The 56,539-nt window shown below is 72.4% G+C and carries 50 protein-coding genes, 1 tRNA gene and 1 pseudogene (1 of these 52 cut by a window edge); 29 read left to right on the forward strand and 23 right to left on the reverse strand.

Annotated elements, in window-relative coordinates:
• On the reverse strand, nt 1–1,429 hold a 1,429-nt coding region (locus BIV23_RS19725), incomplete at its 3' end, for a homocysteine S-methyltransferase family protein (RefSeq protein WP_177239966.1).
• A gap of 343 nt (nt 1,430–1,772) precedes the next feature.
• Here BIV23_RS19725 and BIV23_RS19730 point away from each other — a divergent pair.
• From BIV23_RS19730 to BIV23_RS19755, 6 genes are all read left to right on the forward strand, one after another.
• The gene (locus tag BIV23_RS19730) at nt 1,773–2,537 is read left to right on the forward strand and encodes an IclR family transcriptional regulator (RefSeq protein ID WP_071375785.1); all 765 of its coding nucleotides are present in this window, start codon (nt 1,773–1,775) and stop codon (nt 2,535–2,537) included.
• A 368-nt stretch (nt 2,538–2,905) separates the two neighbouring features.
• Nucleotides 2,906–3,700: an MIP/aquaporin family protein gene (locus BIV23_RS19735; protein ID WP_071382223.1), complete on the forward strand. Its 795-nt coding sequence runs from the start codon at nt 2,906–2,908 to the stop codon at nt 3,698–3,700.
• Between the two features lie 69 nt (nt 3,701–3,769).
• On the forward strand, nt 3,770–5,308 hold the full coding sequence (gene glpK / locus BIV23_RS19740) for a glycerol kinase GlpK (protein WP_071382224.1): 1,539 nt from the start codon (nt 3,770–3,772) through the stop codon (nt 5,306–5,308).
• Nucleotides 5,309–5,350: 42 nt separating this feature from the next.
• Nucleotides 5,351–6,964 carry a glycerol-3-phosphate dehydrogenase/oxidase gene (locus BIV23_RS19745; RefSeq protein ID WP_071382225.1) on the forward strand — a complete coding sequence of 538 codons (1,614 nt, stop codon included), beginning with the start codon at nt 5,351–5,353 and terminating at the stop codon, nt 6,962–6,964.
• Between the two features lie 181 nt (nt 6,965–7,145).
• Nucleotides 7,146–7,817, forward strand: coding sequence for a FadR/GntR family transcriptional regulator (locus BIV23_RS19750; protein ID WP_071382226.1), 672 nt, complete (start codon nt 7,146–7,148; stop codon nt 7,815–7,817).
• 131 nt (nt 7,818–7,948) lie between these two features.
• Complete coding sequence (locus tag BIV23_RS19755; RefSeq protein WP_071382227.1) at nt 7,949–8,935, forward strand: PAC2 family protein; 987 nt, start codon at nt 7,949–7,951, stop codon at nt 8,933–8,935.
• 60 nt (nt 8,936–8,995) lie between these two features.
• Here BIV23_RS19755 and mshC read toward each other — a convergent pair whose 3' ends face one another.
• The 6 genes from mshC to BIV23_RS19790 all read right to left on the reverse strand — a co-directional run bounded on the left by mshC (nt 8,996) and on the right by BIV23_RS19790 (nt 14,891).
• Nucleotides 8,996–10,225, reverse strand: a complete 1,230-nt coding sequence (gene mshC, locus BIV23_RS19760; RefSeq protein ID WP_071382340.1) for a cysteine--1-D-myo-inosityl 2-amino-2-deoxy-alpha-D-glucopyranoside ligase — start codon at nt 10,223–10,225, stop codon at nt 8,996–8,998.
• Between the two features lie 93 nt (nt 10,226–10,318).
• Complete coding sequence (locus tag BIV23_RS19765) at nt 10,319–11,158, reverse strand: SCO1664 family protein (RefSeq protein ID WP_071382228.1); 840 nt, start codon at nt 11,156–11,158, stop codon at nt 10,319–10,321.
• On the reverse strand, nt 11,122–11,712 hold the full coding sequence (locus tag BIV23_RS19770; protein WP_071382229.1) for a DUF3090 domain-containing protein: 591 nt from the start codon (nt 11,710–11,712) through the stop codon (nt 11,122–11,124). Before BIV23_RS19770 ends, BIV23_RS19765 begins: the two co-directional genes overlap by 37 nt.
• Nucleotides 11,713–11,821: 109 nt before the next feature.
• Nucleotides 11,822–12,532 carry a histidine phosphatase family protein gene (locus tag BIV23_RS19775; protein WP_071382230.1) on the reverse strand — a complete coding sequence of 237 codons (711 nt, stop codon included), beginning with the start codon at nt 12,530–12,532 and terminating at the stop codon, nt 11,822–11,824.
• Nucleotides 12,533–12,800: 268 nt separating this feature from the next.
• Nucleotides 12,801–13,589: a hypothetical protein gene (locus BIV23_RS19785; protein ID WP_071382232.1), complete on the reverse strand. Its 789-nt coding sequence runs from the start codon at nt 13,587–13,589 to the stop codon at nt 12,801–12,803.
• Nucleotides 13,590–13,835: 246 nt separating this feature from the next.
• Nucleotides 13,836–14,891, reverse strand: a complete 1,056-nt coding sequence (locus BIV23_RS19790) for an LLM class F420-dependent oxidoreductase (protein ID WP_071382233.1) — start codon at nt 14,889–14,891, stop codon at nt 13,836–13,838.
• Between the two features lie 187 nt (nt 14,892–15,078).
• On the opposite strand from BIV23_RS19790, the gene BIV23_RS19795 reads away from it, so the two are divergent.
• Both BIV23_RS19795 and BIV23_RS19800 read left to right on the forward strand, forming a co-directional pair.
• On the forward strand, nt 15,079–16,062 hold the full coding sequence (locus tag BIV23_RS19795; RefSeq protein WP_071382234.1) for an aldo/keto reductase: 984 nt from the start codon (nt 15,079–15,081) through the stop codon (nt 16,060–16,062).
• Complete coding sequence (locus BIV23_RS19800; protein ID WP_071382235.1) at nt 16,059–18,356, forward strand: helix-hairpin-helix domain-containing protein; 2,298 nt, start codon at nt 16,059–16,061, stop codon at nt 18,354–18,356. Before BIV23_RS19795 ends, BIV23_RS19800 begins: the two co-directional genes overlap by 4 nt.
• Before the next feature lie 60 nt (nt 18,357–18,416).
• Here the strand turns inward: BIV23_RS19800 and BIV23_RS19805 are convergent, their stop codons facing one another.
• Nucleotides 18,417–19,124 (reverse strand): hypothetical protein, encoded by a 708-nt coding sequence (locus tag BIV23_RS19805; protein WP_071382236.1) that lies wholly within the window; start codon nt 19,122–19,124, stop codon nt 18,417–18,419.
• Nucleotides 19,125–19,171: 47 nt separating this feature from the next.
• Here BIV23_RS19805 and BIV23_RS19810 point away from each other — a divergent pair, with 47 nt between their 5' ends.
• On the forward strand, nt 19,172–19,360 hold the full coding sequence (locus tag BIV23_RS19810) for a DUF5703 family protein (protein WP_067050609.1): 189 nt from the start codon (nt 19,172–19,174) through the stop codon (nt 19,358–19,360).
• Nucleotides 19,361–19,491: 131 nt separating this feature from the next.
• Here the strand turns inward: BIV23_RS19810 and BIV23_RS19815 are convergent, their stop codons facing one another.
• The 3 genes from BIV23_RS19815 to BIV23_RS19825 form a co-directional block, all read right to left on the reverse strand.
• Nucleotides 19,492–20,325, reverse strand: coding sequence for a chaplin (locus BIV23_RS19815; protein ID WP_071382237.1), 834 nt, complete (start codon nt 20,323–20,325; stop codon nt 19,492–19,494).
• Nucleotides 20,326–20,443: 118 nt separating this feature from the next.
• Nucleotides 20,444–20,677 (reverse strand): chaplin ChpH, encoded by a 234-nt coding sequence (gene chpH, locus BIV23_RS19820; protein ID WP_071375800.1) that lies wholly within the window; start codon nt 20,675–20,677, stop codon nt 20,444–20,446.
• A 148-nt stretch (nt 20,678–20,825) separates the two neighbouring features.
• The gene (locus BIV23_RS19825; protein WP_071382238.1) at nt 20,826–22,151 is read right to left on the reverse strand and encodes a M20/M25/M40 family metallo-hydrolase; all 1,326 of its coding nucleotides are present in this window, start codon (nt 22,149–22,151) and stop codon (nt 20,826–20,828) included.
• 214 nt (nt 22,152–22,365) lie between these two features.
• Between BIV23_RS19825 and BIV23_RS19830 the strand changes: the two genes are divergently transcribed.
• The 4 genes from BIV23_RS19830 (at nt 22,366) to polX (ending at nt 29,735) form a co-directional block, all read left to right on the forward strand.
• A tRNA-Leu gene (locus BIV23_RS19830) sits at nt 22,366–22,453 on the forward strand.
• 272 nt (nt 22,454–22,725) lie between these two features.
• The gene (locus tag BIV23_RS19835) at nt 22,726–26,589 is read left to right on the forward strand and encodes a Pls/PosA family non-ribosomal peptide synthetase (protein WP_071382239.1); all 3,864 of its coding nucleotides are present in this window, start codon (nt 22,726–22,728) and stop codon (nt 26,587–26,589) included.
• Nucleotides 26,590–26,666: 77 nt separating this feature from the next.
• Complete coding sequence (locus BIV23_RS19840; RefSeq protein WP_071382240.1) at nt 26,667–28,004, forward strand: M1 family metallopeptidase; 1,338 nt, start codon at nt 26,667–26,669, stop codon at nt 28,002–28,004.
• Nucleotides 28,005–28,013: 9 nt separating this feature from the next.
• The gene (polX, locus tag BIV23_RS19845; RefSeq protein WP_071382241.1) at nt 28,014–29,735 is read left to right on the forward strand and encodes a DNA polymerase/3'-5' exonuclease PolX; all 1,722 of its coding nucleotides are present in this window, start codon (nt 28,014–28,016) and stop codon (nt 29,733–29,735) included.
• Nucleotides 29,736–29,741: 6 nt separating this feature from the next.
• On the opposite strand, the gene BIV23_RS19850 is transcribed toward polX, so the two are convergent.
• Nucleotides 29,742–30,059, reverse strand: coding sequence for a dsRBD fold-containing protein (locus tag BIV23_RS19850; protein WP_071382242.1), 318 nt, complete (start codon nt 30,057–30,059; stop codon nt 29,742–29,744).
• Between the two features lie 93 nt (nt 30,060–30,152).
• Here BIV23_RS19850 and BIV23_RS19855 point away from each other — a divergent pair, with 93 nt between their 5' ends.
• Nucleotides 30,153–30,527, forward strand: coding sequence for a YchJ family protein (locus tag BIV23_RS19855; protein ID WP_071382243.1), 375 nt, complete (start codon nt 30,153–30,155; stop codon nt 30,525–30,527).
• Nucleotides 30,528–30,764: 237 nt separating this feature from the next.
• On the opposite strand, the gene BIV23_RS19860 is transcribed toward BIV23_RS19855, so the two are convergent.
• Complete coding sequence (locus BIV23_RS19860) at nt 30,765–31,466, reverse strand: FadR/GntR family transcriptional regulator (RefSeq protein WP_071382244.1); 702 nt, start codon at nt 31,464–31,466, stop codon at nt 30,765–30,767.
• A gap of 140 nt (nt 31,467–31,606) precedes the next feature.
• Between BIV23_RS19860 and BIV23_RS19865 the strand changes: the two genes are divergently transcribed.
• The 4 genes from BIV23_RS19865 to BIV23_RS19880 all read left to right on the forward strand — a co-directional run bounded on the left by BIV23_RS19865 (nt 31,607) and on the right by BIV23_RS19880 (nt 35,444).
• Nucleotides 31,607–32,122, forward strand: a complete 516-nt coding sequence (locus tag BIV23_RS19865) for a gluconokinase (protein ID WP_071382245.1) — start codon at nt 31,607–31,609, stop codon at nt 32,120–32,122.
• Between the two features lie 100 nt (nt 32,123–32,222).
• Nucleotides 32,223–33,620: a GntT/GntP/DsdX family permease gene (locus BIV23_RS19870; RefSeq protein ID WP_071382246.1), complete on the forward strand. Its 1,398-nt coding sequence runs from the start codon at nt 32,223–32,225 to the stop codon at nt 33,618–33,620.
• A gap of 10 nt (nt 33,621–33,630) precedes the next feature.
• Nucleotides 33,631–34,401: an SDR family oxidoreductase gene (locus BIV23_RS19875; RefSeq protein ID WP_071382247.1), complete on the forward strand. Its 771-nt coding sequence runs from the start codon at nt 33,631–33,633 to the stop codon at nt 34,399–34,401.
• Nucleotides 34,402–34,415: 14 nt separating this feature from the next.
• On the forward strand, nt 34,416–35,444 hold the full coding sequence (locus BIV23_RS19880) for an L-idonate 5-dehydrogenase (protein ID WP_071382248.1): 1,029 nt from the start codon (nt 34,416–34,418) through the stop codon (nt 35,442–35,444).
• 23 nt (nt 35,445–35,467) lie between these two features.
• Here the strand turns inward: BIV23_RS19880 and BIV23_RS19885 are convergent, their stop codons facing one another.
• The 5 genes and pseudogenes from BIV23_RS19885 to BIV23_RS19900 form a co-directional block, all read right to left on the reverse strand.
• Nucleotides 35,468–36,403, reverse strand: coding sequence for a GlxA family transcriptional regulator (locus BIV23_RS19885; RefSeq protein WP_071382249.1), 936 nt, complete (start codon nt 36,401–36,403; stop codon nt 35,468–35,470).
• A 7-nt stretch (nt 36,404–36,410) separates the two neighbouring features.
• Nucleotides 36,411–36,629: pseudogene (locus BIV23_RS46445) on the reverse strand (leucine zipper domain-containing protein); the annotation flags it as partial.
• 75 nt (nt 36,630–36,704) lie between these two features.
• Nucleotides 36,705–37,331: a cytochrome b/b6 domain-containing protein gene (locus tag BIV23_RS19890; protein WP_071382250.1), complete on the reverse strand. Its 627-nt coding sequence runs from the start codon at nt 37,329–37,331 to the stop codon at nt 36,705–36,707.
• On the reverse strand, nt 37,315–38,055 hold the full coding sequence (locus tag BIV23_RS19895; protein WP_071382251.1) for a molybdopterin-dependent oxidoreductase: 741 nt from the start codon (nt 38,053–38,055) through the stop codon (nt 37,315–37,317). The genes BIV23_RS19890 and BIV23_RS19895 overlap by 17 nt, the downstream gene beginning before the upstream one ends.
• A 135-nt stretch (nt 38,056–38,190) precedes the next feature.
• Complete coding sequence (locus tag BIV23_RS19900) at nt 38,191–39,192, reverse strand: hypothetical protein (RefSeq protein WP_071382252.1); 1,002 nt, start codon at nt 39,190–39,192, stop codon at nt 38,191–38,193.
• Nucleotides 39,193–39,514: 322 nt separating this feature from the next.
• On the opposite strand from BIV23_RS19900, the gene BIV23_RS19905 reads away from it, so the two are divergent.
• The 5 genes from BIV23_RS19905 to BIV23_RS19925 all read left to right on the forward strand — a co-directional run bounded on the left by BIV23_RS19905 (nt 39,515) and on the right by BIV23_RS19925 (nt 44,088).
• Nucleotides 39,515–40,429, forward strand: a complete 915-nt coding sequence (locus BIV23_RS19905) for a DMT family transporter (RefSeq protein WP_177239967.1) — start codon at nt 39,515–39,517, stop codon at nt 40,427–40,429.
• A 50-nt stretch (nt 40,430–40,479) separates the two neighbouring features.
• Complete coding sequence (locus tag BIV23_RS19910) at nt 40,480–40,995, forward strand: NUDIX domain-containing protein (RefSeq protein WP_071382253.1); 516 nt, start codon at nt 40,480–40,482, stop codon at nt 40,993–40,995.
• 381 nt (nt 40,996–41,376) lie between these two features.
• Nucleotides 41,377–41,676: a hypothetical protein gene (locus BIV23_RS19915; protein WP_071382254.1), complete on the forward strand. Its 300-nt coding sequence runs from the start codon at nt 41,377–41,379 to the stop codon at nt 41,674–41,676.
• A 167-nt stretch (nt 41,677–41,843) separates the two neighbouring features.
• Nucleotides 41,844–42,866 (forward strand): phosphotransferase family protein, encoded by a 1,023-nt coding sequence (locus tag BIV23_RS19920; RefSeq protein WP_071382255.1) that lies wholly within the window; start codon nt 41,844–41,846, stop codon nt 42,864–42,866.
• 7 nt (nt 42,867–42,873) lie between these two features.
• The gene (locus BIV23_RS19925) at nt 42,874–44,088 is read left to right on the forward strand and encodes an acyl-CoA dehydrogenase family protein (RefSeq protein WP_071382256.1); all 1,215 of its coding nucleotides are present in this window, start codon (nt 42,874–42,876) and stop codon (nt 44,086–44,088) included.
• 80 nt (nt 44,089–44,168) lie between these two features.
• On the opposite strand, the gene BIV23_RS19930 is transcribed toward BIV23_RS19925, so the two are convergent.
• Genes BIV23_RS19930 through BIV23_RS19940 form a run of 3 tightly spaced genes read right to left on the reverse strand, consistent with a single transcriptional unit; the run spans nt 44,169 to nt 47,230 of the window.
• On the reverse strand, nt 44,169–44,762 hold the full coding sequence (locus tag BIV23_RS19930; protein ID WP_071375821.1) for a TetR/AcrR family transcriptional regulator: 594 nt from the start codon (nt 44,760–44,762) through the stop codon (nt 44,169–44,171).
• Nucleotides 44,763–44,789: 27 nt separating this feature from the next.
• The gene (locus BIV23_RS19935) at nt 44,790–46,460 is read right to left on the reverse strand and encodes a class I adenylate-forming enzyme family protein (protein WP_071382257.1); all 1,671 of its coding nucleotides are present in this window, start codon (nt 46,458–46,460) and stop codon (nt 44,790–44,792) included.
• The gene (locus tag BIV23_RS19940; protein WP_071382258.1) at nt 46,457–47,230 is read right to left on the reverse strand and encodes an SDR family oxidoreductase; all 774 of its coding nucleotides are present in this window, start codon (nt 47,228–47,230) and stop codon (nt 46,457–46,459) included. Before BIV23_RS19940 ends, BIV23_RS19935 begins: the two co-directional genes overlap by 4 nt.
• 95 nt (nt 47,231–47,325) lie before the next feature.
• Here BIV23_RS19940 and BIV23_RS19945 point away from each other — a divergent pair, with 95 nt between their 5' ends.
• Nucleotides 47,326–48,546 carry an exo-beta-N-acetylmuramidase NamZ family protein gene (locus BIV23_RS19945; RefSeq protein ID WP_071382259.1) on the forward strand — a complete coding sequence of 407 codons (1,221 nt, stop codon included), beginning with the start codon at nt 47,326–47,328 and terminating at the stop codon, nt 48,544–48,546.
• 29 nt (nt 48,547–48,575) lie between these two features.
• Nucleotides 48,576–49,871 (forward strand): serine-threonine protein kinase, encoded by a 1,296-nt coding sequence (locus BIV23_RS19950; protein WP_071382260.1) that lies wholly within the window; start codon nt 48,576–48,578, stop codon nt 49,869–49,871.
• 39 nt (nt 49,872–49,910) lie between these two features.
• Here the strand turns inward: BIV23_RS19950 and BIV23_RS19955 are convergent, their stop codons facing one another.
• Complete coding sequence (locus BIV23_RS19955) at nt 49,911–52,700, reverse strand: penicillin acylase family protein (protein ID WP_071382261.1); 2,790 nt, start codon at nt 52,698–52,700, stop codon at nt 49,911–49,913.
• Nucleotides 52,701–52,919: 219 nt separating this feature from the next.
• Here BIV23_RS19955 and BIV23_RS19960 point away from each other — a divergent pair, with 219 nt between their 5' ends.
• The 3 genes from BIV23_RS19960 (at nt 52,920) to BIV23_RS19970 (ending at nt 55,538) form a co-directional block, all read left to right on the forward strand.
• A complete protein-coding gene (locus BIV23_RS19960; protein WP_071382262.1) occupies nt 52,920–53,522 on the forward strand; it encodes a hypothetical protein in 603 nt (200 codons plus the stop codon).
• Between the two features lie 96 nt (nt 53,523–53,618).
• On the forward strand, nt 53,619–54,377 hold the full coding sequence (locus tag BIV23_RS19965; RefSeq protein WP_071382263.1) for a 3-keto-5-aminohexanoate cleavage protein: 759 nt from the start codon (nt 53,619–53,621) through the stop codon (nt 54,375–54,377).
• A gap of 93 nt (nt 54,378–54,470) precedes the next feature.
• Nucleotides 54,471–55,538, forward strand: a complete 1,068-nt coding sequence (locus tag BIV23_RS19970; protein ID WP_071382264.1) for an RNA ligase (ATP) — start codon at nt 54,471–54,473, stop codon at nt 55,536–55,538.
• A 61-nt stretch (nt 55,539–55,599) separates the two neighbouring features.
• On the opposite strand, the gene soxR is transcribed toward BIV23_RS19970, so the two are convergent.
• A complete protein-coding gene (soxR, locus tag BIV23_RS19975; protein WP_071382265.1) occupies nt 55,600–56,058 on the reverse strand; it encodes a redox-sensitive transcriptional activator SoxR in 459 nt (152 codons plus the stop codon).
• Nucleotides 56,059–56,163: 105 nt separating this feature from the next.
• On the opposite strand from soxR, the gene BIV23_RS19980 reads away from it, so the two are divergent.
• Nucleotides 56,164–56,539, forward strand: partial view of a MaoC family dehydratase gene (locus BIV23_RS19980; RefSeq protein ID WP_071382266.1) — the 5' portion only. The gene runs 86 nt beyond the window's last position; the window shows 376 of its 462 coding nt (coding positions 1–376); it begins with the start codon at nt 56,164–56,166; its stop codon lies beyond the right edge, outside the window.

Raw genomic sequence — 56,539 nt, forward strand, 5'->3', positions numbered from 1 at the left:
ACGCGATCAACGCCGCACCGTGCTCCCGCGCCAGCCGGGTGACCCGGGCGAAACGCGAATCGGGACCGTCACCGTCCTCGTAGTTCACCGAGTTGATCACCGCGCGGCCGCCCAGCTTCTCCAGACCCGCCCGGATCACGTCGACCTCGGTGGAGTCCAGCACGACCGGCAGCGTCGAAGCCGTCGCGAACCGCCCGGCCAGCTCCTCCATGTCGGCCACACCGTCCCGGCCGACATAGTCCACACACAGATCCAGCAGATGCGCACCCTCACGGATCTGCTCCCGCGCCAGCTCCACACAGTCGTCCCAGCGGCCCTCCAGCATCGCCTCCCGGAACTTCTTCGACCCGTTCGCGTTCGTCCGCTCACCGATCGCCAGGTACGACGTGTCCTGCCGGAACGGCACCGTCTGGTACAGGGACGCCGCGCCCGGCTCCGGGCGCGGATCACGCACGGGCGGCGTCACCCCGCGCACCCGCTCCACCACCTGCCGCAGATGCTCCGGCGTCGTACCACAGCACCCGCCCACCAGCGACAGCCCGTACTCACGCACGAACGTCTCCTGCGCGTCCGCCAGCTCGGGCGCGGACAGCGGGTAGCTGGCGCCGTCCTTGGTGAGGACCGGCAGGCCCGCGTTGGGCATGCAGGAGAGCGGGATGCGGGCGTTGCGGGCGAGGTAGCGCAGGTGCTCGCTCATCTCGGCCGGGCCGGTGGCGCAGTTCAGGCCGATCATGTCGATGCCGAGCGGCTCCAGGGCGGTCAGGGCCGCGCCGATCTCGGAGCCGAGGAGCATGGTGCCGGTGGTCTCGACCGTCACCGAGACGATCACCGGCAGGTCGAGCCCGAGGGCCTCCAGTCCGCGGCGGGCACCGAGGACGGCGGCCTTGGTCTGGAGCAGGTCCTGGGTGGTCTCCACCAGCAGCGCGTCCGCGCCGCCCGCGACCAGGCCCTCGGCGTTGCGCTGGTAGGCGTCGCGCAGGGTCCGGTACGGGGCGTGGCCGAGGGTGGGCAGCTTGGTGCCGGGGCCCATGGAGCCGAGGACCCAGCGCTGCCGGCCGTCCTGCGCCTGGAACGCGTCGGCGACCTCGCGGGCCACGCGGGCGCCGGCCTCGGACAGCTCGTGGACGCGCTCGGAGATGTCGTACTCGCCGAGGGCGGAGTGGTTGGCGCCGAAGGTGTTGGTCTCGACGCAGTCCACGCCCACGGCGAAGTACGCCTCGTGGACGGAGCGGACGATGTCGGGGCGCGTGAGGTTGAGGATCTCGTTGCAGCCCTCGAGCTGCTGGAAGTCGTCCAGGGTCGGGTCCTGAGCCTGGAGCATCGTGCCCATGGCTCCGTCCGCGACCACCACACGCGTGGCGAGCGCCTCTCGGAGCGCGGACACCCGGGTCCGGCTGTCGGCATGGGGGGACGTTGGCGACGAGGCCATGAAGGGGCTCCCTAGGTGCGACGGCTGTCGGCTATGCGGCTTCCCCGGTTCGGGCCGGGGAAGAGCACGGCGTCAGAGTAACCGGGAGTGGGCTTGGATGGGCAGCGGCGTCCACGAGGCGGACCGGGTGGCCCCCGCGTCACGCTCCGGCCACGTGTGATGTAACAGGTGTCGACCGACCATTGGCGGGAGGTCGACATGGACCGGTAGTGTTCGGCATTGCCGAACGCTGGGTAGCACACCATGCGACGATGCTCGGTGCACGACGGGTGACGACAGTCGACGCCGGCACGACGCGCGCCCCGCGTCGTCGGCGGTCGAAGGGGACGGAGGCAGGACGGCGATGGCACGGAACATCCAGTCGCTCGAACGGGCGGCCGCGATGCTGCGGCTGCTCGCGGGCGGCGAGCGGAGACTGGGCCTGTCGGACATCGCCTCGTCACTGGGCCTCGCCAAGGGAACCGCCCACGGCATCCTGCGCACCCTCCAGCAGGAGGGGTTCGTGGAGCAGGACGACACCTCTGGGCGCTATCAGCTGGGCGCGGAACTGCTGCGCCTGGGCACCACCTATCTGGATGTGCACGAGCTGCGCGCCCGGGCCCTGGTGTGGACCGACGACCTGGCCCGCTCCAGCGGGGAGAGCGTGCACCTGGGGGTCCTGCACCAGCAGGGCGTACTGATCGTGCACCACGTCTTCCGGCCGGACGACAGCCGGCAGGTGCTGGAGATCGGCGTCATGCAGCCGCTGCACTCGACCGCGCTGGGCAAGGTGCTCTCGGCGTACGACCCGGTGGCGCACAGCGAGGCGCTGGAGACCGAGCGGAAGGCCTTCACGGACCGCACGGTGTGCGAGTGGGACGCCTTCGAGCACCTCCTCGACATCACGCGTGCGCGTGGGTACGCGGCCGACGTGGAAGAGACCTGGGAGGGCGTGGCGTCCATCGCCGCGCCCATCCACGACCGGCGCCGGATGCCCGTGGGCGCGGTCGGCATCACCGGCGCCGTGGAGCGGCTGTGCCGGGACGGCGAGCTGCGGCCCGAGCTGATCGCGGCGGTGCGCGACTGCGCCCGCGCGGTCTCCAGGGACCTGGGCGCGGGCCGGTTCTGACCACCCCTCCCCCCTCACCGGGGGCGACCGGGACGCCGGGCGGCGTTCCGGTTCTCGCCCTACCCTGAAGTGGACATATCGGGCTAGATCTTTTGAGATCCCACGTCAGTGCCTACGTCAGGTCCGCGATGAGCGATAACCCGAAGCGATCAATAACGATCCTGTTTTCGATAACAGAACCCTTGACGCATGCGTGACGCCGAAGCAAGACTCCCGTCCATCGGTCGGCATTGTCGAACACCTACCGGCAATACGCGCTAGAGTGTGACAACGCCAAGGGCCGGCATCGCTCTCACCCCCGAGGGCAGCTCGAACTCCCGGAGGGACCCGGGGTTCGGTCCCCTGGACGAAGGACAAAGGAGTCGCGGGTGTCCAGCTCCGACATCTTCATCGGCGAGACCATCGGTACCGCCATACTCATCCTGCTCGGCGGCGGCGTCTGCGCGGCCGTCACGCTGAAGGCCTCCAAGGCCCGTAACGCCGGTTGGCTCGCCATCGCCTTCGGGTGGGGCTTCGCCGTCCTGACGGCCGTGTACATCTCCGGACCCCTCTCCGGTGCACACCTCAACCCGGCCGTGACCATCGCCCTCGCGATCAAGAACAGCGACTGGACCAACGTCCCGGTCTACCTCGCCGGGCAGCTGCTCGGCGCGATGATCGGTGCCGCCCTGGTGTGGGTCGCCTACTACGGCCAGTTCCACGCGCACCTGACCGACAAGGAGATCGTCGGCGGTCCGGGCGCACAGGCCACGGACGCCAAGGCGGTCGAGGCGCAGGAGACGGGTGCCGGCCCGGTCCTCGGCATCTTCTCCACCGGTCCGGAGATCCGGAACGTGGCGCAGAACCTCGCCACGGAGATCATCGGCACCGTCGTGCTCATCCTCGCGGTCCTCACCCAGGGCCTGAACGACAAGGGCAACGGCCTCGGCGTCCTCGGCGGCCTCGTCACCGCGCTCGTGGTGGTGTCGATCGGTCTGTCCCTGGGCGGCCCGACGGGCTACGCCATCAACCCGGCCCGTGACCTCGGCCCGCGCATCGTGCACGCTCTGCTGCCGCTGCCCAACAAGGGTGGTTCCGACTGGAGCTACGCCTGGATCCCGGTGGTCGGTCCGCTGATCGGCGCCGCCATCGGTGCCGGAATCTACAACGTCGCCTTCGCTTAAGAAGCCCGCCGTCTTCCGGCACGCGCCCCACGGACAGCCCCCTCACCACGGATCTTTCAGGAGCACACAGTGACCGACGCCCACACCGCAGGCCCCTTCATCGCCGCGATCGACCAGGGCACCACCTCCAGCCGCTGCATCGTCTTCGACCGGGACGGCCGTATCGTCTCCGTCGACCAGAAGGAGCACGAGCAGATCTTCCCGAAGCCGGGCTGGGTCGAGCACAACGCCAACGAGATCTGGACCAACGTCCAGGAAGTCGTCGCCGGTGCCATCGCCAAGGCCGGCATCACCCGGGACGACATCAAGGCCATCGGCATCACCAACCAGCGCGAGACCACCGTGCTGTGGGACAAGAACACCGGTGAGCCCGTCTACAACGCCATCGTCTGGCAGGACACCCGCACCGACGCCCTGTGCCGGGAGCTGGGCCGCAACGTCGGCCAGGACCGCTTCCGCCGCGAGACCGGCCTGCCGCTGGCCTCCTACTTCGCCGGGCCCAAGGCCCGCTGGCTGCTCGACAACGTCGAGGGCCTCAAGGAGCGCGCCGAGGCCGGCGACATCCTCTTCGGCACCATGGACACCTGGGTCATCTGGAACCTGACCGGCGGTGTCGACGGCGGCAAGCACGTCACCGACGTGACCAACGCCTCCCGCACCCTCCTCATGAACCTGCACACGATGGAGTGGGACGACAAGATCGCCGAGTCCATCGGCGTGCCGCTGCAGATCCTGCCCGAGATCCGCTCCTCCGCCGAGGTATACGGCGAGGTCACCGGCGGCAGGCTCGGCGACCTGCTCGGCGGCATCCCGGTCGCCTCCGCGCTCGGCGACCAGCAGGCGGCCCTGTTCGGCCAGACCTGCTTCGCCGAGGGCGAGACCAAGTCGACCTACGGCACCGGCACCTTCATGGTGATGAACACCGGTGACAAGATCATCAACTCCTACGCCGGCCTGCTGACCACCGTCGGCTACAAGATCGGCGACCAGCCGACGGTCTACGCCCTGGAGGGCTCGATCGCCGTCACCGGCTCGCTGGTGCAGTGGATGCGCGACCAGATGGGCCTCGTCTCCACCGCCGCCGAGATCGAGACGCTCGCGCTCTCGGTCGAGGACAACGGCGGTGCCTACTTCGTGCCGGCCTTCTCGGGCCTGTTCGCCCCGCACTGGCGTTCCGACGCCCGCGGTGTGATCGCCGGTCTGACCCGGTACGTCACCAAGGCGCACCTCGCGCGCGCCGTCCTGGAGGCCACCGCCTGGCAGACCCGGGAGATCGCCGACGCCATGGTCAAGGACTCCGGCGACGAGCTGGTGGCCCTCAAGGTCGACGGTGGCATGACCGCCAACAACCTGCTGATGCAGACGCTCTCCGACGTCCTGGACGCGCCCGTGGTGCGCCCGATGGTCGCGGAGACCACCTGCCTCGGCGCCGCCTACGCCGCCGGCCTGGCCGTCGGCTTCTGGTCCAGCACCGACGAACTGCGCGCCAACTGGCGCCGGGCCGCCGAATGGACCCCCCGCATGGACGCGGAGACCCGCGACCGTGAGTACAAGAACTGGCTCAAGGCCGTCGACCGGACCATGGGCTGGATCGAGGACGAGAGCTGAGCTGCCCCACAGTTCGGCTCTGACGAGGAGTAAGTACCCGACATGACCAGTCAGTCCACCCTGTCCGTGCCTGCCCTGGGGACGCACCCGGCCTCCGGCTCCAACCCGAGCCGCGCCGAGACCAGGGAGCAGCTCTCCAAGGCGTCGTACGACCTTCTTGTGATCGGCGGCGGCATCCTGGGCATCTCCACCGCCTGGCACGCCGCGCAGTCCGGACTCAGGGTGGCGCTGGTCGACTCCGGCGACTTCGCCGGTGCCACCTCCTCCGCCTCCTCCAAGCTGCTCCACGGCGGTCTGCGCTACCTGCAGACCGGTGCGGTGAAGCTGGTGGCGGAGAACCACTTCGAGCGCCGTGCGGTCTCCCGCCAGGTGGCCCCCCACCTGGCGAACCCGCTCACCTTCTACCTCCCCGTGTACAAGGGCGGGCCGCACGGCGCGGCGAAGCTCGGCGCGGGCGTCTTCGCCTACTCCGCGCTCTCCGCGTTCGGTGACGGCGTCGGCCACCTGCTCTCCCCCGCCAAGGCGGCGCAGGACGTGCCGGAGCTGCGCACCGAGAACCTCAAAGCCGTGGCCGTCTACGGCGACGACCAGATGAACGACGCGCGCATGGCGCTGATGACGGTCCGCGCGGCCGTCGAGGCGGGCGCGGCCGTCCTCAACCACGCCGAGGTCACCGGCCTGCGCTTCACCCAGGGCCGGGTCACCGGCGCCGAGCTCAAGGACCGTGTCTCCGGCGAGGAGTTCGGCGTGAGCGCCCGCCTGGTGCTGAACGCGACCGGTCCCTGGGTCGACCACCTGCGGAAGATGGAGGACCCGAACGCGGCCCCGTCCATCCGCCTGTCGAAGGGCGCGCACCTGGTCCTCAAGCGCACCTCCCCCTGGAAGGCCGCGCTCGCGACCCCCATCGACAAGTACCGCATCACCTTCGCCCTCCCCTGGGAGGACATGCTGCTGCTCGGCACGACCGACGAGGAGTTCGAGGGCGACCCGGCGGACGTCTCCGTCACCGAGAAGGACATAGCCCAGATCCTGGACGAGGCCGCGTTCTCCGTCCGGGACCAGCAGCTGCGGCGCGACCTCATCACCTACGCGTTCGCCGGTCTGCGCGTGCTGCCGGGCGGCCCCGGCGACACCGCCAAGGCCAAGCGCGAGACCGTGGTGACCGAGGGCAAGGGCGGCATGCTGTCCGTCGCGGGCGGCAAGTGGACCACCTTCCGCCACATCGGCCGTACGGTCATGCAGAAGCTGGAGGCGCTGCCCGGTCACCCGCTCGGCGACGACTTCGAGCCGATCTCCTCGCTGCCGAAGAAGCTCCCGCTGCCGGGCGTCGCCAACCCGCGCGCCGTCGCGCACCGCCTGCTGGTCGACCACCCGGCGCCCGGCCCGCGCATGGCGGCCGACACGGCGAAGCACCTGGCCACCCACTACGGCTCCCTGGCCTTCGACATCGCCCGGCTGGCGAACGAGAACCCGGAGCTGGCCGAGCGCGTCCACCCGGACGCCCCGGAGATCTGGGCGCAGGTCGTCTGGGCTCGCGACCACGAGTGGGCCGAGACGCCGGACGACGTGCTGCGCCGCCGTACGACGCTGACGATCCGCGGTCTTGCCACGGACGAGGTCCGCGGCAAGGTCCAGGACCTGCTCGACAAGAAGTAACCGAGTGCGGCGAAGGGGCGGTCCCACCGCGGTGGGACCGCCCCTTTCCCATGGGCGCGGCGGGCGTGCCGTGCGCCTTCGCGCGCTTGCCCGAACGGTCCGGGGAAGGGCCCGCATAATGTGCTGAGACATCCGATGTCTGGGCGCATGCGCGCATGGGGCGGGCGACAGGAGGCCGGTCATGGCAGTCACCGACGAGGCGATCGAGAAGATCAAGGACATGATCGTCTCGGGTGCGCTGCGCCCCGGCGACCGGCTGCCCAAGGAGAGCGAACTGGCCGCCGAGCTCGGCCTGTCCCGCAACTCGCTGCGGGAGGCCGTACGGGCCCTGTCGCTGATCCGGATCCTGGACGTGCGCCAGGGCGACGGCACGTACGTCACGAGCCTGGACCCCCAACTCCTGCTGGAGGCCCTGAGCTTCGTCGTGGACTTCCACCGCGACGACACCGTGCTGGAGTTCCTGGCGGTGCGCCGGATCCTGGAGCCGGCCGCGACGGCGATGGCGGCCTTCCGGATCAGCGACCAGCAACTGGACGCGCTGTCCGCCCAGTTGGCGGCGCTGGGCGCGCAGCCCTCGGTGGAGGAGCTGGTCGCCGCCGATCTGGAGTTCCATCGCGGCATCGTGCGCGGCGCGGGCAACTCGGTGCTCTGCTCGCTGCTGGACGGCCTGTCGGGGCCGACCACGCGGGCGCGGATCTGGCGGGGCCTGACCCAGGAGGACGCGGTCGGCCGCACCCTGCGCGAGCACCGGGCGATCCTGGCCGCGCTGCGCGACCGCGACGCGGAGGCGGCCCGCTCCTGGGCGACGGTGCACATCGCGAGCGTGGAGCAGTGGCTGCGGTCCACTCTGTGAGTCAGGGTGTTCCGCACTGGTGCACGGGGCAGTGATCCGTTCACTCCCCCGTGCAAGGGGGCTGCGGGAGCCCCCGCCGGACGCCGTAAGGTTGGTGAGTCAGGCGAGGGCACGTCGGAAGGAGGCACTGGGTGATCGAGCTGGAGGGGGTTCCCGAGCTGATCGACCCAGTCATGGTGGCCGCGTTCGAGGGCTGGAACGATGCCGGTGACGCCGCCTCCACGGCGGTCGCGCATCTGGAACGCGAGTTCAAGGGCGAGGTGTTCGCGGCGCTGGACGCCGAGGACTACTACGACTTCCAGGTGAACCGCCCCACGGTCTTCATGGACGGTGGGGTGCGCAAGATCACCTGGCCGACGACCAGGCTGTCGGTGGTCCGCGTCGGCGGCGACAAGCCGCGCGACCTCGTGCTGGTGCGCGGCATCGAACCGTCCATGCGCTGGCGCTCGTTCTGCAACGAGCTGCTGGGCTTCGCGCACGAGCTGGGCGTGGAGCTGGTGGTCATCCTGGGCGCCCTGCTCGGTGACACCCCGCACACGCGTCCGGTGCCGGTCAGCGGGGTCACGTCCGACGCGGACCTGGCCCAGCGGATGGACCTGGAGGAGACCAAGTACGAGGGCCCGACGGGCATCGTCGGCGTGCTCCAGGAGGCGTGCACGCACGCGGGCGTCCCGGCGGTGTCGCTGTGGGCGGCCGTACCGCACTACGTCTCCCAGCCGCCCAACCCGAAGGCGACGCTGGCGCTGCTCAACCGGCTGGAGGACCTGCTGGACCTGCGCATCCCGCAGGGCGAGCTGCCCGAGGACGCGCGTGCCTGGCAGGTGGGCGTGGACCAGCTGGCCGCGGAGGACAGCGAGGTCGCCGAGTACGTGCAGACGCTGGAGGAGGCCCGGGACACCGCCGAGCTGCCGGAGGCGTCGGGTGAGGCGATCGCCCGCGAGTTCGAGCGGTACCTGCGGCGCCGGGACGTCGGTCCGCCGGGCGGCCACGCGACGGCGGACGGCACGGACACCGGACCGTGGCTGCGGGACAACCCGAGCGGACGGACCCGGCCGCCCCTGCCGCCGAGGCCCGACGCCTCCGGCGGCCCGGACGACGACGAGGCCTCCGAGGAGTGACCCGGGAGTGACGGAAGGGGCGGTACGCGCGCGCGTACCGCCCCTTCTCCGTTCCGTGTGCTAGACCGCCACGCCCAGCAGGGCGTCCACCGCCCGGGTCACCAGGCCGGGGGCACCCGTGTCGGTGCCGCCCTCCTGCTCCTGGCGCTCCGCCCAGCGGTCCACCGCGGCGAGCGCGGCCGGTGCGTCCAGATCGTGGGCGAGAGCCTCGCGGATCTCCTCGACCAGGGCGTCGGCGGAGGGGCCGTCGGGGCGGGAGACGGCGGCGCGCCAGCGGCCCAGACGGGCCACGGCGTCCGCCAGGACCTGATCGGTCCACTCCCAGTCGGCGCGGTAGTGGTGGGCCAGCAGGGCCAGCCGGATCGCGGCCGGGTCGACGCCCTCGCGGCGCAGCGCCGAGACGAAGACCAGGTTGCCCTTGGACTTCGACATCTTCTCGCCGTGCAGGGCGACCATGCCGGCGTGGACGTACGCCTTGGCCATCGGGAACTCGCCGGTGAGCACCTGGGCGTGCGAGGCGCCCATCTCGTGGTGCGGGAAGGCCAGGTCGGAGCCGCCGCCCTGGACGTCGAAGCCCATCCCGAGGTGGTCGAGGGCGATGGCCACGCACTCGATGTGCCAGCCGGGCCTGCCCCGGCCGAGGGAGGCACCGTCCCAGCTGGGCTCGCCCTCACGGGCCGCCATCCACAGCATCGGGTCGAGCGGGTTCTTCTTGCCCGGGCGCTCCGGGTCACCGCCGCGCTCGGCGGACAGCAGCCGCATCGCGGCCGCGTCGAGGTTCGAGACCTTGCCGAAGTTCGGGTCGGACTCGACGGAGAAGTAGATGTCGCCGTCCAGGTCGTAGGCCGCGCCGAGCTCGCGCAGCCGCTCCACGAGCGGGACGATGCCGGGTATCGCCTCGACGGCGCCTATGTAGTGCTGGGGCGGGAGCATCCGCAGCGCGGTCATGTCCTCGCGGAAGAGGGCCGTCTCCTTCTCGGCGAGGGCGACCCAGTCGAGGTTGTCCCGCTCCGCGCGCTCCAGCAGCGGATCGTCGACGTCGGTGACGTTCTGGACGTAGTGGACCTGCCGCTTGGTGTCGAGCCACACGCGCTGAACGAGGTCGAACGCGTTGTAGGTCGCCGCGTGACCCATGTGGGTCGCGTCGTACGGGGTGATGCCGCAGACGTAGATACGGGCGACGGGACCGGGGTCGAGGGTGACCGGACCGCCGGTCGCGGTGTCGTGGATCCTCAGGTCGCGGCCCTGACCAGGCAGGGCGGGGACCTCGGAAGCGGGCCAGGCATGCATGTACATGAGCCTAACCGGCCACGAGCCGCGTATACGAACGGGATCGGGTCGGATGGCCTGTTAGACGGTCTTGTGCGTCTGCCGCCGCTGTGCTCACACGGGCGGCCACGGGATCGCCGGCCACTGACCGCCCGGCTCCGGATGCACACCCGAGGAGAGCAGTTCCTCGGTACGCGCGCGTGTGGCGTCGATCTCGGCCGGGGTGATCAGTTGGGCGAGCCGCTCGCCCAACGGCCCGCCCAGGCCCTCCCGCAGGCCGCCCAGGACCTCGACGGCCTCGGCGGTCAGCGGCTCCCCGGCCCAGCCCCACAGCAGGGTGCGGAGCTTGTTCTCGACGTTGAAGGTGACGCCGTGGTCGATGCCGTAGAGCCTGCCCTCGGCGGTGGGCAGCAGATGGCCGCCCTTGCGGTCCGCGTTGTTGATCACGGCGTCGAGGACGGCGAGCCTGCGCAGCCGCTCGTCGTCGGCGTGCACGAGCAGCGCGGTGCGGCCCTCGCCGACCTCGGCGAGACCGATCGCCTTCCAGCCCGGCTCCGGCTCCTCGGCGTCCACCAGGGCGAGCAGCTCGGCCTCGGCCCGCACGTCGATCCACAGCTGGCACATGCCCTCGCCGTACGGCCCCTCGCGCAGCACGGTCGGCGGGACGAGGCCCCAGCCGGTGGCCTCGGAGACCGCGTAGGAGGCCACCTCGCGGCCGGCCAGGGTGCCGTCGGGGAAGTCCCACAGGGGGCGCTCCCCGGCCACGGGCTTGTAGATGCAGGAGGCTTCCAGGCCGTCGTACGCGACCGTGCAGAACAGTGCGGCGTTCGACGCCTCGCGGATGCGACCGCGTACGGTCAGCTCACCGCGCGCGAGCAGCTCGGCGGCGGCCGCGTCGGCGGTCGTGTCGACGGAGGTCACGCTCCGCGGCGGTATCCGTTCTGGCGCGGACATACGTGTCCTTCCGGATCGAGCGGGAGGCTGCACAGCGGGCACGGCGGCCGCCCGGCGTTGACGACGTCGAGGGCGCGCTTGGCGAAGGCCCTGGCCTGCGCGCCGGTCAGCCGGACCCGCAGCATCGGGGGCCCGTTCTCCTCGTCCTGGAGCAGTCGTTCCTCGGCCTCGGCGAGGTCCTCGTCGGTGTCGGCGTCCAGCTCGACGAGGGCCTGCGCCTCGACGATCATGCGCTGTTCCTCGCCGTCCCAGGCCAGCGCCATGGTGCCGACGCGGAACTCCTCGTCGACGGGGGTCTCCAGCGGGGCGGTGTCGGCGATCTCGGTGGGCGCCATGGCGGGGACGGCAGCGCTGCCCCCGCTGCGCCGCACGACCTCGTCGAGCAGTTCGTCCATGCGCTCGGCGAGCGCGGCCACCTGCGTCTTCTCCAGCGCCACGCTGGTCACCCGGGAGCCTGCGGCGGCCTGGAGGAAGAACGTACGGCGTCCGGGCAGTCCGACCGTGCCGGCGACGAAGCGGTCCGGCGGGTCGTAGAGGAACACCTGACGGGACACGTCCTGATCTCCATTGGATTCGAGAGCTTCGGCGGTGCTGGCCACGCGGGTCACGCGACTGCGGTGGATCCGAGTGCGGTGGATCGCTTCACCCTACTGCGGCCGACGATCACGGTGCGCCCGCACCACCCCCGACCGGTGCGTCGCCCTCGCCGGTGCCCTCGTCCGGTTCGGCGCCCGGTTGTTCGCGCGGGGCGAGAGAGGCGAAATCCCCGGTGTCGCCGAGCCGGATCAGGAACGGCCGCAGGCGGGTGAAGCGGATCGCGGTGACGGAACAGGGCTCCACGGAGATCCGCTGGAAGAGGTCGAGATGGAGGCCGAGGGCGTCGGCGACCAAGGACTTGATGATGTCGCCGTGCGAGCACATGAGATAGACGGCGTCGGCGCCGTGGTCGCGCTCCACGCGCGCGTTCCACTCGCGTACGGCCTCGGCGGCGCGGGTCTGCATGGCCCGCAGGGACTCGCCGCCCGGGAAGGCGGCGGCCGACGGGTGGGCCTGGACGACCTCCATCAGCGGCTCGTCCTTCAGCTCGGCGAGCTTGCGGCCGGACCAGTCGCCGTAGTGGCACTCCCCGATCCGTTCGTCGCTGTGGACGCGCAGTTCCGGGCGGGCCTCCAGCAGCGGGCGCACGGTCTCCTGGCAGCGCTGGAGCGGGCTGGCGACGACCTCCGAGATCGGCAGGCCCGCGAGCCGGGCCGGCAGCGCGGCCGCCTGCGCGGTGCCCCGCTCGTCCAGGGCGACGCCGGGCGTCCATCCGGCGAGCAGACCGGAGGTGTTGGCGGTGGACCGTCCGTGCCTTACGAGGATCAGGGTGGGCATGCGGCCCAGGGTAGGCGTATCAGCGCGTGCGCCGCTGGGCGGACGAGGGGACAATGCGTTCCGTGAACCTGTGAACGTCACGATCGGCGAGATCGTCTTCTCCGTCGGCGACTCCTTCGGGGTGGCCGTGGAACTCCAGCGGAACCTGGAGGAGTTGGAGACGGAGGTCTTCCAGCCGGAGCGCAGCGGCTCGCGGCACACCTCGTCCCGGGAAGATCTCCGCGCGGGCGGCGACGGCCGCGGTGCCCACGATGATCGCGGCCGCGGCTCAGGCGAACTCGTGGGCCGGGGCGGCGGGCCCGCCGAGGGCGTCGCGGCGCTCGGGCATGCGCAGGGCGGTCATCCGGTGCCAGCCGGCGAGGCGCTCGTAGCCGTACAGCGCGTGGATGGCGGCGGTGAGCAGCGCGGACTTGGCCCGGGGCCAGCCGAGGATGCGCCCCATGTGGGCCATGACGGCGAGGCTGACGTCCCGGTGGACGGCGATCTCGGCGAGCGCGCACGCGCGCAGGGTGCGCTGGATCAGCCGGCCGTGTCCGGCGGCGGCGAGGCGCAGCAGTTCCTCGTGGGTGTAGGCGAGGTGGTTGTCCTCGTCGGTGGAGATCACGCGTACGGCCCTGCCGACGTCCGGATCGTCGGCGAAGTACCGGCGGAGCATCGTCATCTGCTCGGCGGCGCGCTGCTCGGTGACCCGGCTGTGGGAGAGGTAGACGACGATGTCCCGCACGGACAGCGGCGCCTCGCGCCGCAGTCTGTCGTGAGCGAGGCCGATGCCGCGCCGCTCCAGGAGCATCGTGTAGTCGGTCTCGGGAGGTACGGCGACGGGGGTGAGCCCGCGCTTCCTCATCAGGGCGCGGAAGATGCGGCCGTGCTTGTCCTCGTCGGCGCCGTGGCGGGCGATCTTCGGGGCGAGCGCGCGTTCGCCGTGCGGGACGAGCGCGGCGATCCGCCCGTTCTCCCAGCCGCCCTGGGACTCCCCGCCCGCGGCGATGGAGCAGAAGAGCCGGAAGGACTCGTCGTGGTCGAGGATCTCCTGGAACAGACTCCTGGCCGAAAGCATCGAGGTCACCTCTCCGCAAGATGCACGATTTCGCACCATCTGCGATATTCCGCAAAAAACGAGTCAAATGCGGGCGGAGAGGAGCCGCAACACGGATGCCCGGCGACTGGTCCGAAAGAAGGAACGCCGAGGTCGTAACCACGCGGCGCCCGGCGCGTTGTTCCCGGTGACGGCCGTGGCGGGGAAGACCCCCGAGCCCCCACCACGGCCGCAGAAACCTTTTATTGAACCCTTCGGCCGCGGCCGTCAGGCGAGCCCGGCGCGCTCCAGCGCCTCGCTGCCGGCCCGCAGGGAGGCGAGCCGCTCGTCCAGCGTGAAGCCGGCCGGGGCGAGGCTGAGGGTGGTGACCCCGGCCGCGGCGTAGGCCTTCATCCGGTCCGCGATCCGGTCGACGGAGCCCAGCAGCGTCGTCCTGTCGATGAGGTCGTGCGGCACGGCGGCCGCGGCACCGGCCTTGTCGCCGGACAGGTACTTCTCCTGGATCTCGGCGGCCTCCTTCTCGTATCCCATGCGCCGCGCGAGCTGGTTGTAGAAGTTCTGCTTGGCGCTGCCCATGCCGCCCACGTACAGCGCGGTGTAGGGCCGGAAGGTGTCGGCGAGCCGGGCCACGTCCTTGTCGTCGCCGACGGCCAGCGGCAGGGTCGGGCAGACGTCGAACCCGTCGAGGGTCTTGCCGGCCTTCTCGCGCCCCGCGCGCAGGTGCGTGATCGTGGTCTCCTCCAGGTGCTCGGCGGAGGGGAAGATCAGCAGGGCGCCGTCGGCGATCTCGCCGGTCTGCTCCAGGTTCTTCGGGCCGATCGCGGCGATGTACAGCGGGATGTGCTCGCGCTGCGGGTGCACGGTCAGCCTGATCGGCTTGCCCGGGCCGCCGGGCAGCGGCAGCGTCCAGTGCTCGCCCTCGTACGTCAGCCGCTCCCGGGTCATCGCCTTGCGCACGATCTCGACGTACTCACGCGTGCGTGCCAGCGGCTTGTCGAACGTGACGCCGTACCAGCCCTCGGAGACCTGCGGACCGGAGACGCCGAGACCGAGCCGGAAGCGCCCACCGGAGAGCGAGTCGAGCGTCGCGGCGGTCATCGCGGTCATCGCGGGCTGCCGGGCCGGGATCTGGAAGATGGCGGAGCCGACGTCGATGCGCTCGGTCTGCGCGGCGACCCAGCTGAGCACCGTGGCCGCGTCGGACCCGTACGCCTCGGCGGCCCAGCACACGGCGTACCCCAGCCGGTCGGCCTCCTGGGCCACGGCCAGATTGTCCCCGTCCATCCCGGCACCCCAGTAGCCGAGGTTGATCCCGAGTTGCATGGCCCATTCCCCTTACCCGTGAGTAACGTCCCTGTGGGGGCGACCATAGCGCGGGGGCGGGGGTCCGAGGCAGGGCGTGACCAGGATAGGGGCCGGGATCACCGTTCCCGGGGTATGTCCGGCGCCCGACCGCCGAGTTATCCACAGGCCACCCACCGCATGGGTTCTGGCCAGTAATCTCGCGGTCATGGAGCAGAGGCATCTCGGCCGTACCGGCCTGCGCGTGTCCCGGATCGGACTCGGCACCCTCACCTGGGGCCGGGACACCGACCAGCACGACGCCGCGGACTTGCTGAAGACGTTCTGGGAAGCCGGCGGCACCCTCGTCGACACCGCGGACGTGTACGGCGACGGGGAGTCGGAGTATCTGCTCGGACAGCTGATGGAGGGTCTGGTGCCGCGCCGGGACCTGGTGATCTCCACTAAAGCGGGCAGCGTCCCCGATCCCGACCGCCGCTTCGACGGCTCCCGCGGCCATCTGCTCGCCGCCCTCGACGGCTCCCTGGCCCGCCTCGGCACGGACTACGTCGACCTGTGGCACGTGCACGCCTACGACCCCGGCACCCCTCTGGAGGAGACGCTCCAGGCCCTCGACATAGCGGTGAGCAGCGGCCGTGCCCGCTACGCCGGCGTCTCCAACTTCTGCGGCTGGCAGCTCGCCAAGGCCGCCACCTGGCAGCTCGCGGCGCCGGGCACCCGGACCCGCCTGGCCAGCACGCAGATGGAGTACTCGCTGCTCCAGCGAGGCGTCGAGCGCGAGGTGCTGCCCGCAGCACTCGACCTCGGCGTGGGCCTGCTGCCCTCCTCCCCGCTCGGCCGGGGCGTGCTGACCGGAAAGTACCGGCAGACCACTCCCCCGGACTCGCGCGGCGCTTCCGAGCATCTGGCGCCCTTCGTCGAGCCGTACCTGGACGACACGGCGAGGCACATCGTGGACGCGGTCACGACGGCCGCCGACGGCCTCGCCGTCACCCCGCTCCAGGTGGCCCTGGCCTGGGTCCGGGACCGGCCCGGCGTGGCCGCCCCGATCGTCGGCGCGCGCAACGCGCAGCAGCTCACGGCCGCATTGTCAGTGGAGGCGCTTAGTCTTCCTGACGAGATCTGCCGGGCGCTGGACGATGTGTCGGCGCCCCTGCACCGCTATCCCGATCACGACTGGAGCACGCTGTGAGCACGGAGCCGGAGACCACGGAGAAAGCCGGGCCGGGGACACCGGACACCCCCGAGGCCCCGGGCGCCGGACCCGCGCCCACGGAGAGCCGTGCGCAGGACGGCGTGAAGGAGGCCGAGGGCGAGGACGGGGGCGACGGCGCGAGCGAGGCCGGGGCCGAGACCGAGACTGAGACCGAGGACGGTGGGAGCGCCGTCGTCGCCGAGGGCGAGAGCGGCCCGGGCGGGGCCGGCGGTGGTGGCGGGGCCGGGGCCCAGGTGTCCGAGGCGACGGCCGAGTTGGCCGCTCAGCGCGTCGAGCGGGAGCGGATCGCGCGGCGCAAGGCCGAGAAGGCGGGCCCGATCGAGAGCGGCGCCAAGCTCAGCGGCACGGCGGCCGACCTGCTCGCCGCGGTCCGGGCGGTGGAGGGCGGCGCGAAGCCCTCGGCCACGGTGTTCACCGAGCCCGCACCGGCCCCCCGCCGCCCGGCCCCGGAGCCGGTGCACCGGCCGCAGCCCGCACCGGCCCCGGCCGTCGCGCCCGGCGCCCCCGCGGCGGAGGCCGTCGAGGCCGTCCGCCGGGTGCTGGCCGAGGGCGGGGCCCCCGAGGCCCTGGCGCCCCAGGTCGCGGCGGCGCTCGGCGAGGGCGCGGACACCGCACTGCGCGAGGATCCCTGGCAGCTGCTTCGGATCGGCGGCGTCCGGCCGGAGCAGGCCGACGGCTTCGCCCGGGCCCTGCTCGGCACCGCCTGCGGACCCGACGACGAGCGGCGGGGCCGCGCGGTGACCGTCTGGCTGCTGGAGCAGGCCGCCCTCGCCGGACACACCGCGCTGGAGCTGGCCACGCTCAGCACGGCGCTGGGCCGGCAGGGCGTGCCCGACCCGGACGCGGCGGTGCAGAGCACACTCGCCGAGGCCGAGGCCCTGGCCTTCCAGGACGCCCTGGAGGACACCACCGGCACGGCCCCCCGAGGGGCGCACGAGGGTGACGACGAGGGCGAGGAAGAGGAACGGCCGGTCCGTGTCCTCGTCGGCCTGGAGCGCTACGCCCTGGCCGAGGAGAGCCTCGCCGACGGCCTCGCGAGGCTCGTCAACTCCCTGTCGAAGGAATCCGAGGAGGCCTGGCGCGCGGCGGCCGACGCGGCCCGCGGCGGTGCGGCCGAGCTGGCCCGCGCGGTCGCCGGGCACGGCCTGGTGCTGCACACCGGCGGGGAGGCGGCCCGTGCCGAACCGGCCGCGCTGCTCGACGCCGCCCGCGCCGCCGGCCTGCGGGCCTTCGCCGTCTGCCACACGGCCGACGGCCGCCGTCGCCTGGCCGCGCCGGCGGGCCCGCGGTCGAGCGGGGACGCGGCGGAACGCGGTGTGGGGACGGTGGCCGGGCTGCTGTCCGGCACCGAGGGCCCGGGCCGGGACGCGGACGGCGCCCTGGATCTGGACCTGCTGATCGTGCTCGACGCCCCGCAGCTCGACGTGGAGAGCGCCGCGATGCTCGTGGAGTCGCTGCCGGACGAGGCCCGGCTGGTGCTCAGCGGTGACCCGGCGGTGCTGTGGTCGGCCGGTCCGGGCCGGGTCTTCGCGGACCTGCTGGCCGCCCGTGCCTGCCCGCAGGTCGCCTCCCGCGTGCCCGACCCCGGCCCGATCGGCGAGCTGGTCTCCGGCATCGGCATCGGTGAGCTGAACCAGGTCGACGCCCCCGGCAAGGAGATCGTCGTCGTCCCGGTGCGGGACGCGGGCGAGGCCGTGCACCGCACGGTCCAGCTGGTCGCGGACTCGGTGCCGCGGGCGATCGGCGTCCCGGCCGACCAGACCGTCGTGATCACCCCGGGCCACGGCGGCGCGGCCGGCACCCGCACGCTCAACGCCGCCCTGAAGGAGCGCCTCAACCCCGGCCCGGGCCGCTTCGGCGGCTTCGACCCCGGCGACCGGATCGCCTACACCCCCGCCCCGGGTCGTACGGTGCCGGGCGTGGTGGTGAAGGCCGACGCCGACGGACTGCACCTGTCCTGTACGGGCACCCCCGTGATCGTCCCGCGCGAGCGGGTGGAGGGTGCCGTACGGCACGGCTGGGCGCTGACCGCGCATCAGGCGGTCGGGGCGCGCTGGCCGGCGGCGGTCGTGGTGCTGCCCGGCGACGCGGCGCAGACGCTCAGCAGACCGTGGGTGTACACGGCGTTCTGCCGCGCCGAGCGGCATCTGTCCGTGGTCCAAGGGGTGGAGCAGGTCCTGCCGCAGGCGGTCGCGCAGACCCTGGCCAGACCCCGCACGACCCGCCTGCAGACGCTGCTGCGCGCGCAGGTGCCGTCGGCGGCCGGCTGACCTCGGCAGATCCCGGTGGTGCCGCGGCGGCTCAGGCCTGCCCGGCACCACCGGCGGACGTCATCGTCTGACGCCCTCGACCTCGTCGTCTGCCGCCGCGTCCGTGTCGTCGTCCGCGTCCGTGTCGTCGACGAACTCGAGATCCTCGTCGTCGCCGTCCTCGTCGTCGAACACCGCGCTCACGTCGAACCGGCACACCACCCCTTGCGGGTCGATGTGCTCGAACGGCGTCTCCAGCCACTCGCCGGGTTCCGCGGGCTCGTCCGCCGCGGTGACCCAGAGCGTGGAGTCGCCCTCCTCCAGGCCGAACTCCTTGTGCCGGGAGGCGATCTCGTCCGGTTCGAACTCGCCGAAGAGGACGCCCAGTGCGCCGGGGACCGTGCCGGCGGCGCCGTCTGCCGGGCCGCCGGACTCGTCGTACTCCGCCGCCTCGACCCGCTGGGCCTGCGCGAGCAGCCGCTGGGGTTCCGCGACGGCGTAGTCGCGGCGGATCAGCACGCTGATCGCGTTGGGTTCCTCGGGGCCCGCGTACGGCGGCAGCTCCTCCGCACCGGGGATCTCAAAGGGTGTGACCTCGTCGTAGCGGTCGTAGAGCAGCTCGTCGTACACCTCGGCGGCCGCGGCGAGCTGGTTGAACGCCTCGGAGACGGCCGGGTCGTCCTCCCCCGACCTGCGTTCGACCGCCGCCAGATGACGGTCGAGCGCGGTCTTGACCGCCTCGGCGGCGGCACGTACCTCGGCAGCGGTGGGCTGCGCAGCATCAGACATAGTGCAGACGCTATCCGTACCGGGCCCCAGCCCGCACAATAGATGCGATGCCGGAATACGAATTTGTCGACGTGTACGTACCTCGCGGGGTCTCCCGCAAGGAAGCCACACGTCTGCTGACGGACCATGCCGAGTACGGACACTGGGAGTTGGACCGACTGAGCCTGATGCGCGACGGCAGCCGCAAGGTGCGGTTGCGCCGGCGGATCATCCGCCAGGTGCGCGCCACGTGGTGAGGCCGGACACATGAACGGAGCGGGCCCGGCCGGCATGGCAGGACCCGCTCCGTTTCCCGCGCCGTACGGCCCACAGTGCCGTACGCCCCTGTGTTCAATCGGTGTTGACCGTTGCAGGGCCGCGCCGACCGCTAGGCGGAGGCGCGTGCCTTGCGGTACAGCACCACGCCCGCGAGGAGCGCGCCCGCACCGGCCGGCAGCGTGAGGCCGAGCGGCACGTCACTGCCGGTGTGCGCCAGCTCACCGGTGGTGGGGAGCCGTTCGCCGCGGTCGCCCTGCGCCCGGGCCTGCGAGGCCCCGTGCGGCTCGTGCGCCTGCTGCGCCCCCTGGGGCCCGTGAGGCGTGTGGCCCCCCTGACCGGGCGGGGTCGTCGGACCTCCCGGATGAGTCGGCTTACCCGGGTGACCGGGGTGACCGGGGTGACCCGGGTGACCGGGATGGCCCGGGTGACCGGGGTGCCCCGGATGGCCCGGCGGGTTGCCGTTTCCGCCCCCGGGCGGTTGGGTCTGGTGACCGCCGCCGTTGGCACAGTCGTTGCCCGTGGCGGTGTTACCCACGCCGATGACGTTCACGCTGTTTCCGCAGACGTTCACCGGGGCGTCGACCGGCACCTGCACGGTGTTGCCGGAGCCGACACCGGGCGAGCCGCCGGTGTGGCCGCCCGCGTGCGAGCCCCCCGAACCGCCGGAGCCGCCCGAGCCGCCGTGGCTCCCGGACGCACCGCCGCGGTTGGCGCACGAGTTGCCCGCGGACGGGTTGAGCAGTCCGACCACGTTCACGGTGTTGCCGCACACGTTCACCGGTGCGTGCACCGGCACCTGCACGGTGTTGCCGGACAGTACGCCCGGCGAGCCGATCGCGGCGCCCGTGGCGCCGGCGTCCGCGTGGGCGTAGCCGCTCGCGGCGGCGATCACCCCGGTCGCGGCGGCCATTGTCATCAGGCTTTTGCGCGTACCTTGTCGCATGCTGATTCCCCCCTGCCTTCGCTTCATTTTCGAACGAGAAGGCCAGTCGGCCCCGGAGCGCATGGAGCGCACTCCGGGGCCGACGGCTTGTCGCGCACGCCCCTTCAGGGAGCCTGCGTCACTTGTTGAGGCAGGTGTTGCCGAAGGCGGGGTTCAGGAGCCCGATCACGTTGATCGTGTTGCCGCACACGTTCACCGGGACGTGGATGGGCGCCTGAACGACGTTGCCGGAGACGACTCCCGGGGAGTGCACGGCGGCACCCTGAGCACCGGAGTCGGCGACAGCCAGGCCCGCGCCCGCGAGAACCAGCCCACCGGTGGCAGCCGCAGCAGCGACGACCTTCTTGATCATTACTTCCTCCTCATTGGCAATGTGGTCCCAAGCTGCTGGGATCACGTCACTTGTAACGAGGAGGGAGTAATGGAGCTACGAGCTTATGGTCGCATTCACCCTTCTCAGTCGGTGTCGTACGCGCGCCCGATTACTCCAGGGCAGGGCATCACGACGCGTCGATGAACCGGTCCAGCACCCGCACGCCGAACTGCAGGCCGTCCACCGGCACCCGCTCGTCCACACCGTGGAACATGCCGGCGAAGTCCAGCTCCGGCGGCAGCTTCAGCGGGGCGAAGCCGAAGCCGCGGATGCCGAGGTCGTCGAAGGACTTGGCGTCGGTGCCGCCGGAGAGCATGTAGGGGATGGCCTTGGCGGTGGGGTCCTCGGCGAGCAGCGACGACTGCATGGCCTCCACCAGCGCGCCGTCGAAGCCGGTCTCGACGGCCTTGTCGGCGTGCACGTCCTCGCGCCGGACGTGCGGGCCGAGCAGCCGGTCGAGGTCGCCGAGGAACTCCTCCTCGTAGCCGGGCAGGAACCGTCCGTCGATGTGCGCGGTGGCCTCGCCGGGGATGACGTTGACCTTGTAACCGGCGTTCAGCTGCGTGGGGTTGGCCGTGTTGCTGAGGGTGGCGCCGATCAGCTTGGCGATGCCGCCGAGCCGGGCGAGGGTGGCCTCCATGTCCTCCGGGTCCAGCTCGGTGCCGAGCGCGTCGCCCAGCTCGTCGAGGAAGGCCCGGGTGGTCTTGGTGACCCGTACCGGGAATTTGTGCCGGCCGACCCGGGCCACAGCCTCGGACAGCTCGGTGATGGCGTTGTCCCGGTGGATCATCGAGCCGTGCCCGGCGGTGCCGGCCACGGTCAGCTTCATCCAGTGCATGCCCTTCTCGGCGGTCTGGATCAGATAGAGCCGGCGCTGCTCGTTCACGGTGAAGGAGAAACCGCCGACCTCGCTGATGGCCTCGGTGACGCCCTCGAACAGCTCGGGGTGGTGGTCGACGAGGTACCGGGCGCCGTACGTACCGCCCGCCTCCTCGTCCGCGAGGAACGCGACGACGATGTCGCGCGGCGGCCGGCGCCCGCTCCTGAGCCGGTCCCGGACGACCGCCAGGGTCATGGCGTCCATGTCCTTCATGTCGACGGCCCCGCGCCCCCACACGCAGCCGTCGGCGACCTCGCCCGAGAACGGGTGACGGGTCCAGTCGTCGGCGTTGGCCGGTACGACGTCGAGGTGGCCGTGGATCAGCAGCGCCGGCCGCGACGGGTCCTCGCCCTCGATACGGGCGACCGTGGAGGCGCGGCCCGGGTGCGACTCGTAGATCTTCGGCTCCAGCCCGACCTCGGCCAGCTTCTCGGCGACCCACTCGGCGGACGCCCGCTCGCCGGGGCCCGAGTGGTCGCCGTAGTTGCTGGTGTCGAACCGGATCAGCTCGCGGCAGAGGTCCACGACCTCGTCCTCGCCGGTGACGCTCCTGGCCGTGTCCGTCTCGCTCACGCGATTCCTCCCGCTGTCACTGCTGGTGGGTCCCCTCATCCTCTCTCCGGTCCCGCCTCCGGCCCAAGACGGGGCACGGCCCGACATACGCCGTTCATGCGGCACGGCCCCGGGAACGGGGGGTGATCAGCCATCCCCGAAAGCCTGGTAATGTTTCCTTCGTCGCCGCGAGGGAAACCCCGCCGAAAGGGATCCTTCGCACGACAGACACCTTGTCCGGGTGGCGGAATGGCAGACGCGCTAGCTTGAGGTGCTAGTGCCCTTTATCGGGCGTGGGGGTTCAAGTCCCCCCTCGGACACCACAGTGAGGGCCTCTGTCGATCAGGGGCCCTTTCGCATGCCCCTGAGCGGGTCCGCGCACCGGTCGGCGCCCCAACTGCCCCTGATTGTCCGCTCCTTGGCGGTGTGTGGGACATGTCTCGTGCGGCGTGAGGAGTCCCAGCTCAGCGGCCTCGGACCGACGTCGTCCCGCCCACCGGTACGGCCCTCCCGAGTGGCCGGAACCGGAGGCGGCTCCTAGCGTCGGAGTAAAATCTTCGGTTTGTGACTTCGGCCGGACCGACGTGAGGACCCGATGGCAGCCATAGACGAGAGCAGTGCTCTCGGCCTGCTCGACGAAGAGATCCGCACGGAGTTCGGCGACCGGGCCCGCTTCTCGGCCGGGCCCGCCGGGTCGCCGCGCACGCTGGTGGACGTCTTCGACGCGACCGTGCGGGCCCACCCGGACGAGCCCGCGCTGGACGACGGTACGACGTGTCTCAGCTACCGGGCGCTGGCCGGTGAGGTCGAGCGGGTGCGGCGGCGGCTGGCCGAGGCCGGGGTCGGGCTCGGGGACCGGGTCGGCGTGCGGGTGCCGTCGGGGACCAACGAGCTGTACGTCGCGATCCTCGCCGTGCTCGCCGCCGGTGCCGCCTACGTCCCCGTCGATGCCGAGGACCCGGACGAGCGGGCCGAGTTGGTGTTCGGGGAGGCGGACGTACGGGCGGTCGTCGGGGCCGGGTGCGCCGTCAGCGTGCAGGGCGGCGCCGGCGGCTCCGCTGCCGCGCGGCCCGGGACCGGGCACGACGCGTGGATCATCTTCACCTCCGGGTCGACCGGTAGGCCCAAGGGCGTCGCCGTCTCGCACCGCAGCGCCGCCGCGTTCGTGGACGCCGAGGCGGCCCTGTTCCTCACCGAGGAGCCGATCGGGCCCGGGGACCGGGTGATGGCGGGGCTGTCCGTCGCCTTCGACGCCTCCTGCGAGGAGATGTGGCTGGCCTGGCGGTACGGCGCCTGTCTGGTGCCGGTGCCCCGGTCGCAGGTCAGGAGCGGTGCCGATCTGGGTCCGTGGCTGGTCGAGCAGGAGATCACGGTCGTGTCCACGGTGCCGACGCTGGCCGCGCTGTGGGAGCCCGAGACCCTGAACGACGTACGGCTGCTGATCTTCGGCGGTGAGGCGTGCCCGCCCGAGCTGGCGCAGCGGCTGGTCACCGAGGGGCGCGAGGTGTGGAACACCTACGGGCCGACCGAGGCGACAGTCGTGGCCTGTGCCGCCCTGCTGACCGGCGAGGAGCCGATCCGGATCGGGCTGCCGCTGAACGGCTGGGAGCTGGCCGTCGTCGACGACGGCGGTGAGCCCGTGGCCATGGGCGACAGCGGGCAGCTCGTGATCGGCGGGGTCGGGCTCGCGCGCTATCTCGACGCCGAGAAGGACGCGGAGAAGTACGCGCCGCTTCAGTCGCTGGGCTGGGAGCGGGCCTACCGGAGCGGGGACCTGGTCAAGGCCGAGTCCGAGGGGCTGGTCTTCCTCGGGCGGGCGGACGAGCAGATCAAGCTCGGCGGGCGGCGGATCGAGCTGGGCGAGGTGGATGCCGCGCTCCAGGCGCTGCCGGGCGTCGCGGGGGCCGCCGCCGCCGTGCGCACCGCCCGCAGCGGCAATCAGCTGCTCGTCGGGTACGTCGTCACGCAGGACGGCTGGGACCACGCGGCCGCCGTCGAGAAGCTGCGGGCCGAGCTGCCCGCCGCGCTCGTACCGCTGCTCGCGCCCGTCGCTGAGCTGCCGACCCGGACGTCCGGGAAGGTGGACCGGAACGCGCTGCCGTGGCCGCTGGAGGGCGTCGAGACGCCCAAGGCGGATCTGTACGGCACCGAGGCCTGGCTCGCCGAGCAGTGGACCGAGGTGCTGGGCATCCCGGTGACCGGCGCCGCCGACGACTTCTTCGCGATCGGCGGCGGCAGCCTCGCCGCCGCCCAGCTCACCACCCGGCTGCGCACCCGCTACCCGAGCGCCGCCGTCCTCGACATCTACCAGCAGCCCACCCTGCGCAAGCTGGCCCGGCGGCTGGAGCAGTCGGGCGAGGACGACGGCGCCGAGCGGACCGTGGCTCCGGTGCCCGTCCGCGCCCAGGTCGTCCAGGTGCTGCTGCTCCTTCCGCTGTTCACGCTGCTCGGGCTGCGCTGGACGCTCGTCCTAGCCGCCGTCGGCAACGTGCTGCCCGGGTACGCCTGGCTGCCGACCGCCCCCTGGTGGCTCCTCGCCGTCGGCGGGCTGCTGTTCTTCACCCCGCCCGGCCGGATCGCGCTCGCCGCGGGCGGGGCGCGGCTGCTGCTGCGCGGGCTCGTACCCGGGCGGTATCCGCGCGGCGGGAGCGTGCATCTGCGGCTGTGGGCGGCCGAGCGGCTGGCCGAATGCAGCGGGGCGACCACGCTGACCGGCTCCTGGCTGGAGCGGTACGCGCGGGCGCTGGGCGCCAGGATCGGGCCGGACGTGGACCTGCACTCGCTGCCGCCGGTGACGGGCATGCTCAGGCTGGGCCGGGGCGCGGCCGTGGAGTCCGAGGTCGACCTGTCCGGGTACTGGCTGGACGGCGACCGGCTGGAGGTCGGCGCGGTCAGGGTGGGCGCGCACGCCACCGTCGGCACCCGCAGCATGCTCTTCCCGGGCGCCCGCGTCGGCAAGCGCGCCGAGGTGGCGCCCGGCTCGGCGGTCGGCCGGCAGGTCCCGACCGGCCAGCGCTGGGCGGGCGCGCCCGCGGTGAAGCTGGGCAAGGCCAAGCGCAACTGGCCGAAGGAGCGCCCGCAGCGGGGCACGTACTGGCGGGTGATGTACGGGCTGACCGGGCTCGCGCTGAGCGCGCTGCCGCTGGTCGCGGGCGTGGCCGCGCTGCTGGTCGCCGGGCTGTTCGTGGCGCCGGGCGACTCCGCGGGCCGGGCTCTGCGCGGGGCCGCGCAGGCCCTGGTGCCGGCCACGCTGGCCTACGGGCTGGCGTACGCGCTGCTGATCCTGGTCGCCGTACGGGCGCTGAGCCTCGGCCTGCGCGAGGGCACGCATCCGACGCACAGCCGGATCGGCTGGCAGGCGTGGACCGTGACACAGCTGATGGACCGCGCGCGCGAGACGCTGTTCCCGCTGTACGCCGGGCTGGTCACGCCGGTGTGGCTGCGCATGCTCGGGATGCGGATCGGGCGGGGCGCCGAGGTGTCGACCGTGCTGGCGCTGCCGAGCCTGACCACCGTCGGCGACGGGGCGTTCCTCGCCGACGACACGCTGACCGCGCCGTACGAGCTGGGCGGCGGCTGGGTGCGGATCGGGCGCGCGGAGATCGGGCGGCGGGCGTTCCTCGGGAACTCGGGGATGACGGCGCCGGGGCGCAGTGTGCCGGACGGCGGTCTGGTCGGGGTGCTGTCGGCGACGCCGAAGAAGGCGAAGAAGGGCACCTCGTATCTGGGGCTGCCGCCGGTGAAGCTGCCGCGCAGCGCCGCCGACGGGGACCAGAGCCGTACGTACGAGCCGCCGGCCCGGCTGCTGTGGGCGCGGGCTCTGGTGGAGCTGTGCCGGTTCGTGCCGGTGCTGTGTTCGGCGGCGCTGGCCGCGGCGACGGTGGTGGCGCTGTGCGCGCTCGGTGTGTGGGCGTGGGCGCTGTCGGGCGTGGTGCTGCTGGTGGCCGGTGGCGTCGCGGCGCTCGTGTCGGTCGTCGCGAAGTGGGCGCTGGTGGGGCGGCACCGCACCGGTGAGCATCCGCTGTGGAGCTCCTTCGTGTGGCGCGACGAGCTGGCGGACACGTTCGTCGAGGTGCTGGCGGTGCCGTGGCTGGCCGGTTCCGTGCCGGGGACGCCGGTGATGACGGCGTGGCTGCGCGGGCTCGGGGCGCGCATCGGCCGGGGTGTGTGGGTGGAGAGCTACTGGCTGCCGGAGGCGGACCTGGTGACGCTGGAGGACGCCGCCACCGTCAATCGCGGCTGTGTGCTCCAGACCCACCTCTTCCATGACCGGATCTTGCGGACGGATACTGTGGTTCTCCGTGAGGGCGCCACGCTGGGTCCTGGCGGGATCGTGCTGCCCGGCAGCACGGTCGGGGCCCGTACGACCCTGGGTCCCGCGTCGCTCGTCATGGCCGCGGAGTCCGTCCCGGACGACACCCGCTGGCTCGGCAACCCGATCGAGGCATGGCGTCCGTGACCGCGGGCCTGCCGGCGTCGGTGAGCGGTGCGCCGGCGGAGCGGAGTGGTGGCACAGCGCAGGGAGCGGACACAGCAGTGGCAGTTCAGCAGTCGGCCGGCCCGGACCCGTACTTTCCCGACAACGGTGACGCACGGTACCGGGTGCATCGCTACGAGCTGGCGCTGGACTACCGGCCCGGCCCCAACCGGCTGGCCGGCACGGCCCGGATCAACGCCATCGCGGGCCGGGCGGCGCTGGCCGAGTTCCAGCTCAACCTGGCCGACTTCAGGATCGGCCGACTCCGGGTGGACGGCCGCCAGCCGCACTGGACGCACCGCGGCGGCCGGCTGCGGATCAAGCCCGCCAAGGCGATCCGGGCCGGGGCCGCGTTCACCGTCGAGGTGCACTGGTCCGGCAACCCGAAGCCGGTGAACAGCCCCTGGGGCGGGATCGGCTGGGAGGAGCTGGCGGACGGGGCACTGGTGGCGAGCCAGCCGACCGGGGCGCCGTCCTGGTACCCGTGCAACGACCGGCCCGCCGACAAGGCGTCGTACCAGATCTCGGTGACGACGCCGTCGGCGTACGCGGTGGTCGCGGGCGGGCGGCTGCTGACCCGGACGACGAGGGCGTCCACGACCACGTGGGTGTACGAGCAGTCCGCGCCCACGTCCAGCTATCTCGTCGGCCTCGCGATCGGCACGTTCCAGACGGTGCTGCTGGGCGATCCGGGTCCGGGCGGGGTGCCGCAGCACGGGCACATCCCGGCGCGTCTGCTCCCGGAGTTCTCCCGGGACTTCGCGCGGCAGCCCGCGATGATGGAGCTGTTCCAGGAGCTGTTCGGGCCGTACCCGTTCGACGAGTACGCGGTCGCGGTGACCGAGGAGGAGCTCGATGTGCCCGTCGAGGCACAGGGGTTGTCGCTGTTCGGCGCCAACCACGTGGACGGCGCCCGGGGTTCGGAGCGGCTGGTGGCGCACGAGCTGGCGCACCAGTGGTTCGGCAACTGCGTGTCCGTCGCGGACTGGCGGCACATCTGGCTGAACGAGGGCTTCGCCAAGTACGCGGAATGGCTGTGGTCCGAGCGTTCGGGCGGCCGCAGCGCCCAGCAACTGGCCGCCACGGCCCACCAGTTGCTCGCCACGCTGCCGCAGGATCTGCGGCTGGCCGATCCGGGGCGCCGGTCGCTGTTCGACGACCGGGTCTACGAGCGCGGCGGTCTGACCGTGCACGCGGTGCGCTGCGCGCTGGGCGACGAGGCGTTCTTCCGGATGCTGCGCGACTGGGTGCGGCTGCACCGCAGCGGCACGGTGACGACGGCCTCGTTCGCCGAGCACGTGGCCCGCTTCACGGACGCGCCGACGGCCGGGCTGTTCGAGGCGTGGGTGTACGGGGCGAAGCTGCCCCCGCTGCCGGTACCGGGGATCGCTCCCTAGACTTGAGGGGTGGCCCGGCCCAACGAGGAGGTCGAGGCGCTCCTGCGGGAGTACGCGGACCTCATCGCGATCACGGGAGGCGACGCCTTCAAGGCGCGCGCCTACGAGAAGGCCGCGCGTGCCATCGGCGGGTATCCGGCGGACATCGCCACGCTGGACCCCGCCGGTCTGCGGGAGATCCCGAACGTGGGCCGGTCGATCGCCGAGAAGGTCGCCGAGTACCTGCGCACGGGGAAGATGGCCGTGGTCGAGGAGCGCCGGGCGAAGATCCCCGCCGGGGTCCGGGAGCTGACCGCGATCCCGGGCCTCGGCCCCAAGAAGGCGCTGCGGCTCTACGAGGACCTGCACATCGCGTCGGTGAGCGAGCTGGCGTCGGCGATCGAGGCGGACGCGCTGGCGGATCTGAAGGGGTTCGGCGAGAAGACGCAGGACAACATCCGGCACGGCATCGAGCTGCTCCAGCAGGCGGGGGCCCGGGTCCCGCTGTCGCTGGCCCTGGAGACGGCCGAGGAGATCGTCGCCGAGCTGTCCGGGGTGACCGGGTGCAGGCGCTGCGCGTACGCCGGTTCGCTGCGCCGGATGCGCGAGACCGTCGGCGACCTGGACGTCCTGGTCGCGGCGAAGCGGTCGGAGCCGTTCATGGCGGCGCTGTGCGACGTGCCCGCCACGGCCGAGGTGATCGCGCGGGGGACGAAGAAGACGTCGGTGCGCACCGCGAAGGGGCTCCAGGTGGACCTGCGGGTGGTGCCGCCGGAGTCGTGGGGCGCCGCGCTGCAGTACTTCACGGGTTCCAAGGCCCACAACATCCGCACCCGGACCATCGCCGTGCACCAGGGGCTGAAGCTGTCCGAGTACGGACTGTTCGACGCGGAGAGCGGTGAGTCGCTGGCCTCCCGTACCGAGGAGGAGGTGTACGCCCGGCTGGGGCTGCCCTGGATCCCGCCGACGCTGCGGGAGGACCGCGGGGAGATCGAGGCCGCCCTGCACGGCGAGCTGCCCGAGGTGGTGACCGAGAAGGACATCCGCGGTGACCTGCACACCCACACCGACCTCACCGACGGGCTGGCCCCGCTGGAGGAGATGGTGGCGGCCGCCGCGGCGCGCGGCTACGCGTACTACGCGGTCACCGATCACGCGCCCGGCCTGTCCATGCAGCGCATGACCGACGAGAAGATCCTCGCCCAGCGGGAGCGGGTGCGGGAACTGGACGGTGGCCGGGGGAAGATGCGGCTGCTGCACGGCGCGGAGCTGAACATCGGCCCGGACGGCACGGTGGACTGGCCGGACGACTTCCTCGCGGGCTTCGACCTCTGCGTGGCCTCGCTGCACTCGCACTTCGACCTGGGCCGCGGGGCGATGACGAAGCGGCTGGTGCGGGCCGTCGAGAACCGTCACGTGAACATCCTCGGGCACCCCACGACCCGGCTGCTCGGCCGTAGGCCCGGGGTGGAAGCCGACTGGGACGAGGTGTTCGCGGCGTGCGCGCGCACCGGCACCGCGCTGGAGGTCAACGCCCAGCCGGACCGGCTGGACCTGCGGGACGAGGACATCCTGCGCGCCCGTGAGCACGGGGTGCGGTTCGCCGTGAACACCGACGCGCACGCCGTCCCGCATCTCGCCGCGTTGCGCTACGGCGTCGGCACCGCCCAGCGGGGCTGGCTCACCCGCGACGACGTGATCAACACATGGCCGCTGACGAAGCTGCGGAGGTTCCTGCGCAAGGGGCGCTGAGCGGCCTCACTCCCATTCCCGGTCCATCCACAGCGGCGACGGACCCTCGATGTCGGCCGCGCCGATGTCCTTCATGTCCCCGTCGGCGGCGCGCAGCAGGATCCGGCCCATGGCGATCAGTGCCCGCCCGGCGGCGAGTTCGTCGCCGATCTCCGGCACCTCGGGGTCGTACGGGCTGCGGCGGGCCTCCGCGCGGCTCTCCAGAACGTTGTCCCCGGTGTCCAACACGATCCGGGCCGTGGTGTCCGGGTCGTGCTCGGACAGATACAGGTTCAGCCGCCACTCCTTGACGGCCGGGGGACCTCCCCGCATGGAATCGGTCATCGTCCGCCTCGCCTCCCTGCACCGCGCGTCGCTCTTCCACTGTGCACCCGAGCCGCGGCGGCCGCCTCTCCTCGGCCGGGCAGAATAGGGCCCATGACCTCGCGCGCCTGCCCCTGCGGACTTCCCGGGACCTACGACGACTGCTGTGGCCGCTTCCACCGCGGGACCGTCGGCGCGCCGACGGCCGAGGCGCTGATGCGGTCGCGGTACAGCGCGTTCGTCAAGGGGGACGCGGGGTATCTGCTGCGCACCTGGCATCCCCGGACCCGGCCGGAGCGGCTGGAGCTGGACCCGCGGATGCGGTGGACGGGGCTGGAGATCGTGGACAGCACCGACGGGTCCGCGTTCCACGCGACGGGCACGGTGACGTTCCGCGCCTCCTACCGGGGCGGTTCGCTGCACGAGCGCAGCCGCTTCGAGCGGGTCGGCGGGGCGTGGGTGTACGTCGACGGGGAGTTCCTGGACTGAGCCGAACTGCCCGGCTAGGGGGTGTCGTTTGGATCAGGCCGGCCGTGACGAACAGTGCGGACCGGCCGACCCGAGCGGGGCCTGGTGCGTGCAGTTGCAAGGCGGAGGAGGGAGTCGACGCGGAGGGGGCCCCTCCCGCGCGAGCGAAGCCGAGCGTGGGGGAGTCGGCGAGTGACGACAACGCCGCAGATGTGCGTGCCAGGCCCCGCGACGCCGGCATGATCCAAACGACACCCCCTAGGGCGCCAGGATGTCCAGTTCCTGGAGGGCGCCCACGGTGATCTGCCGGGTCAGTTCCTCCGCGCGGGCCGCGTCGCCCTCGCGGACCGCCTCCGCGACCTGCACGTGCAGGGTGACGGCCGCCGGGTCGGGGTCCTCGAACATGACCTCGTGATGCGTGCGCCCGGCCAGCACCTCCGCGACGACGTCGCCGAGGCGGGCGAACATCTCGTTGCCCGAGGCCGTGAGGATCACGCGGTGGAAGGCCATGTCGTGGATCAGGTACCCCTCCAGCTGGTGGCCGCGTGAGTTGGCCACCATGCCGAGCGCGCACTCGGTGAGTTCGGCGCACTGCCCGGCCGTCGCGTGCCGCGCGGCGAGGCCCGCGGCGACGGGTTCGACCGCGGAGCGCAGCACGGTCAGCGAGCGCAGTTGGTGGGGGCGGTCGGCGCCCGCGAGGCGCCAGCGGATGACCTGCGGGTCGTAGACGTTCCACTCGCACTTGGGGCGGACGATGACGCCCACCCTGCGGCGGGACTCGACCAGGTGCATCGATTCGAGCACGCGGACCGCCTCGCGCATCACGGAGCGCGACACCTCGAAGTGCTGGGCGAGTTCGTCCGTCCGCAGGACGCTGCCCGGGGGGTACTCGCCCCCGGTGATGGCGGGTCCGAGGGAGTCCAGTACATGGCCGTGCAACCCCCGGCCCGGTGTGCTCATGCACTCAGCGTACGGCCTGCATCACCGAGGGAAAAAGTCAGACTTATATGTCACACACTCTTGAATTCGTCGTACCTAATGAGTTTCAGTGTGGCGACGCCGATGTGGCGTCGGATGTCGAGGAAGACAGCGAGGCAGTAATGCGTACCCCCCAGGTCGTCGTCGTGATGGGCGTCGCGGGGACGGGCAAGACCACCATCGGTCCCTTGCTCGCCGCGCGGCTGGGCGTTCCGTACGCCGAGGGCGACGACTTCCATCCGCCGGCCAACATCGCCAAGATGTCGGCCGGGACCCCGCTGGACGACGCCGACCGGTGGCCGTGGCTGGACGCCATCGGGCACTGGGCGCACGGGCGGGCCGGACTGGGCGGTGTGGTCAGCAGCTCGGCGCTGAAGCGGTCGTACCGCGACCGGCTTCGGGCCGCCGCTCCCGGGATCGTGTTCGTGCACCTCACGGGCGACCGGAAGCTGATCGAGGACCGGATGGGCCACCGCCGGGGCCACTTCATGCCGACCGCGCTGCTGGACTCCCAGTTCGCCACGCTCCAGCCCCTGGAGCCGGACGAGGCCGGTGTCGCCGTGGACGTCAGCGGCGGCCCGGAGGAGATCACCGAGCGCGCCGTGCGGGCGCTGGCCGCCCTCCCCGCCGCCGCGTGACGCCCGCGTTACCCACGCCTTCGCGTGGCCCCCGCATCCGAATGACCCCCGCCCCGGCGGGACACCCCCGACAAGTCCCCGTAACCGCAAGGGAACCCCCGTGACCAGACTCAGCGTCGAGATGCTGGCAGCGGACGCGCCTCCGCCGATCACCTCCGCCGGACACGCCCAGCTGGGCATCGCCGTCCTGGTGGGCATCGCCGTGATCGTCCTGCTCATCACCAAGTTCAAGCTCCACGCCTTCCTGGCGCTGACCGTCGGGTCGCTGGCGCTCGGGGCCACCGCCGGGGCGCCGCTCGACAAGACGATCACCAGCTTCACCACCGGGCTCGGCTCCACGGTGGCCGGTGTGGGTGTCCTGATCGCGCTCGGGGCGATCCTGGGCAAGCTGCTGGCCGACTCGGGCGGCGCCGACCAGATCGTCGACACGATCCTCGCCAGGGCGGGAGGGCGGGCGATGCCGTGGGCGATGGTGCTGATCGCCTCCGTGGTCGGTCTGCCGCTGTTCTTCGAGATCGGCATCGTGCTGCTGATCCCGGTCGTGCTGATGGTCGCCAAGCGCGGCAACTACTCCCTGATGCGCATCGGCATCCCGGCGCTGGCCGGTCTGTCCGTGATGCACGGCCTGATCCCGCCGCACCCCGGCCCGCTGGTCGCGATCGACGCGGTCAAGGCCAACCTGGGCGTGACCCTGGCGCTGGGCATCGTGGTCGCGATCCCGACGGTGATCATCGCCGGTCCGCTGTTCTCGAGGGTCGCGGCCCGCTGGGTGGACGTCCAGGCGCCCGACCGGATGCTGCCGCAGCGCCCCTCGGAGGAGCTGGAGAACCGCCCCGGCTTCGGCGCGACGCTCGCCACCGTGCTGCTGCCCGTCGTGCTGATGCTGGCCAAGGCGCTGGTGGACATCGTCGTGGACGATCCGGCCGACCACACCCAGCGGGTCTTCGACGTCGTCGGCTCCCCGCTCATCGCCCTGCTGGCCGCCGTGATCGTCGGATTCTTCACGCTGGGCCGGCCCGCCGGGTTCGGCAAGGACCGGCTCCAGCAGACGGTCGAGAAGGGCCTGATGCCGATCGCCGGCATCCTGCTGATCGTCGGTGCGGGCGGCGGCTTCAAGCAGACGCTGATCGACTCCGGGGTGGGCCAGATGATCCTGGACATCTCCAGGAACTGGTCGATCCCGGCGCTCCTGCTGGCCTGGCTGATCGCGGTCGTGATCCGGCTGGCGACGGGTTCGGCGACGGTCGCGACCGTGTCGGCGGCGGGGCTCGCGGCTCCGCTGGCGGCCGGCATGTCGACCACCCACACCGCCCTGCTGGTCCTCGCCATCGGCGCCGGCTCGCTCTTCTTCAGCCATGTCAACGACGCCGGCTTCTGGCTGGTGAAGGAGTACTTCGGGCTGGACGTCGGGCAGACCGTCAAGACCTGGTCGGCCATGGAGACGATCCTCTCGGTGGTGGCCGGCGGCCTGGTCCTGCTGCTCTCACTGATCATCTAGGGGTACGGCGATGACGGCTCACCCGCTCTTCGACATCAGCGGCCGTACGGCCCTGGTCACCGGTGCCGGCCGCGGCATCGGTCTCGCCCTCGCGCGGGGCCTGGCCGAGGCCGGCTGCACGGTCGTCCTCAACGGGCGCGACGCCGGCCGCCTCACGCGCGCGGCGGCGGAGCTGCCCGGGGACCGGGACCGGATCCACACGGCGGTGTTCGACGTGACCGACGGCACCTCCGTGGCCGCCGGGATCGCGGACGTCGAGGAGCGGGTGGGCCCGCTCGACATCCTGGTCAACAACGCGGGCATACAACTGCGCGCTCCCTTGCTGGAGTTCGCGGACGCCGACTGGCACCGGATCCTGGACACCAACCTCACCAGCGCGTTCCTCGTCGGACGCGAGGCCGCCCGGCGGATGACGGAGCGCGGCCACGGCAAGATCATCAACATCTGTTCGCTGCAGAGCGAGGTCGTCCGCCCCGGCATCGCGCCGTACGCGGCGACCAAGGGCGCGCTGAAGATGCTCACCAAGGGCATGTGCGCGGAATGGGGGCCCAGCGGCGTCCAGGTCAACGGGCTCGGCCCGGGCTACATCGAGACCGAGCTGACCCGGCCCCTGGTGGACGACGAGGAGTTCGGCGCGTGGGTGCGCCGGCGCACCCCGGCCGGCCGCTGGGGCCGCACGGAGGACCTGGTGGGCGGGGTGCTCTTCCTGGCCTCGCACGCGGCCGACTTCGTGAGCGGGCAGATCCTGTACGTCGACGGCGGCATGACGAGCGTGCTCTGAGAGGGGCCACGGAGATGCTGGGTTGCGTGATCCACGGCGCGGGCGACCTGCGGGTCGCGGAGCTGCCGGTGCCCGAACCCGGGCCCGGCGAGGCACGGATCGCCGTCCGCTACGGCGGCATCTGCGGCTCCGATCTGCACTACTGGCGCCGCGGCGGGGTCGGTGACTTCCGGCTCCGGGAGCCGATGGTGCTCGGGCACGAGGTGGTGGGCACCGTGGTCTCCTATGGCGCCGGGGCCACGGGGCCCGCGCCGGGCACGGCGGTCGCCGTGCACCCCGCCACCCCGTGCGGGCGCTGCCCGGAGTGCGCGGACGGGCGGGCGGGCGTCTGTCGGGACACCCGGTACCTGGGCAGCGCGGCCCGCCTTCCGCATGTGCAGGGCGGGTTCGCGGCCCACGTGGTCGTACCCGCCGAGCAGTTGAGGGAGCTTCCGGACGGGCTCGGGCTGCGCCGGGCCGCGCTCGCGGAGCCGTTGGCGGTCGCGCTGCACGCGGTGCGGCGGGCCGGGGACGTCACGGGTCGGCATGTGCTGGTGACCGGGGCGGGGCCGATCGGGTGCCTGGTGGTCGCGGCGGCGAAGGCGGCCGGCGCGGCGCGGGTGACGGTGACCGACCTGCTGCCCGAGGCGCTGCGGTACGCGGCCGTCGCCGGAGCCGACACGCTCGTGCGGGCCGACGACCCGGACGACGCCGGATGGCCGGACGAGGCGCACGCGGCGGACGCGGCCGTCGAGGCGTCGGGGGTCGCGGCCGGACTGGACACCTGTCTGCGGCACGTCCGGCGCGGGGGCGTGGTCGTCCAGCTCGGAATGCTGCCGCCGGGCCGGAGCCCGTTCGCCGGGAACCTGCTGGTGAGCCGGGAGATCGAGCTGCGGGGCTCGTTCCGCTTCGGCGCCGAGTTCGACGACGCCCTGCACCTGCTGGCCGCGCGGGGCGAGTTCGACGGGCTGATCAGCCGCGTGGTTCCGGTGCGGGACGCCGTCACCGCCTTCGAGCTGGCCGCCGACCGGAACCGGTCCTGCAAGGTGCTGCTGGAGTTCTGAGCGGGCAGGGGGTGTCCGGCCGTTCAGGGGACCCGGAAAGCTCGCCGGTAGGCGCCCGGGGTCGTGCCTGTCCGGGCGCGGAAGCGGCGGCGCAGGTTGACCGCGGAGGTGAGGCCGACGCGGGCCGCGATCGCCTCGACCGGCAGGTCCGTCTCCTCCGGCAGGGTGCGTGCCGCGGCCACCCGTCGGGAGAGCAGCCACGCACCCGGGCTCGTGCCGAGTTGGTCGGCGAAGCGGCGGGCCAGGGTGCGGGGTGAGACGCCGAGGTACGCGGCCAGGTCGTTCACCGACAGCGGTGTCTCCAGGCGCTCGTCGGCCCACCCGAGCAGGCCGCTCAGCGCGTCCCCGGGCGGTGGAAGCGGCGTGTGCCGCGCCTGGTCGCCCTCGCGGTCCGGCGGCAGCACCATGTGGCGCGCGAGCAGGGCGGAGTACGCGGCGCCGTGATCGTTCCGGACCAGATGCAGGCACAGGTCGAACCCGGCGCCCGCGCCGGCGCTGGTGGCGACGTCACCGTGAGCCACGTAGAGCCTGTCCGGTTCCACCCGCACCCGGGGGAACTCACGGTGCAGCTGCTCGGCCCGCGCCCAGCGGCTGGTGGCCGAGCGGCCGTCCAGCAGCCCGGTGCGGGCCGGCGCGAACACCCCGGAGCAGATCGTGACCAGCCGCACCCCGCGCGCGTGCGCCCGCAGCAGCGCCCGGCGCACGTGATCGGAGAGCGGCTCCTCCACCGGCAGCCAGCCCGGGATGATCACGGTGTCCGCGGCCTCGAGTGCCGGCAGGCCCTGCGACACGGACATCGCGTACCCGGCCGTGGTCGGCACGTGGCCGGGTGTCTCCGTGCGCGTCCCGAAATCGTAGTGCTGCGGTACGTCCGGCCGCTTCGTGCCGAAGACCTCGACGGCGCAGCCGAGTTCGAACGTCGACTGCACCGGCCGCACCGGGACCACCACGCGATGCATGGCACGAAGGGCAGGTGCGGGGCCGGCTGGATCGGTCGTGCAGGCCGTCCCATCCCTCGGCCCGGTAACGCGCCACCCATCGGTGCGCGCACTGGCGCGACACTCCCAGCTCCTTGGCCACGTGTGCCACCGGACGCAGATCGTGCACGACACGGCGCACCGGAAGACATCTGCCGTGGAAGGTCAGCCGGGCATCAGCGTGTGCCTCCGGTTGTCGTGAAGACAGGCATCTCCACTACGCCCGGAGGTCTTCTCTTGATCAACTGCCGACGCGAGTCACCAACCTCTTGGCCGAGTACACCTAGCCCCGCCACAGCGGGTGTTCCCGCTTCGCCCACTCCCGGCTCACCGTTCCCGTGCGCAGACCGCGTCGCGCCTCCGGGTCGCCCAGGGCCATGCCGATATGGCCCGCCAGGACCACGCCGATCGTCAGGGCCAGCCAGTCGTGGACGAAGGTCGCCGAGGTGCGCCACATCAGCGGGGCGAGGTGGGTGAACCACATCAGCAGCCCGGTGCCGAGCATGACCAGCGTGGCGCCGGCGATCCAGGCGGCGTAGACCTTCTGGCCGGCGTTGAACTTGCCGGCCGGGCGGGAGGACCGGCGCTTGTCGCGCAGCAGCGCGGCGCGCAGCCACATCCGGTCGTGCGGGCCGAAGCGGTTGAGGAAGCGCAGGTCGGCGCGGAAGGCGCGGGAGGCGAGGCCGAGCAGGACCGGCACCGGCAGGGCGAGGCCCGCGCACTCGTGGACCCGGACGACCAGTTCCCTGCGGCCGACCAGGATCGCCAGCTGCGGGATGTAGAGGATCGCCGCCGTCACCACGCACACGCCCATCAGGGCTGCCGTGACGCGGTGCACCCAGCGTTCGGCCGGGGTGAAGCGGTGGACCCGGGCGTCAGGTGGGGCGGGGGTGTCAGCTCGTAGGGGCATCGGTCCGTCCGTTCGACTTGCCGACCCAGGCGTCGACGTCGTAGCCGAGGTGCTCCCAGTAGCCGGGCTGGACATGGTCGGTGACCGTGATGCCGGAGAGCCACTTGGCGGACTTGTAGAAGTACATCGGGGCGACGTAGAGGCGGACCGGGCCGCCGTGGTCGTGGCCGATGTCCTTGTCCTGCATGCGCAGCGCGACCAGGACGTCCGGGCGGCGGGCCTGGTCGAGGGTGAGGCTCTCGGTGTAGGTGCCGTCGAAGCAGGTGAAGCGGATCGCCTTCGCGGCGGCGCGGACCCCCGCCGTGTCCAGCAGGTCGGCGAGGCGGACGCCCTCGAAGGGGGTGCCCGGCACCCGCCAGCCGGTGACGCACTGGACGTCCTTGACCAGCCGGGTCTGCGGCAGCGCGCGCAGGTCGGGCAGCGTGTAGGTGCGCGGGCGGTCCACCAGGCCGTCGATCGTCAGCCGGTAGTCCGCGGCCGTCCTGTCGGGCACCGACGCGGCGACCGAGTAGTAGCGGAAGCCCCCGCCGTTGGGCAGCAGACCGGTCAGGCCCGTGGGGTCCTTGCCGGCGACGGTGCCGAGGAAGCCCTCCATGCCGCGCTGGAGCGTGGGCGCGGCGACCACGCCGAGCGCGCCCAGGCCGAGGGTGCCGAGGAAGACACGGCGGCCGACGGGCGTGCCGCCCCACTCGCCGTGCCGTTCCTCGGATTGTTCAGAGTTCACGTTTTCATTCGAGCACTCGGGGCTGTGGGGAGCCAGGGAATCGGGTCACCGGTCAGACTTCCGTAATCACTTCTTACGTACGTCTCGGAGAGCCGTACGGCTCAGCGGCCCGTGCGGTTCAGCGCACCGTGCCGTTCAGCGCACCGTGCCGTTCAGCGCGAGGGCGCGGGCCTCGCGGAAGGAGGCGCGCGGGTCGCGGTGCGCGTAGGACCAGGGCGCCCGGGTGGCGTGCCGGCCGATGCGCTGGAACAGGGCCGCCGCCTCGGCGGGGCGGCCGGCGCAGGACAGCGCGAAGGCGAGGTGGTTGAGGTCGACGTGGCGTCGGGGGTGTTCGTCGTGCTCCCACTCCAGCCACCAGTCGAAGCAGGCGCGGAGGATCCGGCGGGCCCGGGGGCCGGACCAGTGCCCGGAGGCGGCCGGGTCGGCGGGGGCCAGGCCGGTGGCGGCGAGGACCCGGTAGCGCTCGGCGTAGGCGACGACCGGCAGGACGGCGAGCGGCGAGTCGGCCGGGGCCCTGGCTGCGGCCAGCTCGGCCAGGTCGTACACCTCGTGGGCCTCGGCGCCCCGGCCGCCCGCGGGCCGTTCGGCAAGCCGGGCGAGGAGCAGGTGGTGGGCGTGGTGGTGCTCGGGGTGGCGGCGGCGCAGTTCGGCGAAGACGCCGAGCACCTCGCGCTCCGGGCCGAGGGTGCGGGCCAGCCGGAGCAGGCCGAGCCAGGGGGTGGGGTCGGCGGGGGCGAGCGCGGCGGCCGCGGCGCAGGCCTCGCGGGCCCGGTCGGGGTCCTCCTTGCCGCGCAGGGCGCGGTGGACCTGGGCGAGGGCGGTCAGCGCTGCGGCGTCGGCGGACTCGGGCTCGGCGAGCTGCCAGTCCCGGGCCCAGGCGACGGCGTACGGCTCGCCGGCGAGCACGGTGAGGCGGTGGCCCCGGCGGTCCCAGTCGTCGCCCGTGTGGAGCAGCAGGGAGCGGGCGGCCTGCCGGCGGCCCTGGGCCAACGCGGCGCGCGCGGTGAGCAGTTCGCTGTCGTCCAGGGCGTCGTCGTAGGCCCCCGCGGCGCCCGGGGCGGAGTCGTCCGGGGTGGGGTCGCCGGACTGGTCCGTGGGGGCCCGGCCCGCGCCGAGCAGAGGGGGAGGAGGGGGCACCGCGGAACTTCCTGTTTCTCGGGCTGCCATCGGCCGATCACGCACAGCAAACCCTCACCCAAGGGTCGCGTCAAGCGGAACACGGTGTTACGAGCTTCAACTTCCGCTTTCCAAGCGGAACTTGGGGAACTCCGAGCAGGTGGATCCCGCGGCGGACGGGGCGGTCGGCGAGCGGCTGTGGCGTACGCCATGGCGCGGACGGACGGGGCCGCGGAACATGGCGAGCCGACCGCCCGCCGACTGCTCCGGGTGCGGGCGCTTCCGGGTCAAGACCGCCCCCGGGACGCTACAGTCGGCCCTTGCACGCCCGTGGTCCGGCCCGATGATCGAGGTACGCAGCGTGTCCGTTCTGGTTCTCCTTGTCGCCGTGAGCGCGGCCTGCTGTCTGGGCTTCGGTTTCGTGCTCCAGCAGAACGCCGCTCAGAAGGCACCGCTCGGCGACTTCCTGTCGTTCCGGCTGCTGCTCGACCTGATGCGGGTGCCGCGCTGGCTGGGCGGGCTCACCCTGATGGTGTCCGGCATGGTGCTGGGCGCGATCGCCCTCGGCGAGGGCGAGATCTCCCTGGTGGAACCGCTGCTCGCGACCAACCTGCTGTTCGCGCTCGCCCTCTCCCGGTACCAGACGAAACAGCCCCTGGGCCGGCAGGGCTGGGCGGGTCTGCTGCTGCTCGCGGGCGGGGTGAGCGCGTTCATCACGGCGGGTGAACCGCGCGCCGGCCATGCCGTCACCGATCCACTGCGGCACTGGCTGATCATCGGCCTGACGGTCGGCGCTGCCCTGGTGCTCACGACGTACGGCAAGCGTTCCCGGCTCAGCTGGGGACCGGTCCTGCTGGCCACGGCGGCCGGCCTGCTGTACGGCGTGCAGGACGCGCTGACCCGGGTCAGCGGCACCCGCTTCGCCGCCGGCGGCTTCCCCGCACTGCTCACCGGCTGGCAGCCGTACGGCGTGCTGGTGTGCGGGGTCACCGGGCTGGTCCTGGTGCAGAGCGCGTTCGAGACGGCTCCGCTGCGCATGTCGCTGCCCGCGCTCACCGCCGCCGAACCGCTGGCCGGGATCCTGTGCGGGGTGGGCTTCCTGGGCGACCGGCTGCGCACCGACACCGGGGCGCTGGCCTGGGAGGCGGCGGGCCTCGCGGCCGTGGTGGCGGGCATCGTGCTGCTCGGGCTGCATCCGGCGCTGCCGTGCGGCACGGCGGAGGCGGAACCGCCGGCCCGCGACCTCCAGCGCCGCTGAACGGGACTGTCGGAGGGTCCTGCTTGGATGAGGGCATGAACCCTGCTGACGTGAACCCCGCGGACGAAATCCTCGACATCGTCGACGAGAACGACCAGGTCATCGGCCAGTACCCGCGCGGCGAGGCCTACGCCCGGGGCCTGCGCCACCGGTGTGCGTTCATCGAGGTCCGGGACGCGGCCGGCCGGCTCTTCGTGCACCGGCGCACGGCCACCAAGCTGGTCTTCCCCTCGCTGTACGACGTCTTCGTCGGCGGGGTCGTCGGCGCGGGCGAGTCCTACGACGAGGCGGCACTGCGGGAGGCCGAGGAGGAGCTGGGGGTGAGCGGACTGCCGCAGCCGGAGTTCCTGTTCAAGTTCCTGTACGACGACGGGGCCGGGAACAGCTGGTGGTCGGCGGTGTACGAGGTGCGCTGCGAGCTGCCCGTGCGCCCGCAGGCCGAGGAGGTCGAGTGGCACGGCTTCCTGTCCGACGAGGAGGTCGGGCGGCGGCTCGCCGAGTGGGCGTGGGTGCCGGACGGGCGGGCGGCGTACGAGCGGCTTCGGGCGTTCCGTTCCGGCAGGTGAGCTCACACGGATCGGCGGCGGGTTCGCGGCGGGCCAGTTCCTGCCGCATCCGAGCGGGGATCTGCCCGCGTCCCGGTTCCCGGCACCGCCGAGCCCAGTCGTGGCGGTGGCGGCCGTCGTCACGGCCGTCGTGGTGCCGGCCGGACGGGGGAGGTGGGCACGGCCGGGCGGGACCCGGGGCCGCAGCCGGAGCGCACGCGGCCTGCGACGGCGGCGGTGCTGTACGTGCCCTGGTGGTGTCCGCGGCGATCCTGCCGGCCCGAGCTGCGCCACGCGCCCGATATGACCGGATATTTACCGTGCGCGCGTAGCCTGTGCGGCGTCGCAACCCCGCCACGACGCCCCAGCCGGGGCGAGATCCCGCCGCCGAAGGTGAGCACCATGACCGCCCTTCACCAGGAACACACCGAGCACGGCACGCACCGCCACGGTCCGGGCTGCGGACACAGCGCCGTGCCGCACGGCGACCACACGGACTTCGCGCACGACGGACATCTGCACCGTGAGCACGAGGGCCACTGGGACGAGTGCGAGCCGGCCGGGCACGCCCCGCACCAGGGCCATGAGCACGTGCACCACGACGAGTGCGGGCACGCGCAGGTACGTCACGGCGACCACGTCGACTATCTGCACGACGGGCACCGGCACGCCGAGCACGGGGACCACTGGGACGACCACTGACCCGGGCGGCACCAGGGCCGACGGCCCTTCGGGCGGCACGCCGGGGAGCCGTCGGCCTATCGTGGCTCCGGTCACGTTCGGGCTTGTCTTCGGCGCACACACTGGACGACATACCGACCGGTCGGCATCATGAACGGGACATGTTCACCCGTTCGTAGGAGTGATGTATGAGCGCCGACCACCCGCCCGGACTCGACCTGGACCGGCTGCGCGCCCTGCTCGACCGCGAGCGCCCGGGTCTCGTCACCGGCCCGCTGACCGGCCGGCTGATCGAGGGCGGCCGGTCGAACCTCACCTACGCGGTCTCCGACGGCACCGCGCGGTGGGTCGTCCGGCGGCCCCCGCTCGGCCATGTGCTGGCCACCGCGCACGACATGAAGCGCGAACACCGGGTGATCAGCGCCCTGCACCCGACGCGGGTGCCGGTCCCCCGCCCCGTGTTGCTGTGCGAGGACGAAGAGGTGCTCGGGGCGCCGTTCTACGTCATGGAGTTCGTCGAGGGCACCCCGTACCGCACGGCGGAGCAGCTCGCCCCGCTGGGCGCCGAGCGCACCCGCAACGCGCTGCTGTCCCTGGTGGACACGCTGGTCGAGCTGCACGCGGTGGACCCCGCCGAGGTGGGCCTCGCCGACTTCGGCCGCCCCGAGGGCTTCCTGGACCGCCAGCTGCGCCGCTGGGGCAAGCAGTTGGACGCCTCCCGCAACCGTGACCTGCCCGGCATCGACGAGCTGCACGCGGCCCTCGGCCGCTCCCTGCCCGTCTCCCCCGCCCCGGCCGTCGTGCACGGCGACTACCGCCTGGACAACGTCCTCATCGGCGACGACGACCGGATCAGGGCGATCCTCGACTGGGAGATGTCCACGCTCGGCGACCCACTGACCGACCTGGGCCTGCTGGTGATGTACAGCCGGCCGCTGGAGCTGCCGGACTCCCCCATCTCCACGACCGCCACGGCCGTCGGGCACCCCTCCCCCGAGGAGCTCGTCGAGCGGTACGCCGCGCGCTCGGGGCGGGACGTGTCCGCCGTCTCCTGGTACACGGCGTTCGCCTGGTTCAAGCTCGCCGTGATCCTGGAGGGCATCCACTACCGGTACACGCTCGGCCAGACGGTCGGGCGCGGCTTCGACCGGATCGGCGACCTCGTGCCCGTCTTCATCGACCACGGACTGACCACTCTTCAGGAAGGCTGATCCAGAGATGGACTTCGCGTTCGACGCGCGCACCGAGGAACTGCGCGCCAAGCTGCTCGCCTTCATGGACGAGTACGTCTACCCCGCCGAGGCCGTCGCCGAGGAGCAGCGGGCCGCTCTCGTCTCGCCCTGGGACACCCCGGCCGTGGTCGGCGAGCTGAAGGCCGAGGCCCGCAGGCAGGGCCTGTGGAACCTGTTCCTCCCGGACGCCGAGTACGGCGCGGGCCTGACGAACCTCCAGTACGCGCCGCTGGCCGAGATCACCGGCCGCTCCCCGCACCTCGCGCCCACCGCGACGAACTGCGCCGCGCCGGACACCGGCAACATGGAGGTGCTGGCGCAGTTCGCCGACGAGCGGCAGAAGAAGCAGTGGCTGGAGCCGCTGCTGGCGGGCGAGATCCGCTCGGCGTTCGCGATGACCGAGCCGGAGGTGGCCTCGTCCGACGCCACCAACATCACCACCCATATCGAGCGGGACGGCGACGACTACGTCATCACCGGCCGCAAGTGGTACATCTCCGGGGCGATGAACCCGGACTGCAGGATCTTCATCGTGATGGGCAAGACGGACCCGGACGGCGCCGACATCCGCCGCCAGCAGTCGATGGTCCTGGTCCCGCGCGACACCCCGGGTGTGACCGTCCGACGCGCGATGCAGGTCTTCGGCTACGAGGACCACTCGCACGGCGGCCACGCGGAGGTCGTCTTCGACCACGCGCGCGTGCCGGTCACGAACCTGATCGGCGAGGAGGGCGGCGGCTTCGCCATCGCCCAGGCCCGGCTCGGCCCCGGCCGGATCCACCACTGCATGCGGCTGATCGGCATGGCCGAGCGGGCGATCGAGCTGATGTGCCGCCGGGCGGTGTCCCGTACGGCGTTCGGCAAGGCGCTGGCCCAGCAGGGGGTCGTCCAGAACTGGATCGCCGACGCCCGGGTGACGGTGGAGCAGCTGCGGCTGCTGGTGCTGAAGACGGCCTGGCTGATGGACACCGTCGGCAACAAGGGTGCCCACACGGAGATCCAGGCCATCAAGATCGCCACCCCGCGCGCGGTGGTCGGCATCCTGGACCGGGCGATCCAGCTGCACGGCGCGGGCGGCGTGAGCCAGGACTTCCCGCTGGCCGAGCTGTACGCCAGCGCCCGCACCCTGATGCTGGCGGACGGCCCGGACGAGGTGCACCAGCGGTCCCTGGCGCGGCGGGAGTTGAAGAAGTACCTGTAGAAGTACCCGCAAAGGAGCACGGGTAAGGGGCGTCCGCCGGGCGGACGCCCCTTACCCGTGCGCTGCTCACGCCTGCGCCGCTACGGCCGCAGCGCCCGCAGCAGCAGGTCCGCCAGGTGGTCGGCGACCTGCTGCGGGGTGAGCGGGCCGTTCGGGCGGTACCAGGTCGACAGGTGGTGGACCGAGCCGAAGTGGTAGTCCACGACCAGGTCGGCCGGGGTCGCCGTGGAGAAGACGCCCTCCTTCTGGCCCTCCTCGATCAGCGCGCGGAACCGTTCGTGGTAGCGCCTGCGCTCGGCGCGGACCTGCTTGCTCTTCTCCGGGCTCAGATGGTGCATCGAGCGGAAGAAGATCATCGCGTCGTCGAGGTTCTCGATCGTCGTGACGACCACGTCCGCCGCGGCGCCGCGCAGCCGCTGCTCGACGGGTGCGGCCATGTCGGCGAAGTGGTCGAGCCGCTCCATCTGGAGGCGCAGCACGCGCGCGTACACCTCGTGCAGGAGGTCGTCCTTGGAGCCGAAGTAGTGGTACAGCGCCCCCTTGGTGACGCCCGCCGCCTCCACGATCTCCTGCACCGAGGTGCGGTCGTAGCCCTGCTCGGCGAAGAGCCGGGTGGCGGCGGCCAGCAGCCGCTGCGGGACGGGCGTCCCGTCCCCGTCCGTCGTCCTGGGCACTGCGGGCCACCTGCCTTTCCGTGTTGCTCAGTCGTTGTCGTGCGCGCGGGAACGCAGTTCCCGGCGGAGGATCTTCCCACTCGCCGTCTTCGGCAGCTCGGGCAGGATCTCCACCTGACGCGGGTACTTATAAGCCGCAAGTCTCTCCTTGCAGTACACCGCGAGTGCGTCCGGGTCCGTCTCGGCGCCCGGACGCAGGCTGATATACGCCTTGACGGTCTCGCCACGATAGCCGTCGGGCACCCCGACGACGGCCGCCTCGCGTACCGCCGGGTGGGTGTAGAGCACGTCCTCGACCTCGCGCGGCCACACCTTGAAGCCGGACGCGTTGATCATGTCCTTCTTGCGGTCGACGACGTAGAGCCAGCCCTGCTCGTCCATGAAGCCGATGTCGCCCGTGCGCAGCTCGCCGTCCGGGAAGGTCTCGGCGGTGGCCTCCGGGCGCCGCCAGTAGCCGGGGATGACCTGCGGGCCGCGTACGACGATCTCGCCCTGCTCCCCGAACGGCACCTCCTCGCCCTGGTCGTCCAGGATGCGCACGAGCGTGTCGGCGCCGGGCAGGCCGACCGACAGCGTCCCGGAGACGGGGTCCACCGGCGCCTCCAGGCCGGGCGGCACGGAGGCGCAGGGGGCGGTGCACTCGGTGAGGCCGTAGCCGACCCGGATGTAGGGCCCGAAGCGCTCCCGGAACCCCTCGACGAGGGCGGGCGGCACGGGGGCGCCGCCCGAGGAGATGTTCACGAAGGAGGCGAAGTGCTCGCGGGTCGCGTCCGGGCGGGCGGCCAGCGCCATGAACGCGGTGGCGGGGCCGACCGTGTAGTGCGGGCGGTGCTCGGCGAACGCCTCCAGGACGACCCCGGGCTCGAAGCGGTAGGTGAGCACCAGGGTGCCCGCGCTGTTCAGACAGGCACCGAACTGGCAGACCATGCCGGTGATGTGGAACAGCGGCGCGAGCGCGTAGTACACGGGCGCCTCGGGCAGTCCGAGCCCGGTGCTCTGCCGTTCGGCGTTGTGCATGATGTTGGCGTGCGTGTTGGTGGCGCCCTTGGGTGTGCCGCTGGTGCCGGAGGTGTAGCTGATCAGGGCGATGTCGTCCGGGCGCGGATCGCGGCCCCCGGGTGCCGTGCCGCCCTGCCGGGCGACGGCCACGAGATCGTCGGCGTCGGCGGCCCGCGGCGGCCGCTCGAATCCGAGCACCCGCGCGTCGTCCCGCGTCTGGAAGTCCAGCTCGGACGCGGTGAGCACGATCCGCACCGGCGAGCCGGCCGCCGTCTCGCGCAGATACGACTCCCAGGCCCGGTCGGAGCAGACCAGCGCGGTCACCTCGCCGTCCCGCAGGACGTGCCCCACCTCGGCCGACTTGTACATCGGGTTGACGGGGACGACGACCGCGCCCGCCTTCCAGGCGCCGAGGAGGGCGAGCACGAAGTGCGGGGAGTTCTGGAGCAGCACGGCCACGCGGTCACCGCGTTCCAGCCCGCGCGCGGCGAGGTGGGCGGCGACGGAGTCGCTCAGCCCGTCCACCTCGCGGTAGCTCAGCCGGGCGTCGAAGTAGGAGAGGAAGGTGCGGTCGGGGGCCTCGGCGACGGCGGCGGCGAGCGCGTGCACCAGCGAGTCGGCGGGGTCGACGGGAGCGCGCTGGGCCTCGTCGAGCAGGGCGAGCCAGGGCCGGTCGGCGTACCGGGAGGGGCGGCTCACCGGGCCTCCTCCCACGCGCGCTGGATGCGGTTCATGCCGCGCAGCCAGCGGTCCGGCTCGGCGGCGCGCGCCTGGTAGAAGCCCGCCACCTCGGGGTGCGGCAGGATCAGGAAGCGGTCCTCCTCGATCCCCCGGAACAGGTCGTCCGCGACGGCCTGCGGCTCGATCGCGGTCGACTGAAGCACCAGCTCGCCGGCGCTGCCGGTCGCGGCCAGCATGTCCGTGCGCACGCCCTGCGGACAGATCGCGTGCACCTTCACGCCCCGGTGCCGGTACGTGAGCGACAGCCACTCGGCGAAGGCGTAGGCGCCGTGCTTGGTGACGCTGTAGGAGGGGGCGCCGATCATGGTGAGCAGCCCGGCGGCCGACACGGTGGACACGAACCGGCCGCGGCCGCGCTCCAGCCAGTCGGGCAGCAGCTCGTGGGCCGCGCGGACGTGCGCCATGACGTTCACGTCCCAGGACAGCGCCCAGGACCGCTCGTCGAGCGGCCCGCCCGCACCGCCGTCCTCGAAGGCGACCCCGGCGTTCGCGCAGTAGACGTCGACGGTGCCGCCGAGTGCGTCCCGGGCGTCGGCGACGATCGCGGAGGCGTCGCCGGGCACGGCGGTCCCGCCGATCTCCGCGGCCACCGCCTTCGCCTTCTCGGCGTCCAGGTCGTTCACGACGACCCGCGCCCCCTCGGCGGCGAACCGCCGGGCCAGCGCGGCCCCGATCCCTCCGCCCGCCCCCGTGACGACCACTCCCGCATCCTGCACGGCTTCCACCATCGGTCTCCTTCGACACGACGCGACTCGGCTCAGCGTTCGCCAGACTAACCAGTCGGTATGTGTAAAAGGAAGAGTGACCGCACCACCCTCAAGGCATGCATCTGTCCCGACGGAACCTCCTCGCGTCGGCCACGCTGGCCGCCGCCCCACGCCCGCCGCTGCACCGCGAACGATTGCGAACCGGCTTCGAAAGGCTCGCGGCCGACGGCTACTCCCTCCTGCGGGACCAGCGCGTCGGCATCGTCACCAACCCCACCGGCATCACCCGGGACGCCCTGCACATCGTCGACGTGATGCACCGGGACCCCCGGGTGCGGCTGACGGCGGTCTTCGGCCCCGAGCACGGCTTCCGGGGCACCGCGCAGGCCGGCGGCTCCGAGGGCCGCTCCACCGACCCGGCGACGGGCCTGCCGGTCTACGACACCTACCTCAAGAGCGGGCAGGCCCTGGCCGACATCTTCACCACCGCCGGCGTCGACACGGTCGTCTTCGACATCCAGGACGTCGGCGCACGCTTCTACACGTACATCTGGACGCTCTACGACTGCATGGCGGCGGCGCGGCTCGCGGGGAAGCGGTTCGTGGTCCTCGACCGGCCCAGTCCGGTGACCGGCCGCGAGGCCCGAGGACCGGTCCTGCACAAGGAGTTCGCGACCTTCGTCGGCCGGCAGCCCGTCGCGCAGGCGCACGGCATGACCGTCGCGGAGCTGGCGCGGCTGTTCAACGGGGAGTTCCTGGAGAAGGCCGTCACGCTGGACACCGTCCTGATGAGCGGGTGGCGGCGCTCGGACTGGTACGACGCCGCCACCCTGCCGTGGGTGCCGCCGAGCCCGAACATGCCGACCCCGGACACGGCGCTCGTCTACTCGGGTACCGGCATGTTCGAGGGCACCAACCTCTCGGAGGGCAGGGGCACGACGAGGCCCTTCGAACTGCTCGGCGCCGAGGGCGTCGACGGCCGCTGGGCCGCCACCGCGAACGAACTCGCCCTGCCCGGCGTGCGGTTCAGGGAGGCCTACTTCGCGCCCACGTTCTCCAAGTTCGCGGGCCGGACGGTCGGCGGGGTGCAGATCCACGTGACCGACCGGACCGCCTACGACCCCGTGCGCACCGGGATCGCGCTCCTGGTGACCGCGAAGCGGGTCTGGGCGGACTTCGCCTGGCGGCCGGACCACTGGATCGACACGCTCACCGGTTCGGCCCGGGTGCGCACGATGATCGACGCGGGCGCGGGCACGGACGAGGTGACAGGCGCCTGGCAGGACGAGCTGGCCGCGTTCCGGCGCACGCGAAAGGGGTATCTCCTGTACGAGTGAGGCGCGATGTGTGGCCGAGGGAGCCCGGCATGGCGGATCCTGGAATGAGCGTGACTCCCTACTGGGAGCTGACCTTCGACGCGGACGGGGACGTGGACGGCCCCGAGCGCGACCGGTTGCTGGCACAGGTCGGGGAGCGCGGCGTCCGAGACCTGATCGTCTTCGCCCACGGCTGGAACGACGACCGTTCGAGCGCGACCGCGCTCTACCGCCACTTCTTCGCCCCCTTCCCGGGCCTCGCACCGCACGCCCGCCTCGGCTACGTGGGCGTGATCTGGCCGTCGATGCGCTTCAGCGACGAGCCGATCCCCGACTTCCCGAAGTCGACGGCGGTCGCGGTGGCGCAGCCGGCGGGACTGGACGCGAACACGCGGCGCGCGCTGGTGGCCGTCTTCCCCGACCGGGCGGCGCTGATCGGCCAGTTGGCCCGGATGCTGGACGAACGGCCGGACGGCGCGCAGGGGCTGGCCGAGTTCGGGCGGCTGGTGCGGCAGCTGATCGACGGGGAGCGGCGGCCCGGCGTCGCCGACACGGAGGAGGAGGGCGAGCCGCGGGTGTTCGCCGAGGACGCGGCGACCGCGTGCGCGGAGTTCGCCGAGGCGCTCGCGGCGGTCCGGTCCTCGGCGGCCCCTGCCGAGGGGTTCAGCATCCCGAACCCCTGGGAGGGTGCCAAGGAGCTGCTGCGGCAGGCGGCGTACTACACGATGAAGCGGCGCGCCGGGACGGTCGGCGAGCGCGGACTCGGCCCGGCGATCGGGAAGCTGGCGGGGGCGGCGCCCGGGGTGCGGGTGCATCTAATGGGGCACAGCTTCGGCGGGCGGCTGGTGTCGTTCGCGCTGCGCGGACTGCCCGACGGGGTGCGGGCGGTGAAGTCGGTGACGCTGCTGCAAGGCGCGTTCTCGCACTACGCGTTCGCGGAGCGGGTGCCGCAGGCTCCGGACAGGGTGGGAGTGCTGAAGGACGGGCAGCGGCGGATCGACGGTCCGCTGGTGGCCTGCTACTCGCACTTCGACACGGCGCTCGGCACGTTCTATCCGCTGGCCTCGCGGCTGTCGGGGGACGACCGCTCGTTCGCGGGCAGCGAGATCGCGGGCCTGCTGGGGCCGGAGTGGGGTGCCCTGGGGCACGACGGGGTGCAGGCGGTGCCGGGAGCCGCGCGGCTGGACCTCGCGACGGCGCTGGCCTCGGGGCTGCCGACGACGGGGTGCGTGAGCGTGGACGCGGCGTCGGTCGTCCGCCGGGGCGGCCCGCCGGCCGGGGCGCACAGCGACATCGGGCACCCCGAGCTGGCGCGGGTGGTCCTGGCGGCGGGCCGGATCGGCTGAGCCGTCCCGCCACCACGACGTCACCTCGTACGCGTCACCTCACCGGTGCGAGGTGTACTCCACCACCTGCTGGAAGGTAGGCCGGTTCTGCCAGCTGATGTTGCCGTGCTTGATCCCGCCCAGGGTGCGCTGCACGATCGAGTCGGCGCACCACTGGTCGCCCGCGGAGCACAGGGAGTCTCCGGGGTAGACCTGGGCGGCGGTCATGCCGGCGGCCTGGTCCAGGGTGCTGATCAGGATGTTCCGGCAGGAGCCGAGGTCACCGCCGCCGCAGTACTTCTCGGCGAGTCCGCCCTGCACGTTCTCCCCGAGCACCGCCCGGATGTCCTTGTCGACATAGCTCCACCAGCCGTACTGGAAGGAGCTGCCGGCGTGCGAGCCGGTCGGGCCGTGTCCGGCGGAGGGGGCCTCGTCGATCGACAGGTTGTTGGTGAGATCGCCGTACAGGTCGCTGCCGAGCCCCGGTTCGAACTCCGCCTTGACCAGCAGCGGCCACCACGCGTCCAGGATGCGGATCGCGTCGGCGTCGGCGTACGTCTTCGAACCCGCCGAGGTCTCGGTGCGCCCCGCGCCCGCGGTGATCCAGGCCTGGAGCTTGCTCACCGCGGCGGCGGCCGTGGGGTCGGACACCGCCGAGGAGTCGATCACCTTCAGCAGCTTCGGCAGCACGTCCTCGGCGCGCAGGTCGGCGAGGGCCGCGTCCGCCATGGCCTGCACCAGCTCGGTCCGGGTCACCCCGCCGGCCGCGACCAGCTTCTTCACCCGGTCGTCCAGCAGATTGCCGCGGTGCACCGAGCCGTCGCCCCAGGACGCGGTCGTGTAGTCCTTGGCCTGCTTGTTGTTCCAGGAGACGTAGTAGTCCTGGTCGACGGAGTTGGGGTGCGCGGAGGCCGGGGTGTAGTCGGCCGTGTTGGTGTCCGGGTCCCAGTTCCGCCACTCGTACGCGGGCTGCGCCCAGACGGGGAACTCGGCGTCGACACCGGCGGCCCGGACCGGGTTGTCACCGCTGTTGTAGTACGCGGTGTGCCGGGAGTCGGCGTAGAACCAGTTGAACGTGAAGTTGATGTGCTGGGCCGCGCTCTGGAAGTCCTGGGGGCCCTTGACGTAGTCGGGGTCGTTCAGCATCTGGAAGCCGATGATCGAGTCGGCCTCGTGCAGGTAGGACGAACGCAGCGTGGTGTAGGCGACCTTCTTGCCGCCGACGGTCGCGCGGTACTCCACCGGCCCGTACTTCGTGCGCCAGACCTTCATGGTGTACGACCCCGCCGGCGTGCTGTCGGCCGTGGTCGGTGACCAGGAGTTCTTCTGCTCGACCTCGTCCATGGCCGTACAGGTGCCGTGGTACAGGTAGTGGTGGTCGTCCTGGCAGAGCTCGACGGCGTAGGTGTCGATGATGTCCTGGCCCGAGGTGGTCGCGGACCACGAGTAGTCCTGGCCGCGGCCGAGTTCGACGTACATGCTCAGGCCCGCGAAGGAGGCTCCTCGGGCGCTGATGCCCGGGCCCTGGATCTCCTGGAGCATGAGCAGTTGCGGGGCGAAGTAGCCGGTCTGCGGCCCGAAGACGGCGATCGGGTGCCCGCTGGCGGTGTACTTGCCGCTCACGACGAGGGCGTTGGACATCCCGCGGTGGGACGAGCTGAGCGTGGTCTTCGCCGCGGCGGCGGAGGTGCTCTTCGCGGCCGCGGTGGCCGCGCTGCCCGTACGGTCGTAGACGAGCGGCTCCTGGGTGACCGAGCCGGCGTCGGGCAGGGCCTCGCCCTGGGCGGTGTCCGGCTTGCCGCCGTAGGGGAAGCTCGTTCCGTCGTGGACGGTCAGGACGGCCTCGGGGTCGTTGCGTTCGCGGAAGGACTCCCAGACCTTGGTGCCCTCCTCGACCCCGTACTTCTGCTGGGCGGCGAGCAGGGAGACCGCGTTGTTGACCTCGCCGCCGCCGCCGGAGCCGAACAGCGTGCCGATGACAGAGGCCAGCGCGACCAGGTCGGTGATCTTGAAGTGGTCGATGGTGCCGGCGTTGGTGATCGCGTCCTTGTGGCCGGTCAGGTCGTACTCGCCGGGGAAGTAGCGGCCGCTGTCGGAGGCGTCGATGTACGAGTTGATGCCCGCGAGGTAGGCGCCCGCGTCGGCCAGGGCCTGCTGTCCGCGGGCGCCGTTCCTGGCCACCGCGTTGTCGATCTGCGCCTGGAGGTCGGCCTCGGTGTAGGGCGCGTTGCGGTAGAACTCCTGCTCCAGGCCCTGGTTGGCGGCGGCGCCGCCGGCGAAGGAGGTCAGCTGGCCGCGGCCGACGTGCCGGAATACGTCCATCAGCCACAGCCGGTCCTCGGCCGCCGCGTATCCGGCGCCGAACTCGGCGCCGTACCGGGTGGTGCCTGTGATGTGCGGCACACCGGTCTTCTTGTCGCGGACGATCGTCACGTCACTGCGGCCGGCCGGGTTCTCGGTGGACGCGACCTGGTCGGACGGGACGCCGAACGACGAGTCGTTGAAGAAGTTGTCGATCGTCGCGTCCGTCAGGCCCTTGTAGCCGCTCGCCAGGTTCGCGTACGGACCGAGCTGGTCCTCGGCGTGCGAAGGCTGGGTGCCGAAGGCCTGGTTGAGCAGGATCTGCGCGAGGGTGGCGTTGCCGTTCTCGCCGGGCGGCAGGATGTCCGAGCACTGGCCGCCGCAATAGTCGTTCGAGGCGGCGGCCGGGGCGGCGGACGCCGCCGTCTGTGCGAGAGGGGAGAGCAGCCCGCCGACGAGGACGCAGATCGAGGCGGTCTTCAGGAACCTGGTGAAGCGGCGGGACGTTCTCAGTCTGACAAGGGCGGTGCGTGGGGTTCGCCGTGGCATGGCAGCTCCTAGCGACTGGGGTGGCCGAAGGTTACCGCCGGTATCCCCAGCTTTAAAGATGAACATGCGTCAGTTTCTGGAGTCAGCAAGCAGAACCACGAGACGAGATGGAGCCGAATCGCCTGTCGATACGTCTACTCGTCGACGCCGTTGCGAAGTCCGCGCGGCAACGCCGAAGTGACCGAAGTACAGGTGCAGGTGTGACGGAGGTGCAGGGCGATGGCGGGTTTCCGGAGTCTGGCGAGACAGGTACGCGATCCGGGCTGCGATCTGGCACTGCGGCGGTACTCACTGCGCAAGTGCCTTGAGAAGTTCGCCCCTTACGGGCATCGGGCGACCTGGGACCATCTGTGCTCCCGGGCGGGCTTCGACCCGGAGGACCGCTCCCCCGACCCGGCGCGGCTCGTGGCCGCACTGGAGGAGCTGGAGGAGGCCCGGTCCGTCTGGCTCGCCTACGAGACCGACTTCACCGAGCGGCGCAGGAAGGAGAAGCACGACGGGCTGCGCCGGCCCGGCAGCGTGGACGACTGGCACCGGATGACCTGGGGGGGCTTCGGGGTCGCCTGGTGCGACGACCCGCGGGTGCACCCGGCCGAGCCGCTGGCGGAGGTGCTGCGCCGCCTGATCACCGCGCTGGAGCGCACACCGGGTTCGTGCTGCCCGGTCTGCGGCGCGGACCGCCTGGTCTGGCGCCACGGCCTGGACCACGAGCCGTCCTCCGGCCCCGTCTGCACGGACTGCGGGATCCTCGTCCCGCGCCCGCTGCTCACTGCGCGCGTGCTGGAGTACGCCCGGCGGGAACGGCTGCTGATGTCAGCCTGAGAACAGAGGGTTTCACCCTCGGGGGGTGCGAAGGGGGATGCCGCACCCCTGCCGGGACCGAGCCCGTTGTCAGTGGCGGCTGCCACCATCGGGGGCATGGTGCAGGTCTGTCTGAACGGGCGCCGCTCCGCCGTCGACGGCGCGAGCGTGCCGATGTCGCCACAAGAGCTGGCCCGCAGCGCGGCGGAAGCCGTGGCGGCCGGGGCCACCGAGATCCATGTCCATCCCAGGACGCCGTGCGGCCATGACAGTCTCTCCCCGCGCGTCCTCGCACCCACGCTGGAGGCGATCCGGGCACGGGTCGAAGTGCCGGTCGGGGTGACCACGGGCGCGTGGGCGGAGCCCGACCCCGCGGCCCGGCTCGCGCGGGTGCGCAGCTGGTCGGTGCTGCCCGACTTCGCCTCGGTCAACTGGCATGAGCCGGGCGCCGAGGCGGTCGCCCGGCAGTTGCTGGACACGGGCGTGGGCGTCGAGGCGGGGCTCTGGTCCGGCACGGACGGCGCGGCCCGGTTCGCGTGCTCCCCCCTCGGGCCGAGGGTGCTGCGCGTGCTGGCCGAGGTGACGGACCCGGACGCGGCGACCGCCGGGTCCTCGGCGCGGCAGCTGCTGTCCGCGGTCGGCGAGGCGCACGGCCGCCCGGTGCTGCTGCACGGCGAGGAGGACGGCACCTGGCCGGTGCTGCGCCTGGCCGCCCGCCTGGGCCTCGCGACCCGGATCGGCCTGGAGGACACGCTGTTCCTCCCGGACGGCCGCCGGGCGTCCGGCAACGCCGACCTGGTCGCGGAGGGCCTGGTCCAGTACGCGCGCTCCGGGGGCCGGACAGCAGCCGAAGATCACGACGGTAGCAGCCGCTAATCCACTCGCTCCACCCGTTTGCGGCTCGGAGAGTAGGACGCGATGAAACACGTCTGAGGGCCGTCAAGGTGCCCTTCTCCCCGAGGAGTTGCGATGTCGACGCTGCGCGTCACCGCCGAAGTGCTGACCGTCCACGAGCATCCGAACGCCGACGCGCTCGAACTGGCCCAGGTGGGTCTGTACCGCGCGGTCGTCGCCAAGGGCGCCTATCGCACCGGGGACGCCGCCGTCTACATCCCCGAGCAGGCGGTGCTGCCGCCCGGGCTGATCGAGGAGCTGGGGCTGACCGGCCGGCTGGCGGGCGGCGAGGCCGACCGGGTCAAGGCGGTGCGGCTGCGCGGCGAGCTGTCGCAGGGCATCGTGTGCCGGCCGACGGCGCTGGCCGGCCTGGACCTGGCGCACGCGGCGGCCGAGGGCACGGACTTCGCCGAGCTGCTGGGCATCACCAAGTGGGTGCCGCCGGTCCCGCCGACCATGAACGGCGAGGTCGAGCCGGCGGCGGCGCTGCTGCCCTGGGTCGACATCGAGAACATCCAGCGCTACCCGGACATCTTCGCGCCGGGCGAGCCGGTCGTCCTCACGGAGAAGCTGCACGGCTCGGCCTGCCTGCTGACGTACGTCGCCGACGAGGGCCGGGCGTACGTGTCCTCCAAGGGCTTCGGCGCCAAGTCCCTCGCGCTGAAGGAGGATCCGCGGAACCTGTACTGGCGGGCGGTGCGCGGACACGGCGTCGCCGAGGTCGCGGCACGGCTGTGCGACCGGCTGGGCGCCACCCGGGTCGGCGTCTTCGGGGAGGTGTACGGCGCGGGCGTGCAGGACCTCGCCTACGGCGCGGACGGCCGGCGGGAGACGCTGGGGTACGCGGCGTTCGACGTGTCGGCCGAGATCGACGGCACCGTGCGCTGGCTGGACGCCGCCGAGCTGCTGGCGGGGGAACTGCCGCTGGTACCCCGGCTGTACGCGGGACCGTACGACATCGACCGGGTACGGGAGTTCGCGAGCGGCCGGGAGACCGTGTCCGGGCGGGCACTGCATCTGCGGGAGGGCGTGGTCGTACGGCCCGCGGTGGAGCGGTACAGCGCGGTGACGGGGGGCCGGGCGATCGCGAAGGCGGTGAGCCCGGCGTATCTGACGAGGAAGGGCGGGACGGAGTACGAGTAGGAGCGCCCCGGAGGGGCGCGGGCTGTGCGCCGAACCGCCGGCGGCCGAAGCCGCGCAGCGATCAGCGCCCCTCCGCGAACAGCCGCGATCCCGTCAGCCGCTCGCCGAACACGTCGTCCGGGTTCGACAGCACGCAGTTCTCCAGCGACAGGCACCCGCACCCGATGCAGTCGGTCAGGTGGTCCCGCAACCGGTTCAGCTGCCTGATGCGCTCGTCCAGCTCCGAGCGCCATCTCTCCGACAGCCGCGCCCAGTCGGCACGGTTGGGCGTGCGCTCCTCCGGCAGCTCCGCCAGGGCGTCCCGGATCACGGCCAGCGGGATGCCGACCCGCTGGGCCGCGCGGACGAAGGCGACCCGGCGCAGGGTGTCCCGGCTGTAGCGCCGCTGGTTGCCGGTGGTGCGCCGACTGCTGATCAAGCCCTTGGCCTCGTAGAAGTGCAGCGCGGACACCGCGGCGCCGCTGCGCGCGGACAGCTGGCCGACGGTGAGCTCGTGGATCTTCTCGGGAATCTGGGGCACCTCTCAGAGCCTAGCGGCCGCGCAGTCGTCGCGGTCCGTTGACAGGCGCCCCGCGTCCGACCATGCTAAGCAGTCGCTTAGAGAATCGAGCGAGAGGCCGGGAACATGGCAGAACCGAGGACCTTCACCTCCCCCGACGCGCTGAAGGCGGCCGTGGGCGAGCAGCTGGGGTACACCGACTGGCTGGAGGTCGACCAGAAGCGGATCGACCTGTTCGCCGACGCCACGGGCGACCACCAGTGGATCCACGTGGACCCGGAGAAGGCCGCGACGGGGCCGTTCAAGACGACCATCGCCCACGGCTACCTGACCCTCTCGCTGCTGCCGCTGTTCGGCCCGCAGCTGATCCGGGTCGAGGGCGTGAAGATGGGCGTGAACTACGGGACGAACAAGGTCCGCTTCCCCGCCCCCGTCCCCGTGGGCTCCCGGGTGCGCGCCACCGCGAAGATCACCGGTGTCGAGGACGTCACCGGCGGTGTCC

The sequence above is a fragment of the Streptomyces monashensis genome (assembly GCF_001866665.1).
GTDB classification, from domain to species: Bacteria; Actinomycetota; Actinomycetes; order Streptomycetales; family Streptomycetaceae; genus Streptomyces; species Streptomyces monashensis.

Coding starts and splice junctions, on each gene's coding strand:
- BIV23_RS19730 (WP_071375785.1), top strand. CDS start 1,773: ATGGCACGGAACATCCAGTCGCTCGAACGGGCGGCCGCGATGCTGCGG.
- BIV23_RS19745 (WP_071382225.1), top strand. CDS start 5,351: ATGACCAGTCAGTCCACCCTGTCCGTGCCTGCCCTGGGGACGCACCCG.
- BIV23_RS19750 (WP_071382226.1), top strand. CDS start 7,146: ATGGCAGTCACCGACGAGGCGATCGAGAAGATCAAGGACATGATCGTC.
- mshC (WP_071382340.1), bottom strand. CDS start 10,225: ATGCATGCCTGGCCCGCTTCCGAGGTCCCCGCCCTGCCTGGTCAGGGC.
- BIV23_RS19765 (WP_071382228.1), bottom strand. CDS start 11,158: ATGTCCGCGCCAGAACGGATACCGCCGCGGAGCGTGACCTCCGTCGAC.
- BIV23_RS19775 (WP_071382230.1), bottom strand. CDS start 12,532: ATGCCCACCCTGATCCTCGTAAGGCACGGACGGTCCACCGCCAACACC.
- BIV23_RS19785 (WP_071382232.1), bottom strand. CDS start 13,589: ATGCTTTCGGCCAGGAGTCTGTTCCAGGAGATCCTCGACCACGACGAG.
- BIV23_RS19790 (WP_071382233.1), bottom strand. CDS start 14,891: ATGCAACTCGGGATCAACCTCGGCTACTGGGGTGCCGGGATGGACGGG.
- BIV23_RS19795 (WP_071382234.1), top strand. CDS start 15,079: ATGGAGCAGAGGCATCTCGGCCGTACCGGCCTGCGCGTGTCCCGGATC.
- BIV23_RS19805 (WP_071382236.1), bottom strand. CDS start 19,124: ATGTCTGATGCTGCGCAGCCCACCGCTGCCGAGGTACGTGCCGCCGCC.
- BIV23_RS19810 (WP_067050609.1), top strand. CDS start 19,172: ATGCCGGAATACGAATTTGTCGACGTGTACGTACCTCGCGGGGTCTCC.
- BIV23_RS19815 (WP_071382237.1), bottom strand. CDS start 20,325: ATGCGACAAGGTACGCGCAAAAGCCTGATGACAATGGCCGCCGCGACC.
- chpH (WP_071375800.1), bottom strand. CDS start 20,677: ATGATCAAGAAGGTCGTCGCTGCTGCGGCTGCCACCGGTGGGCTGGTT.
- BIV23_RS19835 (WP_071382239.1), top strand. CDS start 22,726: ATGGCAGCCATAGACGAGAGCAGTGCTCTCGGCCTGCTCGACGAAGAG.
- BIV23_RS19850 (WP_071382242.1), bottom strand. CDS start 30,059: ATGACCGATTCCATGCGGGGAGGTCCCCCGGCCGTCAAGGAGTGGCGG.
- BIV23_RS19855 (WP_071382243.1), top strand. CDS start 30,153: ATGACCTCGCGCGCCTGCCCCTGCGGACTTCCCGGGACCTACGACGAC.
- BIV23_RS19860 (WP_071382244.1), bottom strand. CDS start 31,466: ATGAGCACACCGGGCCGGGGGTTGCACGGCCATGTACTGGACTCCCTC.
- BIV23_RS19865 (WP_071382245.1), top strand. CDS start 31,607: ATGCGTACCCCCCAGGTCGTCGTCGTGATGGGCGTCGCGGGGACGGGC.
- BIV23_RS19875 (WP_071382247.1), top strand. CDS start 33,631: ATGACGGCTCACCCGCTCTTCGACATCAGCGGCCGTACGGCCCTGGTC.
- BIV23_RS19880 (WP_071382248.1), top strand. CDS start 34,416: ATGCTGGGTTGCGTGATCCACGGCGCGGGCGACCTGCGGGTCGCGGAG.
- BIV23_RS19885 (WP_071382249.1), bottom strand. CDS start 36,403: ATGCATCGCGTGGTGGTCCCGGTGCGGCCGGTGCAGTCGACGTTCGAA.
- BIV23_RS19890 (WP_071382250.1), bottom strand. CDS start 37,331: ATGCCCCTACGAGCTGACACCCCCGCCCCACCTGACGCCCGGGTCCAC.
- BIV23_RS19905 (WP_177239967.1), top strand. CDS start 39,515: ATGATCGAGGTACGCAGCGTGTCCGTTCTGGTTCTCCTTGTCGCCGTG.
- BIV23_RS19915 (WP_071382254.1), top strand. CDS start 41,377: ATGACCGCCCTTCACCAGGAACACACCGAGCACGGCACGCACCGCCAC.
- BIV23_RS19920 (WP_071382255.1), top strand. CDS start 41,844: ATGAGCGCCGACCACCCGCCCGGACTCGACCTGGACCGGCTGCGCGCC.
- BIV23_RS19925 (WP_071382256.1), top strand. CDS start 42,874: ATGGACTTCGCGTTCGACGCGCGCACCGAGGAACTGCGCGCCAAGCTG.
- BIV23_RS19940 (WP_071382258.1), bottom strand. CDS start 47,230: ATGGTGGAAGCCGTGCAGGATGCGGGAGTGGTCGTCACGGGGGCGGGC.
- BIV23_RS19945 (WP_071382259.1), top strand. CDS start 47,326: ATGCATCTGTCCCGACGGAACCTCCTCGCGTCGGCCACGCTGGCCGCC.
- BIV23_RS19950 (WP_071382260.1), top strand. CDS start 48,576: ATGGCGGATCCTGGAATGAGCGTGACTCCCTACTGGGAGCTGACCTTC.
- BIV23_RS19955 (WP_071382261.1), bottom strand. CDS start 52,700: ATGCCACGGCGAACCCCACGCACCGCCCTTGTCAGACTGAGAACGTCC.
- BIV23_RS19960 (WP_071382262.1), top strand. CDS start 52,920: ATGGCGGGTTTCCGGAGTCTGGCGAGACAGGTACGCGATCCGGGCTGC.
- BIV23_RS19965 (WP_071382263.1), top strand. CDS start 53,619: ATGGTGCAGGTCTGTCTGAACGGGCGCCGCTCCGCCGTCGACGGCGCG.
- BIV23_RS19970 (WP_071382264.1), top strand. CDS start 54,471: ATGTCGACGCTGCGCGTCACCGCCGAAGTGCTGACCGTCCACGAGCAT.